The organism is Chloroflexota bacterium (genome assembly GCA_038040195.1).
GTDB lineage: Bacteria > Chloroflexota > Limnocylindria > QHBO01 > QHBO01 > DASTEQ01.
This window is the reverse complement of sequence record JBBPIR010000005.1, coordinates 87418-129930: the sequence shown is the minus strand read 5'-3', so window position 1 is coordinate 129930 and position 42513 is coordinate 87418. Positions and strand designations below refer to the sequence as shown.

The following is a 42513-nucleotide window of genomic DNA, read 5'->3' as shown; positions in this document are numbered from 1 at the left end:
CGACCCCGACGCCGACCCCGACGCCGACCCCGACGCCGACCCCGACCCCGACCCCGACGCCCACCCCGACCCCGACGCCAACCCCGACGCCGACGCCGACCCCGACGCCGACGCCGACCCCGACCCCGACCCCGACCCCGACCCCGACATCCACCCCGACGCCCACTCCGACGCCGACCCCGACCCCGACGCCGACCCCGACCCCGACACCCACACCGACCCCGACCCCGACGCCGACACCCACACCCACACCGACCCCGACCCCGACGCCGACGCCGACGCCGACGCCGACCCCGACCCCGACGCCGACCCCGACCCCGACGCCGACCCCGACCCCGACACCTGCACCAACCCCGACCCCGACCCCGGTTCCGCCTCCGGCGGCCACCCCGACCCCGACTCCGGACCAGGTCCCCGCCGCGGCCCCTCACGCCTCGCCGTCCGAGTCGCCCAGCGAGGCTGAGGCAAAAATGACCAGCCCGTCCCCGGCCCCGACGTCCCCCACGACCGCCGGGCTTCAGCCTCCGCCGCCGGCGCCCCTTGCCCCGCCGACGGACGGAGGCTCGGCGGCTCCGCCGCCGAATGCCCTGCTGCCGGCGGACGTGGTGGGCGGGGTCCTGGCTGCCGCGGTCGAGCAGGTCGCCGCCGTGGTCAAGCCCGAAGCCGCCGCGCTGGTCGCCACCGCGTTCAGCTTCCCGCTGCTGCTGATGGTGGCCGTCGTCTGCTTCCTGATCGGCCAGGGCCGGGTCGACGCCCGCGACCCGAAGCTCCGCGCAGCCCCGCGAACCCCGCGAGACATGGTGCTGACCTTCCAGGATGAGGGGGAGCTGTGAGCATCCGAACCGACGCCACCGACTACGCCGCCCTCAGCGAACGGATGAGCAACCTGCTCCTCCTGCGGATAGCCCTGGCGGCGATGGTGCTGGCATGGGCCGCCGTGCGCCCCGAGGTACTCGGCGTGTCGTTCGGAGTCCTGGCCGGGGTGACCGTGGGCTACCTGGCCGCGTCGATTGCCTTCGAGGTCGTGCGCCGTCGCACCGTGCGCGCCGGGTTCACCATCCTCAACACCCTGCTCCTCCTCGACGGTCTGTATCTCGCCTTCGCGATGTACGCCACCGGCGGAACGCAGAGCCCAATGCGGTTCCTCACCTACCTTCACCTGGTGGCCGTGTCCCTCCTCGCGTCGTACCGCACTGGGCTGAAGATCGCCCTCTGGCATTCCCTCCTGCTGTTCGTGGTCCTGTACGCGCAGGCTGCCCAACTCCTGCCGCCGGTCGACACCCAGCCAGGCCAGGCCATCGCGTTCGACAGCCTGCCCGTGCTCAACGTGACCGCCTTCTGGCTGTTTGCGCTGGCAACCTCGATCTTCTCGGCCATGAACGAGCGCGAGCTCCGCAATCGGCGGGCTGACCTACAGGCCCTGGTCGACCTGGGCGCCGCGCTGGACGCGGTCGGAGACCCGGTCCACCAGGCCCGGATCGTGCTCGACGGACTCGCCGAGCGCTTCGACACCCAGCGTGGCGTGGTGTTGGGCTCTTCGGATGACAAAGTGGTGGTGCTGGCCGGACGTGGTGCGGCAGAGGTGCAGAGCGCCCCGGTCGCGGCAGATGCCGTGGTTCAGCGGGCCTGGGCACGGCGCGAGGTTCTGCCCGTGAGCCGCATCGACCCCGAGCGCAATCCGTTGCTGGCTGCCGCACTGCCGAATGGGCGCAACCTGCTCGTCGCGCCCATGATCGTCGAGGGCCTGCCGGTGGGAGCCGTCGTCATCGAGCATCGCTCGCGGAGCGTGTTCGGCGTCGAGCGTCGGGTCACCTCGGTGCTCGCACAGTTCGCCGCCGTGGCGGCGTTGAACTTCCGGAATGCGGTCCTGCTCCGCAACGTCCAGGACATGGCTGAACGTGATTCGCTGACCGGCGCCGCCAATCGACGCATGTTCCAGAAGGTCCTGGAGCGCACCCTGGCCACGCCACGCAAGAGCGCCCTGCCGGTGACCGCCGTCCTGTTCCTCGACCTCGACGACTTCAAGGTCGTCAACGACACCCTGGGCCATGCTGCGGGCGACGCGCTCCTGGTCGCGGTTACCGCGCGCATTTCGGAGCTCGTCCGCGAGGGCGACCTGGTGGCGCGCCTCGGCGGCGACGAGTTCGCCATCCTGACGCCTGATGACGACGATCTGCACCGGTCGCGCGCGATGGCGGAGCGCCTGGTCCGTGAGCTGCGGGCTCCCTACCTGGTCCGCGACGAGCAGGTTGTGGCCACCGCCAGCATCGGTATTGCGACCGCCAGATCGGCCGACCAGACCGCCGAAGAGGTGCTGCGCAACGCGGATGTGGCGATGTACATGGCCAAGGCAAACGGCAAGGCCCGATTCGCGATTTTCGATCCAGGCATGCATGCCGCCATTCGCGAGCGCCACGAGCTGGGCGCCCAGCTCCAGAGGGCGGTCGAGCTCGACCAGCTGCGCCTGGTGTACCAGCCCATCGTCGCCCTCGACGGCGGCCAGGTCGCCGGCGTGGAGGCCCTCGTCCGCTGGCAGCATCCCCAGCGTGGCCTCATCGCGCCGGGCGAGTTCATCGAGATCGCCGAGGAGAACGGCGCCATCCTGCCCATCGGCCGCTGGGTCCTGCGCGAGGCCTGCCAGCATGCCGGCAACTGGCAACGCGAAGGGCTGACCCCGCGCGGCATCTTCCTGTGCGTGAACGTGTCCGCGCGCGAAGTACAGCAGCCCGACTTCGTCGACGCAGTCCGCGTCACCCTCGAAGAGGCCGGCATGGAACCCGCCAGCCTGATGCTGGAGATCACCGAGACGGCCCTCCTGAAGGCCACCACCCCGACCATGGCCACCTTGGCGGAGCTCCGCCTGCTGGGGGTCAAGGTCGTCATCGACGACTTCGGGACCGGGTACTTCTCGCTCAGCCACCTGCGCCAATTCCCCGTTGATGCCCTGAAGATCGCCAGTGAATTCGTGCAGGTTTCGAATGCGGATGCGCGCTCCGCCGCGCTGGCGGGCGCGATCGTGGCCCTCAGCCAGTCTCTCGACATCGAAACCGTGGCCGAGGGCATCGAGACGGCCGAACAGGCCAAGCGGATGGAAGCCCTGGGCTGCAAATACGGGCAGGGCTACTTCTTCGCCAGGCCGCTGGACCAGACGGCAATCGACAAGGGCGTGGCGGGGCTTACGACCGTCGTTCGTCAGCCACGACGTCGTCGTTCAGACGGCGCCACCCCAGCGCGCGAGCCGGGGGTCGCCCGATTGCGGACGCCACGCGTGACAAAGGCGGATCCGACCCCCGCCTGACGCGTGAGCGGTTGGTCAGCCGGCCACCTCGGACCAACCCCTGGGAACCGGACCCACCACCTCCACCGAATCGGCGCCAGCAAAGGCGGCGAGGTCTGCCAGCGCGGAACCGATGGCGCGCGCCACGCGCGCGCCGGGTGGCGCGTCCGGCTCGGCATGGACCGCCTTGGCCACCAGCACCCGGCGCGACCGATCGACGGCGAGGTCCAGCCGTCCGATGAGTACTCCGCCGTGGAGAACGGGCATGACCCAGTACCCGTACCGGCGCTTGGCGGCCGGCACGTACAGCTCCATGGCGTAGACGAACCTGAACAGCTCGGACACCCGTTCGCGATCGGCGATGAGGTTGTCGAACGGCGACAGGAACGTGGTCCGGCTGGACCACGTGCCGGCTTCGATCGCTTCCAGCGCCGGAATGTCGTCGACGTGGACATGCCGAACTCCGGGCCAGCCGACCACCTCGACCGGCACCAGCCGGCCATCGGCTTCCAGGGCGTCAAATGGGTCCTGCGGCAGCCCCCGCCCGGCGAGCAGCAACTCGCGCCGAGAGGCGACGCCGAGGGTACGCACCAGGCGTTCGGTTCGGACCTGCGCCGCCTGGCGCAGATCCATCGGCTCACGGGAAACATCCGAGGGCAGGAATCGGTCCGGCAGGTCCCACACTCGCTCGTTGCCGCGTCGCCCGCCCACGACCACCCGTCCCTGGGCGCCCAGCAGCTCCAGCATGCGGCTGACGTTGCGGTTGTCGTTCCAGCCGGACGAGGCCCACGGCAGGACGCTGCGATCCTCGAACCCCGACGACACGGTTGGGCCGTCCCGCTCCAGCTGCCGCATGACCGCGTCGGCGAAGACCCGGTTCGCGGCCAGCCAATCGCGGACAAGGCGGCCGCGGGCGGTCGACGTGTCGGGGAACAGGCGCATGTACGCCAGTCGCAACGGGTAGTCCTCGACCGGGTAGATGAACGCGTCGTGTTCCCAGAGGCGTCGCTCGTGCCACAGCAGCCGGTCCAGGTCCTCCACGTCGTATCGGCCCAGACGACTCCACAGGACCAGCAGATGCGTGCGCGCGACCGTCGGCGTCGGGTCCAGCTGAAGGCGACCGATGGCGCGGACCGTGTCCAGGATGGGCTCGGGGACCGATGGCGCCGGCCCCGCCAGGCGTTGAGCGGTGAGCGCCAGGCGCCGGGCGTTCTGGATCGAGAGGGGTCGCGGCTCCCCGCGTGCGGCGGTCATCGCGGCTCGTAGTATGGCCCGATGGCTGACGACCCCCGGCCCGTCGAATCCGAGCGCCTGGCCATGCCGCTGCTGACCGCCAGCCGAATGGAGCGCCTGCTGGCTGGGGATGCCGATTCGGTGGCGCCGGAGATCGGCGCGCCGATCCCGGACTGGTGGGCGAACGATGCGGGCCGCCTGATGCGGTTCCGGCTCAAGCAGATTGGCAAGGAACCGGCCAGCGAACCGTGGCTGCTGCGGCTGATCGTGCTGCGCGACGGCGCCGCCGGGCCGGTGGTGGTCGGGTTTCTGAACTTCCACGGTCCGCCCGACGACCGCGGCTTCGCGGAGGTGGGATATGAGGTCCATCTCGATTACCGCGGCCAGGGGTACGCGATCGAGGCGGTGCGAACGATGTTCGACTGGGCCGCCCGCGAGCACGACGTGCATCGGTTCCGGGCGTCCATCTCACCGGGCAATGAACGGTCGGAGAACCTGGTCCACAAGCTCGGGATGACGCACGTCGGCGCCCAGTGGGACGACCCCGACGGACTGGAGCTGATCTATACCGTGGACCGATGGGGGTTGTCGGCCTAGAGCCAGTCGCTCCCCGAGCCGCGGGCGTCCTCGGCCCGGACCAGGACCCCCGAGTCCAGCTCGGACTCGAACAGCGCCAGCTCCTCGTCCGGAATGCCGTAGCTGTGCTCCTCGGTCGGGAAGGCGCCGCTCCGAACGTCCGCCGAATAGGCGGCCAGGGCCTGGCGAATGTCCTCCGCCAGGTGGGCGTAGCGCTTGACGAATCGCGGTGCGCGTCCCTCCGTCAGGCCCAGCAGGTCATGCCAGACCAGCACCTGGCCGTCGCAGCCGGGTCCGGCTCCGATCCCGATGGTCGGGATGCGAAGCGCCTGGCTAATGCGGGTGGCGACCGGTGCCGGGACCGCCTCCAGCACGATGGCGAAGCAGCCCGCGTCCTGGAGTGCCTGCGCGTCGGCCAGCAGGGCTCGCGCCTTGGCAGCCGTGCGGCCCTGCGCCTTGTATCCGCCGAGCATGGTTGCCGACTGCGGCGTCAGCCCGATGTGGCCCATGACCGGGATCCCGGCACCCACGATCGACCGGACGCGTGACAGCGAGGCGCCACCGCCCTCCAGCTTGACGGCATCGGCGCCGGACTCCTTGACGAAGCGAACCGCATTCGTGATCGCCTCGGCGTCCGAAACCTGGAACGAGCCAAACGGCATGTCCGCCACCAGCAGGGCCCGTTGCGCGCCCCGCCGCGCCGCGCGGGTCAGCATGACCATCTCGTCCACGGTGGCCGGGACGGTCGAGTCGTGGCCCAGGACCACCATCGCCGCCGAGTCGCCGACCAGGATCAGCTCGATCCCGACCTCGTCGGCCAGGCGGGCGCCGGGGGCGTCGTAGGCGGTGACCATGACGATCCGTTCGCCGCGCGGCTTCATGGCCGCCAATTCGGGCAGGGTGAAGCGCGGATGCAGGACGGGTGTCTCGGTCGTCATCGGTGGATCACCTCAGCCGGCATCTTGGCCGCTCAGCAGGACGTTGTCTATCAACCTCGTGGTACCGATCCGGACCGCGGCCGCCAGGGTGGGTCCGTCGAGATCTGCCACCGCGACGTAGTCGAGCGCCAGGCCCGGCGCCGCCTCGAGCACGGCCCGTGCCTCGCCGGCCGCGTCGCCGCCGGACCGATGCGCGGCGAGCCCGACCTGGAGCGCGCGGGGCAGGGCCAGGGCCTGTTGCCGCTCCTCCGGGGAGAGGTAGGCACTCCGCGACGAGAGGGCCAGCCCGTCCGCGTCACGCACGGTGGGGAGGACTCGGAGCTCGATCTGGGGCGCGAGGTCGAGATCGCGGAGCAGGGCTCGGATGACGGCCACCTGCTGCGCGTCCTTGCGCCCGAAGTACGCCCGGCGAGGGCGGACCAGGTGGAACAGCTTGAGGCACACCGTCGCCACTCCCCGAAAGTGCCCGGGCCGCACCGCGCCCTCGAGGATCGAGCCGAGGGCTCCCGGATCGACCCAGGTGTCGAAGCCGGGCGGGTAGATCTGGTCGGGTCCGGGGACGAACAGCACGTCGACCCCGGCTGCCTCGGCCAGGGCCGCATCGCGCGCCTCGTCTCGTGGGTAACTCTCGAGGTCCTCGCCGGGGCCGAACTGAGCGGGATTGACGAACAGCGACACCACCACCGTGCGGCACTCTCCGCGGGCGGCGGCGAACAGCGACCGGTGCCCATCGTGAAAGGCGCCCATGGTGGGCACCAGTCCTACATCCGTGCGGTCCGCGAGGCCGGCCAGCGCGGCGTCCAGCTCGGCGATGGTGCGGGCCAGGTTCATGAGCTCGCTTGGTCGGTGGCCCGATCGGCCCGGTCGGTGGCCACCGCCCGGGTCGCCTCGGCCAGCGCCCGGTACACCGGCCCGACGTCCGCGGCGCGCTCACCGATGGCGGCCAGGTGGGCATCCACCGTGGCCCAGTCCCCGCGGGCGATGGGACCGGTGAGCTGGAACCCGTTCTCGATCACGCGGCCCATGAGCGGGACGAGCGCCTCGGGTGGGGCGCCGCTTTCCACCAGCAGCCGCGCGGCCACCCGGTACAGAGTGACCAGGAAGTTCGACGCCATGGCGGCCCCGGCGTGATACAGCGGCTTGTCGGCATCGGCGAGCACGAAGGGGTGCAGGCCGAGCTGCTCAGCCAGCCAGTGCGCCACCTGGCCGGCCTCATCGGTCTCGAAGGTCAGCGCCGCCCACGCTCCGTCGAGCTGTTCCGGTCCCCGGTCCAGGGTCAGGGTCTGCAGGGGATGGAGGCTGAATCGGCGTTCATGTGGTGCCAGGGCGGTCACCGAGGTGGCTCCTGAAACGTGCCCAACCCACGGCCCAATTGGCACTCCGCGCGCGACCTCAGCGATCGCCCCATCCGGCACGGCCAGCAGGATCAGATCGGAGTCGGCCAGCGGTTCGCGGCCAGTTGCCACCGCCAGCCCAGACGCCCGTAGCCGGCCGGCCAGGGCCGAACCGGCACGGCCGGTGCCGATGACCCGGACCGAGCTGATCACGGCCCGAGTCTAAGCCGTGGGGGTGACCTCCACGGTCCGTTCCTCGATGCCGCGGACGAGGGTCAGCGAAACGGACCCTTCCGCCGCGGACTCGATGGCCTCGAACATGTCGTTCACCTCCCGGATGGGACGGCCGCCGACATCGACGATCAGGTCGCCCTCCAGAATGCCGGCCGTGGCGGCCGGCGACTCGTCCTCGACGTCCCGCACCAGCAGCCCGTCCCGGGCCGGGAGGCCCACCGCACGCCGCAGGCGGCGCGCCACGAAGGGCGGCGCGATGCCGATCCCGATCCGGCGGTGGCTGCGGATCTCTCCGCGCCCGATCCGTTCGATCCGCTCCTGGAAGGCCGCGTCGGCCGCAATGGCTCCGTAAAAGCCGCCTCCCATGCGGATGGTGTTGATGCCCAGCACACGCCCCTCGGCGTCGACGATCGGACCCCCGCTCGACCCCGGCATGAGCCGTGCCGTGTGCTCGATCAGTTGGCCCACCTCGCGTCCCCGTGGTCCGCGGAAGGCCTGATCAAGGTTCGAAATGAAGCCCACTGTGAGCCGCCGCCCGCCGCCCGATGGGTTGGCCAATGCGATGACCGGCGTACCCATCTGGAGCTCCGCGCCGTCGCCCCAGGTGATGGCCGGCGCGTCGGCGGTGTCCACCTCGAGCACGGCGAGGTCCGCATCCTGATCCACGCCTTTGACCTGGGCGCGCGCCTCGCGCCCGTCGGCGAAGTAAACCTCCGGCTCCTCGCCATGGAGGTTGTGGGCGCTGGTCAGCACCTGGTTCTTACCGATGACCACGCCGGACCCCCCGCGCCAGCGATTGCCGATCCCGACGGTGGAAGCGGCGACACGGTCACCGACCTCGATGACTGCTGTTCCGATATCTGCCAGAGCGTTCATCCTGATGGGTCCTTCGTAGTGACTTGCAATCTGCAAGTTACTAGTATGTCCGGGTGAACGCAACTGCACGCTCGCCGATAATCCGATCCATGGCCGATACGCCACTCGCCGCTGCCTTGGAGCGGGTCGGTGATCGCTGGAGCCTGCTCCTCATCGAGGCCCTCCTTGACGGCCCGCGACGGTTCACCGAGCTGGCGGCAGTACTCGACGGCATCGCGCCCAACATCCTGACCGATCGCCTGCGTCGGCTTGAGTCGGAGCGCGTCCTCCGGCCACGTCAGTACGAGGAGCGGCCGCCCCGGGCCACGTATGAGCTGACGGCGGAAGGGCTCGAGCTGGCGGGAGCCCTGCGGCTGCTCGCGGACTGGGGGTCACGCAGCGCACCGGATGCCGAGCCGGTTCGGCACGCCGTGTGCGGGACTCCGGTTGAGGCGCGGTGGTACTGCTCGACGTGCGACCGATCGGTCGAGCCCTCGGAAGCCGAGGACCTGCGCTTCGTCTAAGAAGCGACTGTGCCGGGGAGCAGCGCCGGACCGCCGAGCCCCAGCTTCACGGCAATCCAGAAGATCAGCAGGGCATTGACCGCATGGAGCGCGGCCAGCACCACCGATGTTGGTGCCAGCCCAGGCAGGAGCGGCTGGACCAGGACGGTCGCAACCAGGGCGCCGACCCACAGCAGCGTCGGTCGCCCCACCCGCCCGAAAGCAGCCGCGATCAGGATCAGGATTGGCCAGAGGTGGAGCACCCAACCGAGATTGATGTGCAGGGCGATGTCCCGCGGGTCAGAGCTGAACAGTCCGAGCCCGGCGAGGAAGACCTGGATCACGACGCCCACCAGGAACAGCCATACCAACCCCACGTAGGCGTACCGGGCGACGGGAATCAGTCCCATCCTTCGACTCAGAACGGCTTCAGGACCATCAGGACGATGATGATTACCAATCCGATGCCGCCCACCGCGGTGACCTCGAAAATGCGTGGGGAGCGGAGGATGCGGTCCAGCTCCTCCGGGCTGGCGGGCATCGGCTCCGGAGCGTCTTTCTTCTCTCCAAACGGGGCCTTGACCCCGATCGCGTGGCGGACCTCGCGGGTCCAACCCGCCGCTCTGGGGGTCATGTAGCCGGTGAGCACGACGAAGACGATGAGCGAGGCCCAAATCCACGCCTTCCCCCACAGGCCGGCCATGAAGGTGGCCAGAATCCCGGCTGCCAGCAGCACGATCCAGCCGATGCCCATGGTCCACATGCTGGCCGCCGACACCTCGAGCATGGCGCCGATGCGGACCGGATCCCGCTCACGACGGAGGCGGAGGGCGGCGACGGCCGACGCGCCATGGCCGAACACGAACAGGAACGCGCCGACCACGTGCAGGGTGACAATCCACGGATAGGTTTCCATGTTGCTAGGAGGGGTCCCAGCGGTAGTCGCCGGTGAATAGGCCATCCACGAAGCCGATCTGGTATCCGAGGTACAGGCCGAATGCGATCGATAGGACCCCGGTCCCCAGCGTCAGCAGGCGGTTGATCCGCTCCGACCGCGCCCGGCTGACAAGGAACGGCAGCCCGATGACCGTGGTCAGGACCGCCATCCCGGCCGCTACCCCGGCACAGAAGATGACCAGGTAGACGAGCGCCTGGCCGCGGTCGGCAATCGTGGCCAGCACCAACAGCGCGACCGCGGCACTTCCTGCCAAGCCGTGGATCAGGCCCACCACCACCGGGCGTCCGAGCTGGTACCACCCGAAGGTGTCGCGCAGGTCGCGCAGCCCGGCCAGGGCTGCATCGGTTCCGTGGCCGTGGAGATGGGCGTGCTCATGCGGATGGGGCCCATCGTCGCCATGGGCGTGGCGGTGCTCGTGGTCGTGCCCATGCAATGGCGCAGGTGGGGTCAGCCGCTCGGTGACGGCACGCAGCGCGCCGGTCAGGCTCAGCACCCCGAGCAGAATCAGCATGACGGCGACCGCCAGCTCCATGGCCAGGCCCATGGCCGGCGGGATGACCACCCCGAACACGATGATCACCGTCCCGACCGCCAACACGGTGATCGTGTGCCCCAGACCCCACAGAGCGCCGATGAGGGTGGAATGCGCGAAACGCCGCGAGCGGGACAGGATGGTCGTGACCGCGATGACGTGATCGGCGTCGGTGGCGTGGCGCATGCCGAGCACGAAGCCAAAGCCGGCCAGGGCCAGCAACTCGGTCATCCGCTCTCCTCTCGCTGATCCACCGCGAATTGTAGCGATGCCCCTCCCCTATGCTTCGTTTCATGGGCGGCGCTGCATCATTCGCGACGTTCCTGGGCCTGCCCGCGCTCGAGCCAACCGCGGTCCAGGGCGGTGTGGCGGTGCTCGGCGTACCGCATGGCGTGCCGTACCCGAACCGCGGCCCGACGGGAGGCTGCGCGGACGCGCCCCGCGCCATCCGCCACCGGTCGGCCCGGCTGGCCGGGTTCATCGGTCATCACGACTTCGACACCGGCCAGACCATGCTTCCCAACGCGGGCCGGATTGTCGACTGCGGTGACATTCCCGGCGATCCCGCTGACGGGCCCGGCAATGCGGGCCGGGCGGAGGCCGCCATCCTTACGCTTCTCGAGCGGGGCGCGATCCCGATCGTCCTGGGTGGCGACGATTCCATCCCCATCCCCGTCATCCGCGCCTACGCAGGGCAGGAGCCGATGATCGTCCTCCAGGTCGACGCCCACCTCGACTTTCGCAATGAAGTGGCGGGCGTGACCGAGGGCTACTCGTCGCCCATGCGCCGGGCGAGCGAGATGAAGCACGTGACTCGCGTGGTCCAGGTGGGCCTGCGGGGCGTCGGCAGCGCCCGTCCCGCCGACCTCGCGGATGCCCGGGCCGCGGGCGGACTGCTGGTCACGGCCCGTGAGCTGCGGGAGCGGGGCGTGCGATGGGTCCTGGATCAGCTCCCCGAGGGAGCCGCCGTCTTCCTGGCCTTCGACCTCGACGGGCTGGACCCGAGCCTGTGCCCTGCGGTTAGCGCCCCGCTCCCCGGCGGCCTGTCGTGGGACGAGGCCGGCGACCTCGTGTCCGCCGCCGCAACCCGCTGCCGCGTGGTGGGTGCCGCATTCACCGAGCTGGTCCCCGAACGCGACCCGTCTGGCTACTCGGCACTCGTCGCCGCCCGGCTCGTGATTCGGCTACTCTCGGCCATCCCGTGACGACCGCGCCAACACCGTCATCGCCCGACACCCCCGCCATCGAGGCCCTGGACCTGGTCCGCACCTATCGGACCCACCTGGGCGTCATTCGGCGCCGCTCGATCGAAGTCGAGGCGGTGCGCGGGATCAGCTTCGAGGTCCAGCCCGGCGAGCTGTTCGGACTGCTGGGCCCCAACGGGGCGGGCAAGACCACGACGATCAAGATGCTGATCACCCTGCTCTTGCCGACGTCAGGCACGGCCCGGGTCATGGGATTCGACGTGGTGAAGGACACGACCGAGGTGCGCAAGCGCATCGGCTACGTCTTCGGCGGTGAGCGCGGCCTATATGACCGCATCAGTGGCCTGGACAACCTTCGCTTCTTCGCCGAGCTGTACGGGGTTGAGCCCGCTGCCCAACGCCCGCGAATTGACGCCATGCTCGATCTGGTCGGCCTGACCGGGCGGGAACACGAGAAGGTCGAGGGCTACTCGCGCGGCATGCGCCAGAGGCTCCACATCGCCCGCGGCCTGCTCCACGACCCTCCGGTCCTGTTCCTGGACGAGCCGTCGTTGGGGCTGGACCCGGTAGGGGCCCGCGAGCTGCGCCACACCATCGCCAGTCTGGTCGAAGCCGGCAAGACCGTGCTCATGACCACCCACTACATGTTCGAGGCCGATGCGCTCTGCGATCGGATCGCGGTCATCAACGGGGGGCGCATCGTGGCGGCCGGCACGGCGGCCGACCTGAAGTCCGTCATCGCCAATCGGACGATCGTCGAGATCGAGACCTACGGAGTCACGCCAGAAGCGGTAGACCGACTGCGGGCGGACCCGGACGTCATTGCCGTGAACGCCGAGGACCAGGAGCAGTCCCAGATCCTGCTCATCCAGTCCGAGCGCGGGACGGAGATCACCCAGCGCCTGATCCAGCACCTGGGCGACACCCGGATCGGCAAGATCGCGGCTCGGGAGCCGACGCTCGAAGACGCGTACGTGCACCTCATCGCGTCAACTGGCGAAGGGGACGGGGACGCCGCTCGCGCGGCAGCGGTGGCCTGACCGATGTCCGCACTCGCCCCTTTCCGGTCCAATGTCCACCAGGTGGCCCGCGTCTGGGCGTTCACGATGCGGATCTTCATGATCAGCGACTTCTTCATCCTCACCGCCGTCGTCCAGCCGATCATCTTCGCCACCATCGCGTTCTTCCTGTTCCAGGTGGGGGGCGATGCCGCGGGCGAGCAGACGCTTCTGTTCGCCGCGCTGGGGACGGGCATGATGGGTGTCTGGTCGACCACCCTGTTTGGCGGGGGCGGGGCCATCGCCTGGCAGCGGTGGGAGTCAACCCTCGAGCTGCTGGTCGCCGCGCCGCGCCGCTACGACCTGACCCTGCTCGGCCAGACCCTGGCCACGACAACGTTCGGGTTCTACTCCATGGTGGCCACCCTTGCCTGGGGTGTGCTCCTGTTCGGCATGCCGCTCAATGCCAATTACCCGCTGATGCTTCCGCTGTCCCTCCTGGCTGCGGTCATCGGCCTGGGCGTGATGGGAATGCTGCTGGCGACGACGTTCGTCCTGTATCGCCACGCGAACGCCCTGAGCAACCTGCTGGAGTACCCGGTCTGGATCGCGACCGGGATGATTGTGCCCCTTGCCCTGCTGCCTGGCTGGCTGGGCCCCATCAGCTGGGTGCTCGTGCCGACCTGGGGCGTGGAGGCCATCCGGGGAGCAGCCATCGGGGCCGAGCCGCCGTGGCTGGCGATCGTGATGTGCCTGGTGCTGGCGCTCGTCTACTACGTCGCCGCCCGCCGGATCCTTGTCTACGTCATCGACAAGGCTCGGCGCGACGCAACCCTGAATCTGGCCTGATCGCGCCATGTCCACCGCGGCGCCGGCTTCGACCGTTCCGTCTCACCCAGGCTCCGCGCGAGCGAACTGGCGCATCTTCTGGAATGGCGGCCGCATCAGCTACACCGCACTGTTCAACTGGGCGCAGCCCTCGATCTACATCCCGACGCTGCTCGGGGCGCCAACCTTCCAGATCCTGTTCTTCGCCGCCCTGGGCAGCTACGCGACCGGGATGGACCCAGCCTATTTCGCGATCGGAAACGCCGTCCAGGTCTGCTCGATGGCGGGGATTTACGGGATGACGATGGCGGTGGCCAACGAGCGATGGTTCGGGACGCTGCCGGCATTGATGGCCAGCCCCGCCAACCGGGCCGCCCTGTTCGGTGGGCGGTTCATCCCGTTCATCGTGAACGGGTTCCTCGTCTCCGCGTATGGCTTCGCGCTGAGCTGGGTAGTGCTGGGCGTCCGGTTCGATCTCGCCACCCTGGGCATCATCGTGCTGGCCATGGTGGTCACGGCCTTCAGCTGCTCGGCGATCGGGGCGGTCCAGGGCGGGCTGTCGCTCCGCCTCCGTGACGGGCTGTTCGGGGCCAACCTGCTGGTGTTCCTCTTCCTCCTGTTCTGCGGGGTGAACATCCCGTTGTCGGCCCTGCCGGTGTGGATGCAGGTCGTCAGCCAGGTGCTGCCCTTCACTCACGGGCTGGAGGCCGTGCGCCAGGCGATCGATGGCGCGGGGCTGGCGGAGGTCGGCGGCCTGATCGCGACCGAGGCGTTCATCGGGCTGTGCTACGCGGTGGCCGCGTTCTTCCTGTTCCGCTGGCTGGAGCGGAGCGCGTACCGGAACGCGACCCTGGACTCGCGCTAGACAGGCTCGGGCGGAGCCTAGAACCAGCCCTTGTTGCGGAAGAACAGGGCGACCATCACAACCAACACGACCATGACCAGGAGCGCGGCCGGGTAGCCCCATTGCTGGCCGAGCTCGGGCATGAAGCGGAAGTTCATGCCGTAGATGCCGGCGATGAGCGTGGGCACCATGAGCAGGACGGTGAACGCGGTCAGCCGCTTCATGATCGCGTTCAACGAGTTGCTGGTCACCGCCAGGTTGGCCTCCAGGGTGGATGCCACCAGGTCGCGATACAGGTCGACCTGATCCAGGACCCGGACCAGGTGGTCGTACAGATCCTGGTAGTAGGGGAGCGCCTTTTCCTCGATCAGGTCGTTGTCGCGGCGAAGCATCGCGTTGGCGACGTCGCGCATGGGCCCCAGCACCCGTCGCAGCTCGAGCAGCTCGCGCTTGATGACGAGGACCTCGCGGAGCGCCGTCGTACCGCCCTTCGCGCCGATGATGCGGTCCTCCAGGTCGTCGATCTGCTCCGCCATCAGGTCCAGGACCGGGAAGTAGCCATCGACCACGGCATCCAGCAGCGCGTAGAGGAGCCACCCGGCCGACGCCCCCAGCGTTGACGCGCGCTGGTGGAAGCGCCCGTTGACCGCCTCGACCGTGGGCGATGCGCCCCAGTGGACGCTGACGATGTAGCGATCGCCGGCGAACAGGTGCAGCTCGTCCAGCGAGAATGCCCGTTCCGCGTGCGGAGTGGTGGTCACCTCGTACGCGACGACCATCGTCTGGTCGGGGTAGACGTCGGCCTTCGGCCGCTGCCTGCGCTTACGAATGTCCTCCATGGCCAACGGGTGGAGGTCGAACTCGCGATCCAGGAGGGCCAGGTCGGCGTCGGTTGGATCGGCCATGTCGAGCCAAACCAGGGCGTGCCGCGTCTTCCGGATCCTGTCGATGTCGTCCAGTTCGGCCCCCACCAGCTCGCGGACCGCACCATCCGGCTGGAGCGCCAGAGCGCGCCGGTTCGAGTGGGGGCCTGCCGCATCCGGGGCGGCGCTCGGGTGTTCGGAGCTCATCGGTCTGATCCTAGCCGCGGGCCGCCCATTCTGGCGATGGTCGCCGCCAGGTCGCGTTCGGCCGCCGATTCAAACGTCAGCCGCAGGTCCGTGCCGAACCAGTGCGCCCACAGGGCCGGCCGCACGTCGCCGACGCGGACGACCTCGCCCCGTTCAACGCTTCCCAGCACCCCGATGTCATACGCCGCCAGGGCAACCTCGCCGCCGCCGGGCAGGCTCAGGGCCGCCGTGGCGCGGTTTCCGTCCGGGCGCGCGCTGGACGGCAAGAGCACCGCGCGCGCCTCGTCCAGGTGGACTCGACGCCCGTCCACGGTCGTGGCATGACCACTGATCCGAACCTGGATGCCCTGCGCCGGGAGCGGGGGGATCTCGGCCTCTCGCCCTGCGAACGCGGATCCCCACCGTCGTGAGCCCTCCACGATGGGTCGGAAGAACGGATAGCCCGTTCGCCGGCCCAGCCACAGGATGCATGCCAGCAGGGCCAACAGCGCTGGGCCGAGCCACAGCCGGTCGTGGACGAGCCCCGGTTCATCGACGATCGAGGCCAGCACCAGGATGCGGCCCGATCCGGCGAGGGCCTGGACCGGTAGCGTGGATGTGAAGGCCTGGAGGTCCGGGCCGTTGCGGATCTGCGGCCCGGTCCAGCGTCCGGGGACCACCGATGACGGGTAGGCCGTCTGCACCAGGATGGGTTCCGGCGCCGGGATCCCGTGCGCCAGATGCACGAAGACGGCGTTCCCCGCGGCCAGCAGGCGCGCCCGACAGCCATCGACGGCCAGGACGCAGGTGGGCATGGACTCCCCGGCGAATCGCAGCGGGATGCGGATCAGGGTCCCTTCGGTCAAGCTCGCCAGATCGGCGACGGCCTGCACATCGGTAATCGGCTCGTCCTCTTGCGGGGTGACCTCGATCAGCAACGTCGACCCGTTCAGCCCAGCCGTGGCTTCGCCCCGGGCGTCCAGGGCCGCGATCGCTGCGGCGGCGATGGGTCGCATCGTGACCCGACCAACCACCCACCGCGCCTCAAGGCGCTCGGGGGCGACATCCGAGGTCACGATGGTGAACGCGCTCGCGCCCGCCGTGTCCCGCACCAGCAATCCGTACGGCGGCGCGCTTCCCGATCCGGGGGCCGGCAACCCGACGTTCATTGCCAGCCCTGCCAGGCTGACGTAGGTCACGGTGGTTGGCACGAAGCGGTCGACCATTTCGACCGAGGTGGCCTGAACGATCTCCTTCTCAGCGCCCACCCACAGCAGGGGCGCCGCGGCCAGGGCAAGCGCCCCGAACATCACCCAGGGGCCAATGTCCACGCGCAGCGGCCCGGTCGCTGCTCGCACCCAGCGTTCGATGGCGACTGGCGCGAAGCCGATGAGCGCCCTCAGGCGGTCGATGATCAGCTCCCGGCTCGCCTACCGAGCGAACGACCAGGTGGACCCGTCCCACGTCGCGTGAACGAGGCCCCCGTCCGCGTCCCGGGCAAACACGTCGACCCGGTTTGGCCCCCACGAACAGGCGGCCGGATCTCCGCTCAGCTGAACCCCCAGCGATTCCCACTCCGTCCAGCCCGCCGGCTCGTACCACTGGTGCATCAACGTGCCGTCCGGAGCGCGGGCGAACACGTCGATCCGCTCGGCCCCCCACGAGCACGCCGCCGGCGAACCGATGAACTTGCCTCCGTGGCTGTGCCATGGATGCCAGGCCCGCCCGTCCCAGTACAGGCTCGAGAGGTCGCCTTCGGGACCGATGCTGAAGACCTGCATCTCACCCTGGGTCCAGGTGGTTACCGCCGGTGTTGAAACGAGCGCACCGCCCAGCGCGTTCCAGTCGTTCATCATGGTCCCTCCTCATCGGTCCACCAATCGTCTGCCCGCATCATGCCGCACCCTACGACCGGGAAAGAAGGAACGGACCGGGTCGCTGTCCTTATCCTGACCGGGTGGAGCGCTGGCGCACGATCATCGAGCCGTTCCGGATCAAGAGCGTCGAACCGGTCCGGCTGACCACCGTTGAGCACCGCCAGGCCGCTCTCGAGGCAGCTGGCTACAACCTGTTCAACCTTCATGCCGACGACGTCCTGATCGACTTCCTGACCGATTCGGGCACCGGCGCCATGAGCGCCGAGCAATGGGCCGGCATCCAGCGCGGCGACGAATCGTACGCCGGCAGCCCCAGCTGGTTTCGGTTCCTGGAGGCCGTTCAGGAGCTGTTCGCGTTCCGCCACGTCATCCCCACCCACCAGGGTCGGGCAGCCGAGAAGATCCTGTTCAGCGTGGTGGCAGGGCCCGGCAAGGTCGTGCCCAACAACACCCACTTCGACACCACCCGCGCCAACGTCGAGTTTACCGGCGCCGAGGCGATGGACCTGCCCATCCCCGAGGGACGGCATCCGGCGACCATCCACCCCTTCAAGGGCAACATGGACACCGATGCCCTGGATGCCTTGATCCGCGAGCGCGGCCGCGACGCCATCCCGGTCGTGTTCGTCACGGTCACCAACAACTCCGGTGGCGGACAGCCGGTGTCGATGGCCAACCTACGGGCCGTCCGCGAGGTGTGCGACCGATACGACCTACCGCTCTTCCTCGACGCCTGCCGCTTCTCTGAGAACGCGTGGTTCATCCGGACGAGGGAGGCGGGCTACGAGGAGACGTCCATCCCCAACATCGTCCGGGAGATGGCGTCACTGGCCGATGGGATGACGATGTCGGCCAAGAAGGACGGCCTCGCCAACATGGGCGGCTGGCTGGCCATGAACAACGACGACTGGGCCGAGCAGGCGCGCAACCTGCTGATTCTGACCGAAGGCTTCCCCACCTACGGCGGTCTGGCCGGACGGGACCTGGACTCCATCGCGGCCGGCCTGCGCGAGGTCGTCGACGAGGACTACCTGCGCTACCGAATCCGCTCCACCCAGTACCTGGGTGAGGGCGTCACAGCCGCCGGCATCCCCTGCGTTCAGCCCATCGGGGGGCATGCGGTGTACCTGGACGCCGCCGCCCTCCTGCCCCACGTCCCGCCGCTCGAGTACCCCGGCCAATCGCTGGCCGTGGCGCTCTACCGCGAGGGCGGGATTCGAGGCTGCGAGATCGGCAGCGTGATGTTCGGCCTCCACCCCGACGGGACGGAGGAGCCGGCGCGCATGGAGCTGGTCCGCCTGGCCATTCCGCGTCGGGTCTACACCCAGAGCCACGTCGACTACGTGATCGAGGTCGCACGCTGGGTGGCCGAGCGAGCCGGCGAGCTCCGCGGCTTCCGGATCGTCGATCAGCCACGAGTGCTGCGCCATTTCACCGCTCGCTTCGAGCCGCTCTAGGTCTCAACCGGACCTGTCGGTCGGTCGGGATAGAATCGGTCTGTGACCATCGGTCAGCGCGTCTCCAACTGGCGGTACGCCCTCGCCACCGCCAACCCGCCTCCGGGCGTGGAGATGGACGGGCTGACCAAGTGGTTGGTCGTGACCCGGGCCGCGGTGTTCAGCATGACCGTGACCTCGGGCCTGATCGGCGGCCTGCTGGCGGTGGGCGCCGACCCCGCTGCGGTGCACTACGGGTATCTGGCCGTGGCAATCGTGGGCCTGGTCGTCGCCCACGCTGCCAACAACATGATCAATGACTACTTCGACATGGAAGTCGGGATCGACACCGACGAGTATGTGAGGGCCCTGTACGCCCCTCACCCGGTGCTCTCCGGGTGGCTGACCAAGGGGCAGCTTCGCAACGCGATCCTGGTCGCCAACGCCATCGACCTGGCCATCCTGCTGTTCCTGATGTGGGCTCGCGGGCCGCTGGTGGCCGTGTTCGCGTTGGCCGGCCTGTTCATCAGCGTCTTCTACGTGGCCCCGCCGATCAGCCTCAAGAAGCGCGGCCTGGGCGAACCGGGGGTGTTCCTGACCTGGGGCCCGCTCATGATCGGCGGCACCTACTTCGTGGCCACCGGCACCATTCCGGGATGGGTCTGGGTGGCGTCGCTGCCGTACGCCATCCTGGTCACCACGGTCCTGTTCGGAAAGCACATCGACAAGATCGGTCCGGACGCGGAGCGCGGGATCAGGACCCTCCCGGTCATCCTCGGCGAGCGCAACGCCCGACTGGTGGCCTCGGGTCTGATGATCGCCTTCTATCCCATCGTCATCGGCTCGGCGCTGGTGGGATTGATCGGTCCGTGGGTCCTGCTGGTGGTGCTCGCCATCCCGCGCCTGGTCCAGGTTCTGCGCCAGTTCTCAGCTCCTCGGCCCGAAACGCCGCCGCACAGCTACGTCGGCTGGCCATTGTGGTTCGTGGGCGGAGCCTTCATACACACCCGTCGAGCGGGCGCGACCCTGATCTTGGGCCTGCTGCTGAACGCGCTGATCCCCGTCCAGCTGCCCTGGGCTTGACGTCGCGCATTCGGCGCAGGACCGATGTTTCCGATCGGCGACGAGAACGAGCCGGGCCACGGGCTGGCCTGGGTCACCGCCACCCTGATCGGCATCAACGTCGCGGTCTTCGTCCTCCTCCAGGGCCTGGGAGCGGAGAACGCGTTCACCGCCGGCTTCAGTGCGGTCCCCCTCGAGATCACCACCGGCGCCGATCTCGTCGAGGCGATCCCCATCACCGTCGCCGGCCAGGCGTACCTGGTGCCCCAGGCGCCAGGCCCGTTCCCGATCCAGCTCACGCTGCTGACGAGCATGTTCATGCACGCTGGCTGGCTGCACCTGGCGGGCAACATGCTGTTCCTGTGGGTCTTCGGTGACAACGTCGAGCACCGCGCCGGCGCCATCCTGTTCGTCGCCGTGTACCTGGGCACCGGCCTGGTCGGCAGCCTGGCCCAGATCTGGAGCGAACCCAGCTCACCCATCCCCACCTTGGGAGCTTCGGGTGCCATCTCCGGGATCCTGGGTGCCTACCTCGTGCTGTTTCCGCGCAACCGCGTGACGGTCTTCATCTTCCGCTTCGTGACCCAGGTGCCGGCCCTGGCCGCGATTGGGCTGTGGATCGTCTTCCAGCTGATCAGCGGGTTCGGCGCCGCAGTGATCAGCTCGGAAACGGTGGGGGGTGTGGCGTACCTGGCACACATCGGTGGATTCGCCGCCGGCGTGGTTGCCGGATTCCTCTTCCGCGCGCTGCCGTCCGCGTCACCACGCGCGTCCTGGCGCTGAGCCGGCCGCGATGACGGAAATGGCTTTGGGCAAGGTCGAGGGCATCCATCTGCACGGGGAGCGCGGCGAGCCGATGCGGGTGGTCGAAACCGCCGAACTGGTAGCTGGCCACGGCCTGGTCGGGGACCGCATGGCGGGCCTCGGGATTCCCGGCAGCCATGTGACCCTGATCGCCGCCGAGGGCGTGGAGGCCATGATCGGCGAGACCGGCATCCAGCTGGCGCCCCACCAGACCCGACGCAACATCCTGACCCGCGGCCTGGACGTGCCGGCGCTGGTGGGTCGGCGGTTCCAGGTCGGGGAGGCGGTGTGCTACGGGGTCAAGGAGTGCGCCCCCTGTAACCACCTCGAGTCGCTGACTTATCCGGGGGTCCGCGCCGGACTGTCAGGCCGCGGTGGCCTGCGGGCGGACGTGGTGTCCGGAGGTGTCATTCGTGTCGGCGACACGATCACCGTCCTCCCCGGCTGACCTGACCCGAGCGATGGCGGCTGATACCGCCCGCCGCCCGCCGCCCGCCGGGCTGTTCGACCGCGGTTCTGTATCGTGGCGGGTGGATCGCGAGGCGATTGTCCTGGCCGGTGGCACCTGCGCGCTGCTCATGCAGATTGCGCATCCGGCGGTCGCCGCCGCGGTCGATGCCCACTCCGACTTCCGGACCGATCCGTTCGCCCGGCTGCGCCGGACCCTGGGGTCGAGCTGGTCCATCGTCTTTGGCGACCGGCCCACCGCGGAGCGCGCCATCGGACGCATCAATGCCATCCATGCCGCGGTCCGGGGAGTCGTTCCGGAAACGGGGACAACCTATCGGGCGCTCGACCCTGACCTCCTGCTATGGGTCCACGCCACCCTGGTCGACACCGCCCTGCGGATGCACGACCGGTTCGTGGCGCCGCTCAACCCAGCTGAGCGGGACGCCTACCACCGTGAGGCAGCATCGGTCGCGATCCGGCTCGGCGTGCCCGAAGCCGTGATCCCATCCACTGCGGCCGACCTGCGGACGTGGATGGCGGGCCGCATCAAATCCGGGGACGTGCGCGTCAGCCCAACCGCGCGCGCCCTCCTCCCGTGGATTCTGTACCCGACCCGATTCCCGCCGCGCTGGATCTGGGACGTGGCGCACCTGGCGTCGTTTTCGGTCCTCCATCCTGCCGTTCGTCGGCAGTACGGCCTGGGCTGGAGCGCCCCGCGCGAGCGTGGCGTGGAGCGCCTGGCGGCCGCGAGCCGCTGGGTCGTGCCGCGCCTGCCGTCGGTGATCCGCCACGTTCCTGCCGGCCGCTGACCGACCACAGGCCGCGGCTATCATGGCCCCGGCCGGCGCCCTGCCCTGACCGACCGCCGGACGGAGTGAGATTTGTCTCGATTCACCACCCTCGCCGCGCTGGCCGTGGCGATGACCTACCTACTGGTCGTGGTGGGCGCCATCGTGCGCGCCACCGGTTCTGGGCTGGGGTGCCCGGAGTGGCCGACCTGCCACGGGTCGTGGATCCCGCCCATGGACGATCCGCACGCCATCATCGAGTGGAGCCATCGGACGGTGGCCGCCCTGACCGGAGCGGTGGTTGCGGCGGTGGCACTGGTCGCCGTCCTCCGCCATCGAGGCCGGCCCGCGGTGGTGGTGGCCAGCGTCGTGGCCGCCGGCCTGGTGGTGTTCCAGGCCTGGCTCGGCAAGGTCGCGGTCGAGACTGATCTGTCGGGCGACATCGTGACGGCTCATCTGGCCACCGCCATGGGCCTGTTCGCCCTGGTGCTATACGTCTGGATGCGAAGCCGCTACCCGCGACATGTCCCTGCCGCTGGGGGCTGGAGCGGCTTCGCGATCCTCGCCGGCCTGACCACCCTGGCGACCTACGGGCTCTTGCTCCTTGGCGCACACGTGACCGCCACCGGCAGCGCCCTGGCGTTCGACGACTGGCCGCTCATGAACGGAGCCCTGTTCCCGGCCCTGGATGCTGCCGTGCTCCCGCATGTGTGGCACCGATGGGCGACAGTCGCGGTCGGACTGCTCGTGGCCGGGACCGTGGTCGCGGCCCGTCGCGGACGCGAGCCAGCGCCACTGCCCGCGCTGGCCACCGCGGCCGCGGGGTTGTACTTGGCCCAGGTCGTGATCGGCGGCGCGCAGGTGCTGACCGATCTGGCGCCCTGGACCCAGGTCGCCCACGTCGCGCTTGGTGCAGCCGTCTTCGGCACGCTCGCGACCCTGGCCATGGCCGCCCACTACGTGGGTCGCATGGAGTCGGTGGTGACGGCCGATCTCGAGCGGTCGGTCGCGGCCCGGGGCGACACTCTTCGCGCCTACGTGGCTCTGACCAAGCCACGGATCATCGAGCTGCTGCTGGTCACCACCGTCCCGACGATGGTCCTGGCCGAGGGAGGCATCCCCCCGCTCGCCCTCATCGGCTCGGTGCTCGTAGGCGGCACCCTCGCCGCCGGCGGCGCCAACGCCATCAACCAGTACCTTGACCGCGATATCGACGACCTCATGCGCCGGACCCGGAACCGGCCCCTCCCGCGACGCGCGGTGACGCCCCCCGCAGCCTTGGCCTTCGGGCTCGTCCTGAGCGTGGTCTCGTTCGCCTGGCTGTCCCTGACCGTCAACCTGCTGAGCGCCGTCCTGGCGGCCAGCGCGATCGTGTTCTACGTGATCGTCTATACCCTGTGGCTGAAGCGGGCCACCCCCCAGAACATCGTCATCGGCGGCGCGGCAGGCTGCGTCCCGGTACTGGTGGCCTGGGCCGCGGTGACTGGGACGGTGGGACTCCCGGCCCTGGTCCTGTTCGCCATCATCTTCATCTGGACCCCGCCCCACTTCTGGGCCCTCGCGCTCCGTTACCGCGGCGACTACGAGGCCGCCGGCGTGCCCATGCTGCCGGTGGTGCGCGGAGAGGTGGAGACCGCGCGCCAGATCCTGCTGTACTCCCTCGTCCTGGTGGCGGTCAGCCTGCTCCTCCTGCCGGCGGCCGGGATGGGGCTGATCTACCTGGTCGCGGCCGGCACACTGGGCATCGGCTTCGTGGCCTGGGCTATGCGCGTGCGCCGATCACCCGAGGCCGGTGCTTCGGCGATCGGCCTGTTCCGGTATTCCACCCTCTACCTGACCCTGCTCTTCGCGGCAGTCGCGGCCGACACACTGGTCCGCGCGGCCATGGCCTAGAGTCGCGCTGGCCGAGACCCCCGGGCCGCCTGCTCCAGCCGCGCCGCCTCCGCATCCAGCCGCGCTTCCTCGCGGGCGTTGCGCCGCTCTTCCTGGCGGACCCAGGCCGCAATCACTGCGACCATGGCCAACAGAAAGACCAGGTCTCCCCACACCCACATCAGGGTGCCGGCGGCCTGCTGATCCACCAGCGGCGAGGGTCCCCAGGCCCGGACAGTGGTCGCGTAGTGGGGGTACAGGACACCGGCCGCGTTCAGGATCGCAACGCCGAGGAAGGAGTTCTGGGGCATGGCCAGGAACAGGTAGAACAGGCGCATCGGGTGGGGGAGCCGCCACGGGCCGGGGTCGGCGCCGACCACCGGGAACCAGAACAGGAGCGCGGCTCCGAACAGAGTGAGGTGCTGAAGGTAATGAACCCACTCCACCTCCAGCGCCAGGTCGTACAGGTCCGACAGGTGCCAGCCCCAGTTGACGGCCGCGAACAGGAACCACGCCAGCAGGGGGAAGGTGAGTGCCCGCACCAGCCGGCTGTGGAGCACGACGAGCAGCCACCGACGGGTGGTCGGCCCTACCGCTCGCAGGAGGACCGTGACCGGGGCGGCGAGCAAGAGCAGCGGAGCCGCGACGAACTGGAGCAGCAGATGCTGGACCATGTGGATCGTCAGGAGCGCCCCGGAATAGGTCTCTATCGGGGACAGCAGCGCCGCCACGACCGCCGCCAGCCCGCTCATCCAGGCCCAGTGCCGCATCCGGGGCACCGGATTGCGAGGATGCCGCCGCTCGACGCGGCGAACCAGCCACCAGTAGCCGAGCGCGGCCCCGAAGACACCCAGCAACGGCAGCGGGTCGATCGTCCAGGCCAGCAGGGTGTCGGGCCACCCCGGCGCCGGCGGAACCGCGCCGTGGGCAAGCACGGGACTCGGGCGGACGAACCACCCGGCGGTCGCGATGACCGTCAGGCCCGCCACGCTCCGAAGCCGCCCTCCGCGCACCGGGCCATTCTGGCGCCATCTGACGGGAACCACATCCGCCCCACCAGCGTCTGGTGGTCATGACGCGACCTCGCCACGCCCTGCTCGCCGGGCTCCCCGTTGCCATCCTCATCGCCAGCTGCAACCTGGTCAGCCCGCCGGCCTATGCCAGCGTGCCGCATCCGGCCGGATCCGAAGTGGTGGTCCGCATTGCGTGGACCGGCGGCTTCGTCCCGTACGAGTACATCTTTACCTCGCTCCCGCGCTTCACCCTGCTGGGGGACGGACGCGTCCTGGTCGAGGGCCCACAGATCGAGATCTACCCCGGGCCTGCGCTCCCCAACGTCCAGGTCCGACGGCTGACCGAAGAGGGCATCCAGTCGATCCTGTTCCGCATCGCCGAGACCGGTCTGTTCGACGACAGTCATTCGTGGAACGCGGCCACCCAGTTCATCGCCGATGCCAACTCGACCGTCTTCACCGTGCGCGCCGACAACCGTGAGGTCGTCGTCGACGTCTATGCCCTCGGCCTGCTCGCCGAACCGAACGTGGCTCCGCCCGGCATTCCCACCGAAGAGCTCGAGGCCCACGATCGGCTGACCGCCCTCGAAGCTGCCCTGCTGGATCTCGACGCCTGGATCCCGGCCGATGACTGGGCCGATGCGACCTGGCAGTCGTATGAGCCCGATGCCGTGCGTTTGCTGGTCGCCAACATCGATGCCCAGCCGCCCAACCCCGACGGCCTGGACTCGGAGCCGATCCCGTGGCCCGGAACGACGGCTCCCGACCAGTTCGGGACCGCGAGCACCATCCAGGACTTCCGGTGCGGCGTGGTCAGCGGGGCCGAGGGCGCGGCCTGGTATGCAGCCCTGTCGCCGGCCAACCAGCTGACGCGCTGGTCCCACGACGGCCACCTGTACTCCGTGACCCCCAGGCCGCTGCTCCCCGACGAGCCGCTCGACTGCGGCCAGACCGAGGGCTGACGCTTCCGGCCTGACTCGACGGGTACAATGCCGGCCGTGCCGCGGTCGAGCACCTTCGACCGGCTGGCCTGGATCGGGGCGCATAGGGCGTCGGTCGTCTCCACACAGGAGCCCACTCGTCGGACTGATGCGAGCACGGACGCCACACCGCTGGCGGCGGGCGATGATCCGCCTGGCTGCCGTCTGCCTGCCGACCCTCCTGCTGACCGGCTGCCTCTTCCCCCCGGAGCCGATGACGACCCAGGCCGAGGAGGTCCGGACCTTGTTCCTGGTCATCTTTGGGCTAGGCGCCCTGGTCTTCGTTGGGGTCGAGGGCTTCCTAATCTACGCCGTCTTCCGATATCGGCGGCGCGACGACCGGCTGCCGGCCCAGCATCACGGCAACACGAAGGTCGAGATCGTATGGACCGTGATCCCCACGGTGATCGTCCTGATCCTGTTCGTCACGAGCATGTTCACCCTGGGCGACATCAGCGCCCGCAGCGACGACCCGGTCAGGATCGAAGTCGAGGGGCAGCAGTTCTCGTGGACGTTCCGCTATGCCAACGGCTACTCCGTCACCGGCAATGTGTTGGCTCCTCCTGTACTGGTCGTCCCGACCGGCGAGCCGGTGCGCCTCGCCCTGGTCAGCCGCGACGTGATCCACTCATTCTTCGTCCCGGCTTTCCTGGTGAAGACCGATGTCGTCCCATTCGGCCAGGGACAGGCGCCCAACGAGCTGGAGTTCACGGTCACCGCGCCGGGGACCTACCGCGGCCAGTGCGCCGAGTTGTGCGGCACCCTGCATGCGGACATGACCTTCGAAGTGCAGGCCATGGCTCCGGCCGACTTCGAGGCCTGGCTGGCCACGGCCGCGAGTGCGACCCCGACCCCCGCCGCATCGGTGCCACCCGACGCCCACGTCGTGGAGCTGTCGGCTGACAACATCGCATTCAATGTTTTGGAGCTGGATGTCCCGGCCGGCGAGCCGTTCATCATCCGTTTCACCAACGCCGAGGCGGTGGACCACAACGTATCGATCTCGGACGGAACGACCACCCTGTTCACCGGCAGCACGGTGACCGGCCCGGACGTGACGGTTGACTACGTGGTCGACGCGCTGGAGCCGGGCGAGTACACCTTCATCTGCGACTTCCATCCGATCCCGGCCATGACCGGTACCCTGACGGTGCGGTGAGGAGCGACTGACGATGGCGACCACCACCACCCTCGCCCCCGGCACTACGGGCTACGAGCGCTCGTGGGTCCTCGACTGGCTGACCACGGTCGACCACAAGAAGATCGGGGTCCTGTACATCGTCAACGCGTTCGCCTTCTTCTTCTTCGCGGGCCTGTTGGCGCTCGTCGTCCGCACCGAGCTGGCCGTCCCCGGCCTCCAGTTCGTGGACCAGAGCACCTTCAACCAGGCCTTCACGATGCACGGCACCTTGATGATCTTCCTGTTCATCGTGCCCGTCTTCTCCGGCTTCGCCAATTACGTGGTCCCGCTCATGCTCGGCGCGCCGGACATGGCATTCCCGCGGATCAACGCCCTGTCGTTCTGGATGCTGCCACTGGGTGGCCTGCTGATCGTGTCCGGCTACCTGGTGGGAGGCGCCGCGGCCGGTGGCTGGACCGGGTACGCCCCCCTCACCGGGGTGCAGTTCTCGCCGGGCGATGGAACCGACCTGTGGATCATGGGCCTGGCCGTGGTCGGAACGGCCTCGATCCTGGGATCGGTCAACTTCCTGACCACCATCTTCAAGATGCGCGCACCGGGGATGACCCTGTACCGGATGCCGATCTTCGTGTGGACCGTCATGGTTACCCAGGCCCTCATCCTGCTCGCCACGCCGGTCATCACCGCCGCCCTGATCGCGCTGTTCATCGACCGCAACTACGGCGGATCGTTCTTCGATCCCTCGGTCGGGGGTGATCCCATCCTCTGGCAGCACCTGTTCTGGTTCTTCGGCCACCCCGAGGTCTATATCGTCATCCTGCCGGCCCTGGGCGTCGTGAGCGAGATCCTGCCCGTGTTCAGCCGCAAGCCGCTGTTCGGGTATCGCGCCTTCGTGTGGGCCACCATCGCCATCGGATTGCTCTCCTTCAGCGTGTGGGCGCACCACATGTTCACGACGGGTGTCGTGTTCCTGCCCTTCTTCACCTTCATGACCGCCCTGATCGCGATTCCCACCGGGGTGAAGATGTTCAACTGGCTGGCCACCCTGTGGCGCGGCTCGCTGGTGTTCACGACCGCCATGCTATTCGCCCTTGGCGTCATCAGCATGTTCCTGATCGGGGGCATCAGCGGGGTGATGCTGGCTGCCGCGCCGGTCGACTTCCACCTCCAGGACACGTACTTCGTGGTGGCGCATCTCCACTACGTGTTCTTTGGCGGGGCGGCCATGGGCGTCTTTGCGTCGGCCTACTACTGGTTCCCCAAGATGACCGGGCGCCGCCTCAACGAGACGCTCGGCAAGATCCACTTCGGGATGCTGTTGGTGGGCTTCAACGCCGCGTTCTTCGTGCAGCACTCGCTCGGCATCCAGGGCATGCCGCGCCGGATCGCCGACTACGCCGCCGATGCGGGCTGGACCGAGATGAACCTGATCTCGACCGCCGGCGCGTTCCTGATCGCCTTTTCCATGGTCCCGTTCGTGGTCAACGTGGTCACCACGCTGCTGAACGGCGAGAAGGTTGGAGACGATCCATGGGAGGGCAACACCCTGGAGTGGGCGACCACCTCCCCGCCACCGACGTACAACTTCGACCGCCTCCCGCCCATCCGCAGTGAGCGGCCCGTGTTCGACCTGCGCCACAAGCATGAACCCAACCTCCATCCGGAGGCCAATCCATGAGCGCCCAGGCGCCGACCCGCCGCCAGGGCGGCTTTCCCATCCCGCTGGTCGGGATGCTGCTGTTCATCTCGTCGGAGGTGATGTTCTTCGGCGGCCTGTTCGCCACGTACTTCTCGGCCCGAGCCTCCTTCGCCGGTGCGTGGGGCCCACCTCCGGGTGCTCCGGAGCTGGAGATCCTGCCCGTCCCGCTGCCCATCACCCTCATCCTGCTCACCTCCAGCATCACCATGCACTGGGCTGTGCGGGCCATCGGCCGAGGCGACTCCGGTCGATTGCGGTTGTGGCTGGTCGTGACGCTGGGCCTGGGGCTCGTGTTCCTGGCCGGCCAGATCTATGACTACACGACCCTCGGATTCGGGATCTCGGATGGGGTGTACGGCACCGTTTTCTACACTCTGACCGGTTTCCACGGCGCGCACGTCTTCGGTGGTGTGGTGGGGCTCAGCATCCTCACCGCCCGTGCCGGGCAGGGGCAATTCTCGGCCCGCAACCACGTGGCGGTCGAGGCGGTCAGCTACTACTGGCATTTCGTCGACGTGGTGTGGGTGGCCCTCTTCACCACCCTGTACCTGCTCGGCTAAGGGCGGCTGACCGATGCCCGACCAGATCCTCGGTTACGTCCTTCTCGGCGCGGCGGTGCTCGCCATCGCGGCCATCGTGGCTAGTGCCGCGCGCGGGGGTCGCGAGCAGCCGCCACTCCATCCACCGCCCGGGGTCCACGTCCCACCCGGCAGCTGGCTGCCGGTCATCTGGGCCGTGGGCGGTGCCTTGTTGGGGGCGGGGCTCGCCTTCAAGCCGGATGACCAGGCGGCTGCGTGGTGGTTCCTGATCCCCGGCCTTGGGGTATTCGTCGTAGGGGCCATCCTTTCGGTTCGCACCGCCGGCCGGGAGTGGCAGGAGACCGAGCACGGCTCGCACGACGAGGGCTCCGGCCACCACTGAGGCCAACTCCCATCCCACGCCCCGACTCCTCCCGTCTGCCGCGCTGGTGGCTGGTGCTGGCCACGACCGTCCCGTTGCTCCTGGCTGTCGTCCTGGTCGTCGTGGTGGCCGGCGGGGCAGGCCTGCTGACTCCGGCCCTGCGGGTGGCGGATCGGGCGCCGGACTTCGCGCTGGCCGACTTGAACGGTGAGCCGGTCCGCCTGGCGGACTACCTCGGGCGACCCGTGCTCGTGAACTTCTGGGCGTCATGGTGCCTGCCGGCCTGCGCCGAGGAGTTTCCGATCTTGGCCGAGGCGCTCGAGGTCCACGCGGACATCGGGCTGGCGGTGATTGGAATCGTGTACCGTGACCGCTCGGAGGCGGCCCGCGCCTTCGGCGACCAGTTCCACGCGACCTGGCCGCTGGCCATGGATCCAGGAGAACGCGTGGCGCGGGCGTATGGTGTGTTTGGACCGCCCGAGAGCTGGCTCGTGGGTCCGGATGGGACCCTGGTCAGCCGGCACATCGGACCGTTCACCGCCGAGGAGCTGGCGGAAGCGCTGGTTCACCTGGCCACCGACCACTGAGCGGAGGTACGGCGAGACATGGAGTCGAACGTCCCGGCCACGACCGAGCAGCCGGCGGTTCCCGCCACGACCGAGCAGCCGGCGGTTCCCGCCACGACCGATCAGGCTGTCGTCCCGTCAATTCCTCAGCCGCCGCCCAAGCCTGGTCAGAACGTGGCGACTGGGCTCTTCCCGCTGGCCCTGGGCCTCCTCGTACTGGCCTTCCTGGCACTCGCGTTTTGGACTCTCATGGCGGCCACCGGGAGCGGCCTCTAGATTCTCGCTTCCCGCGCCGCGAGTGGCTACGATGCGCGGCAGCGGTCGTCGATCACGCCGCCCAAGCAGGGAGGACCATCCCATGCGCCCACGAGTCGCCCCGCGCTTCTCGCACCGATGGATCAGACCCCTGGCCGCAGCGGCGGCCCTGATGCTGCTCGCGACCGCGTGTACGAGCGGCGGGGGCGGCGGCGGGGGCAACGGTGACACGACCTACGTCCTGCGAGTCCTGCTGGTGAACCGCGATCCGGCTGCCAGCCATGTCCTCAGCTACTCTGCGGGCGCGCCGTTGGCCAGCAGCCCGGACGAGGAGACGGTCGAGTCCTGCGCCGCGGTGATCGTCCACTACGACGTCGTGGATCCCTTCGAGCTGCTCGTCGATGGGGTGCCGGTGATCATCTCGGACGAGCTTCCGAACGGTGTGCCCGCGGAGACCGACGTGATCGCCACCATCGACGTCCTCGCGGACGGAACGGCGATCCCGTTCATTGGTGATTCGTCGGGCGGCTCGTCCGTGGTCGGCGGTCGGGGCCTGAGCAAGCCGGCAGCGGTCGCGATCTGTCTCTAGCCGGGGTAGCGGGCCGCCACGTACTCGTCGAGGATGGCGAGGAACCGCGGCACGATGTCGTCGCCGCGCAGGGTCGTGCGCAGCGCGCCGTCAACGTAGACAGGGGCCACCGGCTCCTCGAACGTTCCGGGCAGGCTGATTCCGATGTCCGCGTGGCGGCTTTCCCCCGGCCCATTCACGACGCAGCCCATGACCGCCACGCGGAGCTCCTCGACGCCCGGGTGCTGAGCCTTCCAGGCAGGCATCTGGTCACGCAGGTGGGCCTGGATGTCGCGCGCCATCTCTTGGAAGAAGGTCGAGGTCGTCCGGCCGCAGCCCGGACAGGCCGAGACCTGCGGGACGAACGAGCGGAGCCCGAGCGACTGCAGGACCTGCTGGGCGATCTGCACCTCCTCGGTCCGATCCCCACCCGGTGACGGGGTCAGGCTGACCCGGATCGTGTCGCCGATCCCCTCATCGAGCAGGATGGCCAACCCGGCCGTGGAGCCGATGATCCCGCGGCTGCCCATCCCGGCCTCGGTCAGGCCCAGGTGGAGCGGATACTCGCAGCGGGTCGCGAGGCGACGATAGATCTGCACCAGGTCCGGCACGCCGCTGACCTTGGCGCTGATGATGATCCGGTCGTGGCCCAGGCCGGTTTCCTCGGCCAGGGTGGCCGAGCGCAGGGCCGATTCGAGCATGGCGTCGATCATCACCGCCCGGCTGTCGCGCGGCTCGGGGCTGGCGGCGTTGGCATCCATCAGCTCGGTCAGCAGCTGCTGGTCGAGCGAGCCCCAGTTCACGCCGATCCGCACCGGCTTGTCATTGGCCAGAGCGACTTCCACGATGGTCCGGAACTGCTCGTCCCGCCGCTTGGTGCCCACGTTGCCGGGATTGATGCGGTACTTGGCCAGGGCGGCCGCGCAGGCCGGGTATTTGGTCAGCAGCAGGTGGCCGTTGTAGTGGAAGTCCCCGATGATCGGGACCCCGACGCCCAGCTTGTCCAACTTGTCGCGGATGACCGGCACCGCTTCAGCGGCCGCATCGGTGTTGACCGTGACCCGCACCAGCTCGGAGCCCGCGTGGGCCAGCTGGGCGACCTGGATGGCGGTTGCATCGGCGTCGGCGGTGTCGGTGTTGGTCATGGACTGCACGACCACCGGATGGTCCGAGCCGACCAGCACGCCGCCCACATCGACGGTGGTGGTCGCCCGGCGGGCGGCTGCGGCTGGGGTTTCGCTCATGGGTGTCACGAGTGTACCGATGTGAGCCGACATGCGACCGCCCCGCGACTGTCCCGAGGGCATATCACTTGCGTACTTGCGCAACTAATGATACCCTGACGGTAGGTTCCGTGCGTGATGTGCGGACTAGACTGCAGACCGAGGACATGACGAGCACCGCAACTCCCCCTTCAACCTCGACCGATCCGGTTGACCTGTCACACCGCAAGCTCGCCATCATCGGTTCGGGTCCGGCCGGCCTGACGGCCGCCCTGTATGCCGCGCGCGCCAACCTGGAGCCCGTGGTGTTCGCCGGCAATGCGCCGCTGGGCCAGCTGATGATCACCTCCGACGTCGAGAACTACCCTGGATTCCCCGACGGCATCCTGGGACCGGAGCTCATGGACCTGTTCCGGCGGCAGGCGGAGCGGTTCGGCGCGCATCTGGTGGAGGAGGACGTCACCAAGGTCGACTTCAGCCAGCGCCCGTTCAAGCTGTGGGTTCGTGACGACCTGTACCTGGCCGATGCCGTCATCGTGGCCACCGGGGCCAGCGCCCTGTGGCTGGGCCTCCCGAGTGAGGAGGCATTCCGCGGACGCGGGGTCAGCGCCTGCGCCACGTGTGATGGCTTCTTCTTCCGCGACCGGGAAGTGGCGGTGGTCGGGGGCGGCGACACGGCGCTGGAGGAGGCGCTGTTCCTGACCAAGTTCGCGTCCAAGGTCACCATGCTCGTCCGGCGCGACGAGCTGCGCGGATCGAAGATCATGCAGGACCGCGCCTTCGCGCACCCCAAGGTCGAGGTGCGGTGGAACCGCGAGGTGGCCGAAGTTCTCGGCAACACCACCGTCGACCAGCTGCGCCTGCGCGACACCCAGAGCGGCGAGGAGGAGATGTTCGACGCCCAGGGCCTGTTCATCGCCATCGGCTACAAGCCCAATACCGACCTGTTCGTGGGGCAGCTGGACCTCGACGAACGCGGCTACTGCCAAGTCGCCGGTCGGACAGCCGGCGAGACGAGCTCGAACATCGAGGGCGTGTTCGTAGCCGGCGATGTCCACGACCACACCTACCGACAGGCCGTCACGGCTGCGGGGGAAGGCTGCAAAGCGGCCATCGACGCCGAGCGCTGGCTGGAGTCCATCGGCGAGCACGTGGCCACCACCGCCACCAACTGGTAGCCGGCCGGCCCGATCGCGGGGTCAGGCGGTCAGCTGGGCCGCCAGCTCGGGCGTCATCCCCTCCCGGCTGGCATCCGCGAGGTGCTGGAGGGTGGTCCGCCAGCGCGCGTCGGCCGCGAAGGCGATCTGCAGCTCTCGACGGGCGGCATCCAGCTCGCCGCGCTTGGCGTGTTCGATACCCATCCAGAAGACCAGCTCCATGGCTCCCGGCGTGCGGCGCCGGGCCTCGGCGTAGCGATCGGCTTCCGAGCGGCCGGCGCGCGCCGCGTCGCCCTCCTCGTCGAACAGGGCGTAGCTCTCATACAGGCCCACCAGGCGCCGCAGCTCGGGAACCGGATCAGGATGGTCGTCGACTCGAGCGTCGAGGATGCGTCCTTTCCAAGGAGCGGGCTGGAGGGTCGACTCCACGATCGTGATTGCCGCACTCTGACGGCCGCGGACATCGCCCCCTTCCGCCTCCCCCGCCTCGAGGGCGCGGATGAGCCGTTCGCTGAACGGCAGCCCCTCACCGAGAGCGGCCTCGTAGGCCGCGGCCATCGCCGGCCAGCACGTGTCGCGCTCGAGGAGATTGCCCTGGACGGTGAAGCCCTCGCGGACCAGGTGCCCGGCGGCCGGGATGGTCTCGGTCCCGGTGAACGCGGCGGCTCCGCCGTCGGCGTCCACGACCCCGACCTGCCGGATCTGGGGCGTCAGGTCACTCGCGATCAGGGCCGCGACCACCTGCTCGGCCTTCCGCCCGTTGCGCAGCAGCCCGAGGCCGACCGGACCATACGAGACGTCCACCTGGGCCTGGGTCGCAATCGCACCCACGCCTGCCTCGAGCCAGGGCACGACCAGGCCCACGCCGAGGTAGTGGGACTGCACCGCGACTCCCAGGCGTCCCGTTTCCGGGTCGCGGGCCACGATGCTGTACGTCATGCGCGGAGAGTAGCCGCCCGCGCGACGTTCAACCACGCCTCCGGCGTGTCCTCCGCCGGCAGTCCGCGGATCACCAGGGTGTCGAGCACGGACCGATAGCCGGCCAGCCCCGGCGCCACCCCTCCGGGCTCCTCGGCCACCACCCCGATCACCGATTCGCCGGATGCGACCTGGGCATCGATCACCCGCCGATACGAGCCGCCATACCCGACATACCGCGCCTGCTCGCTCGCCAACCGTTCATCGGCGCCCCGCCCGACAGCCACCCGGACATACGCCGCGATTCGGGGCATCGTGCGACCGGCGGCCGCCGCCCCCGCCTCCACCACGCGCCGGCGTTCCGACGCCAGGCGCGGTCCGGCCCAGTTGAGGAGCACCACGTCCGCCGCCGCTCCGCCCAGCTCGGCCATCCGGGGTCCCACCGCCGCAACGCCGATGGCGTAATCGGGGAGGAGGCCGCGCAGCACGCCAAATCCCCGCCGCACCGCGTCCAGCGAGCGCCCCGAACCGCTGCCGACACCCACGGTGAGCCGGTCGGCCGGCAAACCGGCCGACGCGACCCGCTCCGCGATCGCGTCCGGGGAGGCTTCGCTGAGTGCGATCACGCCCACCGCCAGGCGGAGTCGGTTCGTGGCCTCCGCAACCGCGGCCAGCGTGTCGAGGCCTGACGCTCCAGGCACGTCGTTGCACCACAGCTCGTCATAACCCAGGCCCTCGAGCGCCACGCCCAGTTCGCCGAGCCAGGGTCGCAGCCCGGCGCTAACCCCGAACGCCAGGCGGGGTTGGTGGCGCTTGACGGTCACCTGGTGCTCCCTTGATCGACGGCTGCGGGCGGCGGGTGTAGGCTCCCCCCGAGGAATGCGCAGCAGCGCATCACGAGGAGGTCAGCATCATGCACCTGTTCATCATCAGTGCCGAAAACCGGCCCGGAACCCTGGCTGATGCCCTCGAGGCCATCGCCGAGAAGGGAGTGAACGTCATCACGGGTGGCGGCGCCGCCTGGGGCGACGGCGGCTCGATCGCCATCCAGACCAACGACGATGACTCGACCCGCGCCGCGCTCCAGGGCAAGGGTGTCAAGTCCCGCGAGGTCGAGGCCATCGTTGCCTGGCTCGAGGACCGCCCCGGCACGCTGGCCAACGCGGCACGTCTTCTCGCGTCGGCGGGCGTCAACATCGAGGCGCTCATCCCGGTCGGGATGGAGGCTGGCAAGGTGGGGGTGCTGTTCGGCGTCGACAATGCGGGCGCAGCCAAAGAAGCGCTTGGCGAACTGACGGCGGCTGCCGCCGGCTAGGCCGGCCGTCCTACTCCGGGCGGGGGCCGAGCGCGGCCCTCGCCAGTTCGGGAACGTCGGTGACGAAGCCCCACGCGCCGGCGGCGGCCAGCTGCTGCATGCGCTCGGGCTCGTTGACCACGTAGCAGCCCACTCGGCACCCGTATGCGGTCGCCAGCTGGATGTTGGGCCCCGGGTCAAACCCGAGATCGACCTCGAAGGGCAGGATCGCGGCGTGGCCGTGCTCGACGGCCCACGTCAGCCCGCGCTCGAAGATATCGCCCGGTACGAGCAACAACCCGGTCGGCAGGTCCGGGGCCAGCTCCCGAACGCGCTGAATGGCGCCCTCCTGGAAGCTCATCACGGTGACCAGCCCCGCGCTCCGGACCTCTGTTCCGGCCAGCACCGCCACCACGCCATCCGCCGCCTCTGGAGCCTTGATCTCGACCGCCAGCCCGATGCCGGCGGGTAGCCAATCCACGACCTCGGGCAGGGTGGGCACCGTCAACCCCCGGTCCCGGTACGGATAGTCGCCGTTCGGGCCGGGGAAGGCCCATCCGGCGTCGGCGGCCTGGATCTCCGCCATCGGCGCATCGGCCACGGTCGTCGTACGGTCGGTCGTCCGATCCAGGGTCGGGTCGTGGATGACCGCCAGCTGGCCATCGGCGGACACGTGGATGTCCACCTCGATCGCGTCGGCCCCCGCTTCCACGCCGAGCCGGAAGGCCTCCATCGTGTTCTCCGGGGCGCGCGCCGAGGCGCCCCGGTGGGCCACCACCAGGGTCATGTCGACCCGGATGCGCCCGCCAGGACGGCTTCCGCCTCCTCGGCCGCCCCTGCCGGCGGCTCCGGGACGCCCCGCACGATCCAATACCCGATCACCATCAGGATCAGGAGCGACAGGATGGCGATCTGGTACGCCGCCTTGCCCACCGGTTCGAGCAGGACGCACACGATCGCGCCGAAGGCGATGGGGCCGATCACCGCGCTGAACTTCCCGGCCAGCCCGAACAGCCCGAACATCTCACCCACCCGCGCAGGAGGCGTAAGGCGCAGCAGCAGGAGGCGGTCGGTGACGGCCGTGCCGCCCAGGCCGGAACCCAGGATCGCCCCCGCCGGCAGGAACGCGAGCTTGTTCGGAAACAGCCCGATGATCAGCAGTCCGAGGACCCACGAGGCGAGCACCGTCAGCAGGGTGCGCTTGGGTCCCCAGCGATCGGCGAGGTAGCCCCACCCGAACGACGCCAGCACCGCGACCACGGTCAGGCCGATCAGTACGTACAAGGCCTCGCTTTCGGTGAAGCCGACCGCGTTGATGGCGAACAGGCTCATGACTGCGATGGCCGTGTTCACCCCGTCGGAGTAGAAAAAGCGGCCCACGATGAAGCGGCGCAGCCCGAGGCGCTCCCCGGCGTGCTGCCACGTGACGCCGAGCTGCCGCCATGAGCCCACCGCATCGGCCACCCGGAACGGCGCCCCGGTCCGCGGGCGCTCGCGCACGACGAGGAACAGCGGAATGGCGAACACCGCGAACAGCGAGGCGACCAGCATGAAGCTGGCCGCGGTGGTCAGGCCGGCGTCGTCGGTCGTGAAGCGGAGTAGCAGGCCCGACACGATCGTCCCCACGTAGCCGAGCCCGACCCCGATCCCCGACAGGCGACCCCGCTTCTCCGGGCGTGCCACGTCGGGGAGGATGGCGTCGTAGTAGATGAGTGCGGCCTGGAACGCGAAGTTCGCGATCGCGAACGCCAGCAGGCCGAGCCAGATGTCGACCAGGCCGATGACCGCGGTCGGCACGACGCACAGGACCGTGAATACGAACAGGTACCGCTTCCGCCCGCCAGTTCGATCGCTCACCGCTCCCAGGGCCGGCGAGACGAGGGCGTTCAGCAGCACCGACAGGCTGCCGGCCACGGTGAAGGCCAGGGTCCCGTTGGCCTCGCCCAGGGCCCTCACCGTCCAGGGGCCCATGGCAAAGCTGACGATGGCGAACGAGTAGATCGTGTTCGCGAAGTCGTACAGGCCCCACGACAGGCCCTCGACCGAGCTGCCGGAGCGGGTCAGTCCGCCGAGGCTGCGCCACCAGCTGGCGGGCGACAGGACCGTCACGTCGCGGACCGATGACTCATGCGCCCGATCATATCTGCCCCAATCGGTCGGGTCGGCTAGAGTGCGCCCCGTGTTCGCGGCCCTGGGCAGGTTCTCGTACCGCTTCCGGCGCTGGATCCCACCCGTGGGCCTGGCCCTGGTCATCGGTCTGACGGTCTGGTCCAACCAGGCAGGCGGCGAGCTGTCGCAGGGTGGCTGGCAGATCGCGGGTTCCGAATCGCGGACGACCGAGGAGCTCCTGGCGGACCGGTTCGGGGAGCAGGCGACCGCCATCTTCGTCATCCTGCGGGACCCGGCGGGGGATGCCGCGTCGCCCGAGTTCCAGCAGGTGGTCTCGGACGCGGTCGCCCCTTTGGCCGACGATCCGGTGGTCGACGAGATCATCACCTACGCCGACAACGGGGATCCACGGTTCCTCTCGACCGATGGCGCCGCCACGTTCGCCCTGGTCCGGCTGAGCTCGCCCGACGAGGAGGCCGTCGAAGACGCTCGCCGCCTGGTGGAGCTGGTGGAGCGCCCGCCGGGCGTCGAGACCCGGATCACGGGCGTGCCAGTCGTGTACGACGAGTTCAACGGGGTCATCGAAGAAGACCTCCAGCAGGCGGAGATCATCAGCCTGCCCATCGCCGGCGCCATCCTCCTGGTGGTCTTCGGGACTCTGGTGGGCGCTGGGCTCCCGTTGCTGATCGCGGGCCTGTCGCTGATCTCGACGTTCGCGGTCATCGGGTTGCTGGCCTCGTCGTACGACATGTCGATCTTCGTCACCAACCTGGCGACCATGATCGGCCTGGCCCTGGCCATCGACTACTCGCTGTTCCTGGTCAGCCGCTTCCGAGAGGAGCTGCTGCACCACCCGGTCGAGGAGGCACTGGAGCGCACCATGGCCACCGTCGGCAAGGCGGTGGCGGTGTCGGGCATCGCGGTGGCCATCGGCCTGGGGGCGCTGACGGTGTTCGAGGCCGCGGCATTGCGCTCGATGGGCATTGGCGGGGTCGTCGTGGTGGTCGCCACTCTCGTGTACTCCATGACCGTGCTACCCGCCCTGCTCGGCATGCTGGGTCATCGTGTGAACCGGCTGCGGATCCCGGTCCCGGCGTTCCTGCGATTCGTCGAGGTCGACCCAGTGGAGGCGGAGCGGCGCCGCGGCCACGGGTTCTGGTCCCGGGTCGCCGGGCGGGTCATGCGCCGGCCGGTCTTGATCGGGGCGCCCATCCTGGTCCTGCTCCTGGTGGCCGGGATCCCGTTCCTGCACATCCAGCTGTCCACCGGCGGCAACCTCGAGGACCTGCCCGACACCCCGGCCAAGCAGGGTTTCATCATCCTGCGCGACGAGTTCCCAGGTGGCGACGCCGACCCCATGCTGGCCGCAGTCACCTACCCCGGCGAGGATGACCTGACCGATGGCGGGCTGGCGCCCGAGCGCCTGGCTGATCTGGGCGCATACGTCGATCAGGTTGCCGCGTTGCCCGACATCCAGAGCGTCGAGAGCGTGCTCGACCCGCCACCCGGCATTCCCGCCGACCAGTACCTCGCTCTCCTGGCTGCGCCTCGCGAGGCATGGCCGGCGGGTCTGGACGAGTGGGTGGCTCAGACCGTCGCCGGCGACACGGCGAAGGTCACCGTGTTCTCGACCCTGCTGCCCGACACGGAGGCCGGTCGGGGCCTGGTAGCCAAGGTGCGCGATGTGCCGGAACCGTCCGGGTCCACGGTTGGGGTGACCGGATTGGCCGCTCGATCGGCGGACTTCATGGACAGCTTCCGCGCCAGCGTTCCGGTCGCGGTGGCCATCGTCATCGCCGTCACCATGGTGGTCCTGTTCCTGACCTTCGGATCGGTCTTTCTGCCGGTGAAGGCGGTCCTCATGAGCCTGATCTCGATCAGCGCCAGCTTCGGCGCGCTGGTGTGGGTCTTCCAGGACGGCAACCTCCAGGACCTGCTCGGTTTCGAGGCCAACGGGTCGCTGGGTGCCTGGCTGCCGATCCTGATGTTCGCGATCCTGTTCGGGCTTTCGATGGACTACGAAGTGCTCCTCCTTTCGCGCATCCGCGAGCGGTGGGTGGCGACCCGCAACAACACCCAGTCCGTGGCGGAGGGGATCGGGATCACGGGTGGGATCATCACCGGAGCGGCGCTGATCATGGTCGTGGTGTTCGGGACCTTCGCCCTGTCCGACGTCCTGTTCCTGAAAGCGATCGGTTTCGCCCAGGCGCTGGCCGTGCTCATCGATGCCACGATCGTGCGCGGCCTCCTGGTGCCCGCCTTCATGCGGGTCATGGGTCGGCTGAACTGGTGGGCCCCGGCGCCGGTCCAGCGGGCAGTGGCCAAGCTCGGTCTGTACGAGGCACCTGCTCCGGTGTCGGCGACATCGTCGGGAGAGAGCGCCTCAGCCTGACCGGAACGCTAGCCTTGGGCTGAACGCCGCAGCTGAGGTTTGCTCCATGCGCCTTGCGACTCCCGCCGCGCGCCCGCCACGACACCGACATCCCGTGAACGTCGCGCTCATCGACGAGGCTCCGCTGGGCGCCCGAATCGCGGACCGTGCGACCGCGGTCATCGGGAGCTGGCGCTTCATCGTGATCCAGACGGTGATCGCCGTGATCTGGATCGCCGCCAACGTCTACCTGGTCTTCAACTTCGATCCGTACCCGTTCATCCTGCTCAACCTCGCCTTCGGGACCCTGGCAGCCTACTCGGGCCCCCTGATCCTCCTGGCCGGCAACCGGCAGGATGCCCGGGACCGCATGACCTTGGAACATGCCGCCGGCGAGACCGATGTCGCCGAGCAGCAGAATGAGCAGCTGCTGCACGGGAATGCCGAGATCCTGGATCGGATCGAGGGCCTCGAACACCTGATCCTCGAGCTCGAGTCGCGAATTCTGGACAGGCTGCCGGCCGGTGGCTGACGCGCCGACGCGGGACCCGACGTTCCCGTTGGACGGCGTCATCGTTCTCGACTGCTCGAGGGTCCTGGCCGGGCCCCACGCCACGATGCTGCTCGCCGACCTTGGCGCCGACGTCTGGAAGCTCGAGCCGCCGTCCGGCGATGAGACGCGCGGCTGGGGCCCACCGTTCTGGGGCGACCCGGGCGATCGGCGGAGCGCCTATTTCGCGGCGGTGAACCGCAACAAGCGCAGCCTCGTGGTCGACCTGAAGACCGATGCCGGTCAGGAGCTCCTTGACCGGCTGGCGGCCCGTGCCGACGTGCTCGTCCACAACTACGTGCCGTCGGTGGCGGCACGGCTTGGCCTCGCCGCAGACCGGTTGGGTGAGCGCCATCCTCACCTGGTTGTGACCGCGATCGGCGGATTCCCCGGCACCGGGATGCTGGCCGAGCGCCCGGCTTACGACCTGGTCGCGCAGGCATGGAGTGGTCAAATGGCGGTCACCGGCGCGCCAGGAGGCGAGCCCGTCAAGTTCGGGGTCGGGCTGCTGGACCTGCTGGCCGGCCTGGAGGCCGCGGTCGCTGCGCTGGCGGGGCTGGCGGCTCGCGAGCGCGGACGTCGTCATCCGGATCCCGGGAGGACAGCGGTGCCGCCGGCATCGGTCAGCCTGGTCGAGGCCGCCGTCGCGGGGCTGACGAATGTGCTCGGGTACCACCTGGCCACCGGGGAGGAGCCGCGCCGATGGGGGACCGGGCACCCCGACATCGTGCCGTACCAGGTCTTTGCGGCCCGTGACGGGCACGTGGTGGTGGCCGTCGGGAATGACGCTCAGTTCGCACGCCTGTGCGCCCTCCTGGGCGTGGAACCGGAGGCGGCATGGGCCACCAACCCGGGACGCGTCCCGCGCCGAGCTGAGGTGCTGGCGGTGCTGGCGCCGCGTATCGCCGAGTGGCACCGCGACGAGCTGCTGGCGGCCATGACCGCCGCCGACGTTCCCGGCAGTCCGGTTCACAGCGTTGGCGAGGCCGTGGCGGCTATGCGGCAGGTCGAGCCGGACTGGATCACGTCCGTGGATGGCGTCCAGCTGCCCGCCTCGCCGATCCGGATCGAGGGCGTCCAGCTTCCCGTGCGACGGCCGCCACCCCGCCTGGGCGAGCATACCGACGAGATTCTGACCCAGGCCGGTTTCAGTGCCGGCGAGATTGCTGCGCTGCGCGCGAGCGGAATCGTGGCGTAGCCGATCGAGGCTCCCACGAGGTACGGGTTGCCCCACCAAATGGGCTATGGCGGCCTCAGTACCAAATACGGTTTGCTATCCCCCGGGCCTGGATCGTCTCCGCCCTAAGGGGTGGAGATGGAGGAGGATCCGTGGCCTGCGGGGGTATTGCTGCCAGGCGGAGTCGGATCCATACAAACTCAAGTCCAGCAACCCGGGCCTGATATCGCGCGCTCGCGACGAGCCGTGCCACGCGTCGCCCGATTTGGGTTTGCCGTACTCCTAGGCGGCGTGTTGGCAGTCGCCACCGCCAGCATCCCACCGCCAGTTCTGGCGGTCGATCAGACCTGGGACAACGGGAGCGGCGATGGCCTATGGACCAACCCGGTCAACTGGTCCGGCAACGTCGCTCCCGGAGCGGCGGATCGGGCCGTCTTCGACCCGCTCGTGAGCGTGACGAGCGCGACGATCACCGCCAACGTTTCGGTGCAGGGCGTGCTGATCATGGCTGGTTACACCGGAACCATCACCCAGGGCGCCGGAACCACCCTGACCGTCGGCGCCGCTGCCTTCACGCAGGCAGCCGGCACGTTTCTCGGCGGCAATGCGGCGATCACCGTCAACAACGCCTTCACTCTGAGCGGCGGATCGTTCACGAGCACCAGCGGAACGCTTACCGTCACCGGCGCGTTCACGCAGTCGGGCGGGACGTTCGTCCACAACAGCGGGACGGTCGCGTTCTCGACGAGCAACGTCACGATCGACGTCCCGACCAATCTGACCCTCAATAACGTCTCCTTCCTGTCGGGGACCAAGACCATTGCCGCCGGGGACACGCTGGACATCCTGGGGACGCTCAATCTCGCCGGTGGCGTGGTCAATGGCGGGACCCTGGCTGCCGCGGCCAACATCGACGTCCAGTCCGGGTTCACCGGCAAC

46 protein-coding genes are annotated in these 42513 nt (G+C 69.3%); 29 read left to right on the top strand and 17 right to left on the bottom strand.

Annotation, left to right across the window (positions count from 1 at the left end):
* From AABM41_07725 to AABM41_07715, 3 genes are all read left to right on the top strand, one after another.
* On the top strand, positions 1-463 hold a 463-nt coding region (locus tag AABM41_07725; GenBank protein MEK6192198.1), incomplete at its 5' end, for a hypothetical protein.
* A 7-nt stretch (positions 464-470) separates the two neighbouring features.
* Entirely contained in the window at positions 471-833 is a 363-nt protein-coding gene (locus AABM41_07720) for a hypothetical protein (protein MEK6192197.1), read from the top strand.
* Positions 830-3298 (top strand): EAL domain-containing protein, encoded by a 2469-nt coding sequence (locus tag AABM41_07715; protein ID MEK6192196.1) that lies wholly within the window; start codon positions 830-832, stop codon positions 3296-3298. Before AABM41_07720 ends, AABM41_07715 begins: the two co-directional genes overlap by 4 nt.
* A gap of 15 nt (positions 3299-3313) precedes the next feature.
* On the opposite strand, the gene AABM41_07710 is transcribed toward AABM41_07715, so the two are convergent.
* Positions 3314-4531, bottom strand: coding sequence for a crosslink repair DNA glycosylase YcaQ family protein (locus tag AABM41_07710; protein ID MEK6192195.1), 1218 nt, complete (start codon positions 4529-4531; stop codon positions 3314-3316).
* A 21-nt stretch (positions 4532-4552) separates the two neighbouring features.
* Between AABM41_07710 and AABM41_07705 the strand changes: the two genes are divergently transcribed.
* Positions 4553-5107 carry a GNAT family N-acetyltransferase gene (locus AABM41_07705; GenBank protein ID MEK6192194.1) on the top strand — a complete coding sequence of 185 codons (555 nt, stop codon included), beginning with the start codon at positions 4553-4555 and terminating at the stop codon, positions 5105-5107.
* Here AABM41_07705 and panB read toward each other — a convergent pair.
* From panB to AABM41_07685, 4 genes are read right to left on the bottom strand one after another with little or no spacing between them, the layout of a single operon-like run.
* On the bottom strand, positions 5104-6024 hold the full coding sequence (gene panB, locus AABM41_07700; protein ID MEK6192193.1) for a 3-methyl-2-oxobutanoate hydroxymethyltransferase: 921 nt from the start codon (positions 6022-6024) through the stop codon (positions 5104-5106). The genes AABM41_07705 and panB overlap by 4 nt on opposite strands.
* A 12-nt stretch (positions 6025-6036) precedes the next feature.
* Positions 6037-6855, bottom strand: a complete 819-nt coding sequence (panC, locus tag AABM41_07695) for a pantoate--beta-alanine ligase (protein MEK6192192.1) — start codon at positions 6853-6855, stop codon at positions 6037-6039.
* Positions 6852-7571 (bottom strand): DUF2520 domain-containing protein, encoded by a 720-nt coding sequence (locus AABM41_07690; GenBank protein ID MEK6192191.1) that lies wholly within the window; start codon positions 7569-7571, stop codon positions 6852-6854. Before AABM41_07690 ends, panC begins: the two co-directional genes overlap by 4 nt.
* Before the next feature lie 9 nt (positions 7572-7580).
* Positions 7581-8468, bottom strand: coding sequence for a trypsin-like peptidase domain-containing protein (locus tag AABM41_07685; GenBank protein ID MEK6192190.1), 888 nt, complete (start codon positions 8466-8468; stop codon positions 7581-7583).
* Positions 8469-8557: 89 nt separating this feature from the next.
* Here AABM41_07685 and AABM41_07680 point away from each other — a divergent pair, with 89 nt between their 5' ends.
* Positions 8558-8971 carry a helix-turn-helix domain-containing protein gene (locus AABM41_07680; protein MEK6192189.1) on the top strand — a complete coding sequence of 138 codons (414 nt, stop codon included), beginning with the start codon at positions 8558-8560 and terminating at the stop codon, positions 8969-8971.
* On the opposite strand, the gene AABM41_07675 is transcribed toward AABM41_07680, so the two are convergent.
* Genes AABM41_07675 through AABM41_07665 form a run of 3 tightly spaced genes read right to left on the bottom strand, consistent with a single transcriptional unit; the run spans position 8968 to position 10671 of the window.
* Positions 8968-9360 carry a DUF6220 domain-containing protein gene (locus tag AABM41_07675; GenBank protein ID MEK6192188.1) on the bottom strand — a complete coding sequence of 131 codons (393 nt, stop codon included), beginning with the start codon at positions 9358-9360 and terminating at the stop codon, positions 8968-8970. The two genes, AABM41_07680 and AABM41_07675, sit on opposite strands and share 4 nt — an antisense overlap.
* A gap of 8 nt (positions 9361-9368) precedes the next feature.
* Complete coding sequence (locus AABM41_07670) at positions 9369-9866, bottom strand: DUF2269 family protein (GenBank protein MEK6192187.1); 498 nt, start codon at positions 9864-9866, stop codon at positions 9369-9371.
* A gap of 4 nt (positions 9867-9870) precedes the next feature.
* Positions 9871-10671, bottom strand: a complete 801-nt coding sequence (locus AABM41_07665; GenBank protein ID MEK6192186.1) for a high-affinity nickel-transport family protein — start codon at positions 10669-10671, stop codon at positions 9871-9873.
* Positions 10672-10733: 62 nt separating this feature from the next.
* Between AABM41_07665 and AABM41_07660 the strand changes: the two genes are divergently transcribed.
* From AABM41_07660 to AABM41_07645, 4 genes are read left to right on the top strand one after another with little or no spacing between them, the layout of a single operon-like run.
* Positions 10734-11645 (top strand): arginase family protein, encoded by a 912-nt coding sequence (locus tag AABM41_07660; protein MEK6192185.1) that lies wholly within the window; start codon positions 10734-10736, stop codon positions 11643-11645.
* Positions 11642-12685 carry an ABC transporter ATP-binding protein gene (locus AABM41_07655; GenBank protein ID MEK6192184.1) on the top strand — a complete coding sequence of 348 codons (1044 nt, stop codon included), beginning with the start codon at positions 11642-11644 and terminating at the stop codon, positions 12683-12685. Before AABM41_07660 ends, AABM41_07655 begins: the two co-directional genes overlap by 4 nt.
* A gap of 42 nt (positions 12686-12727) precedes the next feature.
* Positions 12728-13492, top strand: coding sequence for an ABC transporter permease (locus AABM41_07650; protein MEK6192183.1), 765 nt, complete (start codon positions 12728-12730; stop codon positions 13490-13492).
* Positions 13493-13499: 7 nt separating this feature from the next.
* Positions 13500-14336 (top strand): ABC transporter permease, encoded by an 837-nt coding sequence (locus AABM41_07645; GenBank protein ID MEK6192182.1) that lies wholly within the window; start codon positions 13500-13502, stop codon positions 14334-14336.
* A gap of 17 nt (positions 14337-14353) precedes the next feature.
* Here the strand turns inward: AABM41_07645 and corA are convergent, their stop codons facing one another.
* The 3 genes from corA to AABM41_07630 form a co-directional block, all read right to left on the bottom strand.
* The gene (gene corA / locus AABM41_07640; protein MEK6192181.1) at positions 14354-15385 is read right to left on the bottom strand and encodes a magnesium/cobalt transporter CorA; all 1032 of its coding nucleotides are present in this window, start codon (positions 15383-15385) and stop codon (positions 14354-14356) included.
* The gene (locus AABM41_07635) at positions 15382-16722 is read right to left on the bottom strand and encodes a hypothetical protein (GenBank protein MEK6192180.1); all 1341 of its coding nucleotides are present in this window, start codon (positions 16720-16722) and stop codon (positions 15382-15384) included. The genes corA and AABM41_07635 overlap by 4 nt, the downstream gene beginning before the upstream one ends.
* A 72-nt stretch (positions 16723-16794) precedes the next feature.
* A complete protein-coding gene (locus tag AABM41_07630) occupies positions 16795-17220 on the bottom strand; it encodes a hypothetical protein (protein MEK6192179.1) in 426 nt (141 codons plus the stop codon).
* 101 nt (positions 17221-17321) lie between these two features.
* Between AABM41_07630 and AABM41_07625 the strand changes: the two genes are divergently transcribed.
* The 6 genes from AABM41_07625 to AABM41_07600 all read left to right on the top strand — a co-directional run bounded on the left by AABM41_07625 (position 17322) and on the right by AABM41_07600 (position 23674).
* Positions 17322-18698, top strand: coding sequence for a tryptophanase (locus AABM41_07625; protein ID MEK6192178.1), 1377 nt, complete (start codon positions 17322-17324; stop codon positions 18696-18698).
* Positions 18699-18740: 42 nt separating this feature from the next.
* Entirely contained in the window at positions 18741-19760 is a 1020-nt protein-coding gene (locus tag AABM41_07620) for a prenyltransferase (protein MEK6192177.1), read from the top strand.
* 24 nt (positions 19761-19784) lie between these two features.
* Positions 19785-20522 (top strand): rhomboid family intramembrane serine protease, encoded by a 738-nt coding sequence (locus AABM41_07615; protein MEK6192176.1) that lies wholly within the window; start codon positions 19785-19787, stop codon positions 20520-20522.
* Positions 20523-20532: 10 nt separating this feature from the next.
* Positions 20533-20991 carry an MOSC domain-containing protein gene (locus tag AABM41_07610; GenBank protein ID MEK6192175.1) on the top strand — a complete coding sequence of 153 codons (459 nt, stop codon included), beginning with the start codon at positions 20533-20535 and terminating at the stop codon, positions 20989-20991.
* Entirely contained in the window at positions 20957-21802 is an 846-nt protein-coding gene (locus AABM41_07605) for an oxygenase MpaB family protein (protein MEK6192174.1), read from the top strand. The genes AABM41_07610 and AABM41_07605 overlap by 35 nt, the downstream gene beginning before the upstream one ends.
* Before the next feature lie 72 nt (positions 21803-21874).
* Complete coding sequence (locus tag AABM41_07600) at positions 21875-23674, top strand: heme o synthase (protein ID MEK6192173.1); 1800 nt, start codon at positions 21875-21877, stop codon at positions 23672-23674.
* On the opposite strand, the gene AABM41_07595 is transcribed toward AABM41_07600, so the two are convergent.
* The gene (locus AABM41_07595) at positions 23671-24666 is read right to left on the bottom strand and encodes a cytochrome c oxidase assembly protein (GenBank protein MEK6192172.1); all 996 of its coding nucleotides are present in this window, start codon (positions 24664-24666) and stop codon (positions 23671-23673) included. The two genes, AABM41_07600 and AABM41_07595, sit on opposite strands and share 4 nt — an antisense overlap.
* 59 nt (positions 24667-24725) lie before the next feature.
* Here AABM41_07595 and AABM41_07590 point away from each other — a divergent pair, with 59 nt between their 5' ends.
* The 8 genes from AABM41_07590 (at position 24726) to AABM41_07555 (ending at position 30796) form a co-directional block, all read left to right on the top strand.
* Complete coding sequence (locus tag AABM41_07590; protein MEK6192171.1) at positions 24726-25628, top strand: hypothetical protein; 903 nt, start codon at positions 24726-24728, stop codon at positions 25626-25628.
* 163 nt (positions 25629-25791) lie between these two features.
* On the top strand, positions 25792-26805 hold the full coding sequence (coxB, locus tag AABM41_07585; protein MEK6192170.1) for a cytochrome c oxidase subunit II: 1014 nt from the start codon (positions 25792-25794) through the stop codon (positions 26803-26805).
* 13 nt (positions 26806-26818) lie between these two features.
* A complete protein-coding gene (gene ctaD, locus AABM41_07580) occupies positions 26819-28465 on the top strand; it encodes a cytochrome c oxidase subunit I (protein MEK6192169.1) in 1647 nt (548 codons plus the stop codon).
* On the top strand, positions 28462-29046 hold the full coding sequence (locus AABM41_07575; GenBank protein ID MEK6192168.1) for a cytochrome c oxidase subunit 3: 585 nt from the start codon (positions 28462-28464) through the stop codon (positions 29044-29046). Before ctaD ends, AABM41_07575 begins: the two co-directional genes overlap by 4 nt.
* Before the next feature lie 13 nt (positions 29047-29059).
* A complete protein-coding gene (locus tag AABM41_07570) occupies positions 29060-29407 on the top strand; it encodes a hypothetical protein (GenBank protein MEK6192167.1) in 348 nt (115 codons plus the stop codon).
* A 53-nt stretch (positions 29408-29460) separates the two neighbouring features.
* A complete protein-coding gene (locus AABM41_07565) occupies positions 29461-29973 on the top strand; it encodes a TlpA disulfide reductase family protein (protein MEK6192166.1) in 513 nt (170 codons plus the stop codon).
* 18 nt (positions 29974-29991) lie between these two features.
* Positions 29992-30228 (top strand): hypothetical protein, encoded by a 237-nt coding sequence (locus AABM41_07560; protein MEK6192165.1) that lies wholly within the window; start codon positions 29992-29994, stop codon positions 30226-30228.
* 82 nt (positions 30229-30310) lie between these two features.
* Positions 30311-30796, top strand: a complete 486-nt coding sequence (locus AABM41_07555; GenBank protein ID MEK6192164.1) for a hypothetical protein — start codon at positions 30311-30313, stop codon at positions 30794-30796.
* Here the strand turns inward: AABM41_07555 and ispG are convergent.
* Positions 30793-32019, bottom strand: coding sequence for a flavodoxin-dependent (E)-4-hydroxy-3-methylbut-2-enyl-diphosphate synthase (ispG, locus tag AABM41_07550; GenBank protein MEK6192163.1), 1227 nt, complete (start codon positions 32017-32019; stop codon positions 30793-30795). The two genes, AABM41_07555 and ispG, sit on opposite strands and share 4 nt — an antisense overlap.
* Before the next feature lie 146 nt (positions 32020-32165).
* Between ispG and trxB the strand changes: the two genes are divergently transcribed.
* Complete coding sequence (gene trxB, locus AABM41_07545) at positions 32166-33176, top strand: thioredoxin-disulfide reductase (protein MEK6192162.1); 1011 nt, start codon at positions 32166-32168, stop codon at positions 33174-33176.
* A gap of 21 nt (positions 33177-33197) precedes the next feature.
* Here the strand turns inward: trxB and AABM41_07540 are convergent, their stop codons facing one another.
* Complete coding sequence (locus AABM41_07540; GenBank protein ID MEK6192161.1) at positions 33198-34094, bottom strand: DUF1028 domain-containing protein; 897 nt, start codon at positions 34092-34094, stop codon at positions 33198-33200.
* Positions 34091-34897: an LLM class flavin-dependent oxidoreductase gene (locus AABM41_07535; GenBank protein ID MEK6192160.1), complete on the bottom strand. Its 807-nt coding sequence runs from the start codon at positions 34895-34897 to the stop codon at positions 34091-34093. Before AABM41_07535 ends, AABM41_07540 begins: the two co-directional genes overlap by 4 nt.
* Before the next feature lie 89 nt (positions 34898-34986).
* On the opposite strand from AABM41_07535, the gene AABM41_07530 reads away from it, so the two are divergent.
* Positions 34987-35388, top strand: a complete 402-nt coding sequence (locus AABM41_07530) for a hypothetical protein (protein ID MEK6192159.1) — start codon at positions 34987-34989, stop codon at positions 35386-35388.
* 10 nt (positions 35389-35398) lie between these two features.
* Here AABM41_07530 and AABM41_07525 read toward each other — a convergent pair whose 3' ends face one another.
* Both AABM41_07525 and AABM41_07520 read right to left on the bottom strand, forming a co-directional pair.
* Positions 35399-36154, bottom strand: a complete 756-nt coding sequence (locus AABM41_07525; GenBank protein ID MEK6192158.1) for a glycerophosphodiester phosphodiesterase — start codon at positions 36152-36154, stop codon at positions 35399-35401.
* Complete coding sequence (locus AABM41_07520) at positions 36151-37476, bottom strand: MFS transporter (GenBank protein MEK6192157.1); 1326 nt, start codon at positions 37474-37476, stop codon at positions 36151-36153. Before AABM41_07520 ends, AABM41_07525 begins: the two co-directional genes overlap by 4 nt.
* 70 nt (positions 37477-37546) lie before the next feature.
* Here AABM41_07520 and AABM41_07515 point away from each other — a divergent pair, with 70 nt between their 5' ends.
* The 4 genes from AABM41_07515 to AABM41_07500 form a co-directional block, all read left to right on the top strand.
* On the top strand, positions 37547-39868 hold the full coding sequence (locus tag AABM41_07515; GenBank protein MEK6192156.1) for an MMPL family transporter: 2322 nt from the start codon (positions 37547-37549) through the stop codon (positions 39866-39868).
* A 46-nt stretch (positions 39869-39914) separates the two neighbouring features.
* Positions 39915-40379: a DUF1003 domain-containing protein gene (locus AABM41_07510; protein ID MEK6192155.1), complete on the top strand. Its 465-nt coding sequence runs from the start codon at positions 39915-39917 to the stop codon at positions 40377-40379.
* Entirely contained in the window at positions 40372-41595 is a 1224-nt protein-coding gene (locus AABM41_07505) for a CoA transferase (protein ID MEK6192154.1), read from the top strand. Before AABM41_07510 ends, AABM41_07505 begins: the two co-directional genes overlap by 8 nt.
* 273 nt (positions 41596-41868) lie before the next feature.
* Positions 41869-42513 (top strand): hypothetical protein (locus AABM41_07500; GenBank protein MEK6192153.1); only part of this gene is annotated, 645 nt, incomplete at its 3' end.

What these genes read in the sequence shown, in the direction of transcription:
- corA (MEK6192181.1), bottom strand. Translation starts at nt 15,385, where the DNA reads ATGAGCTCCGAACACCCGAGCGCCGCCCCGGATGCGGCAGGCCCCCAC.
- ctaD (MEK6192169.1), top strand. Translation starts at nt 26,819, where the DNA reads ATGGCGACCACCACCACCCTCGCCCCCGGCACTACGGGCTACGAGCGC.
- AABM41_07660 (MEK6192185.1), top strand. Translation starts at nt 10,734, where the DNA reads ATGGGCGGCGCTGCATCATTCGCGACGTTCCTGGGCCTGCCCGCGCTC.
- AABM41_07710 (MEK6192195.1), bottom strand. Translation starts at nt 4,531, where the DNA reads ATGACCGCCGCACGCGGGGAGCCGCGACCCCTCTCGATCCAGAACGCC.
- ispG (MEK6192163.1), bottom strand. Translation starts at nt 32,019, where the DNA reads ATGAGCGAAACCCCAGCCGCAGCCGCCCGCCGGGCGACCACCACCGTC.
- AABM41_07530 (MEK6192159.1), top strand. Translation starts at nt 34,987, where the DNA reads ATGCACCTGTTCATCATCAGTGCCGAAAACCGGCCCGGAACCCTGGCT.
- AABM41_07540 (MEK6192161.1), bottom strand. Translation starts at nt 34,094, where the DNA reads ATGACGTACAGCATCGTGGCCCGCGACCCGGAAACGGGACGCCTGGGA.
- trxB (MEK6192162.1), top strand. Translation starts at nt 32,166, where the DNA reads ATGACGAGCACCGCAACTCCCCCTTCAACCTCGACCGATCCGGTTGAC.
- AABM41_07675 (MEK6192188.1), bottom strand. Translation starts at nt 9,360, where the DNA reads ATGGGACTGATTCCCGTCGCCCGGTACGCCTACGTGGGGTTGGTATGG.
- panC (MEK6192192.1), bottom strand. Translation starts at nt 6,855, where the DNA reads ATGAACCTGGCCCGCACCATCGCCGAGCTGGACGCCGCGCTGGCCGGC.
- AABM41_07665 (MEK6192186.1), bottom strand. Translation starts at nt 10,671, where the DNA reads ATGACCGAGTTGCTGGCCCTGGCCGGCTTTGGCTTCGTGCTCGGCATG.
- AABM41_07670 (MEK6192187.1), bottom strand. Translation starts at nt 9,866, where the DNA reads ATGGAAACCTATCCGTGGATTGTCACCCTGCACGTGGTCGGCGCGTTC.
- AABM41_07560 (MEK6192165.1), top strand. Translation starts at nt 29,992, where the DNA reads ATGGAGTCGAACGTCCCGGCCACGACCGAGCAGCCGGCGGTTCCCGCC.
- AABM41_07570 (MEK6192167.1), top strand. Translation starts at nt 29,060, where the DNA reads ATGCCCGACCAGATCCTCGGTTACGTCCTTCTCGGCGCGGCGGTGCTC.
- AABM41_07720 (MEK6192197.1), top strand. Translation starts at nt 471, where the DNA reads ATGACCAGCCCGTCCCCGGCCCCGACGTCCCCCACGACCGCCGGGCTT.
- AABM41_07555 (MEK6192164.1), top strand. Translation starts at nt 30,311, where the DNA reads ATGCGCCCACGAGTCGCCCCGCGCTTCTCGCACCGATGGATCAGACCC.
- AABM41_07510 (MEK6192155.1), top strand. Translation starts at nt 39,915, where the DNA reads ATGCGCCTTGCGACTCCCGCCGCGCGCCCGCCACGACACCGACATCCC.
- AABM41_07610 (MEK6192175.1), top strand. Translation starts at nt 20,533, where the DNA reads ATGACGGAAATGGCTTTGGGCAAGGTCGAGGGCATCCATCTGCACGGG.
- AABM41_07645 (MEK6192182.1), top strand. Translation starts at nt 13,500, where the DNA reads ATGTCCACCGCGGCGCCGGCTTCGACCGTTCCGTCTCACCCAGGCTCC.
- AABM41_07590 (MEK6192171.1), top strand. Translation starts at nt 24,726, where the DNA reads ATGACGCGACCTCGCCACGCCCTGCTCGCCGGGCTCCCCGTTGCCATC.
- AABM41_07680 (MEK6192189.1), top strand. Translation starts at nt 8,558, where the DNA reads ATGGCCGATACGCCACTCGCCGCTGCCTTGGAGCGGGTCGGTGATCGC.
- AABM41_07630 (MEK6192179.1), bottom strand. Translation starts at nt 17,220, where the DNA reads ATGATGAACGACTGGAACGCGCTGGGCGGTGCGCTCGTTTCAACACCG.
- coxB (MEK6192170.1), top strand. Translation starts at nt 25,792, where the DNA reads ATGATCCGCCTGGCTGCCGTCTGCCTGCCGACCCTCCTGCTGACCGGC.
- panB (MEK6192193.1), bottom strand. Translation starts at nt 6,024, where the DNA reads ATGACGACCGAGACACCCGTCCTGCATCCGCGCTTCACCCTGCCCGAA.
- AABM41_07615 (MEK6192176.1), top strand. Translation starts at nt 19,785, where the DNA reads ATGTTTCCGATCGGCGACGAGAACGAGCCGGGCCACGGGCTGGCCTGG.
- AABM41_07525 (MEK6192158.1), bottom strand. Translation starts at nt 36,154, where the DNA reads ATGACCCTGGTGGTGGCCCACCGGGGCGCCTCGGCGCGCGCCCCGGAG.
- AABM41_07705 (MEK6192194.1), top strand. Translation starts at nt 4,553, where the DNA reads ATGGCTGACGACCCCCGGCCCGTCGAATCCGAGCGCCTGGCCATGCCG.
- AABM41_07575 (MEK6192168.1), top strand. Translation starts at nt 28,462, where the DNA reads ATGAGCGCCCAGGCGCCGACCCGCCGCCAGGGCGGCTTTCCCATCCCG.
- AABM41_07685 (MEK6192190.1), bottom strand. Translation starts at nt 8,468, where the DNA reads ATGAACGCTCTGGCAGATATCGGAACAGCAGTCATCGAGGTCGGTGAC.